Raw genomic sequence first — 57,671 nt, forward strand, 5'->3', positions numbered from 1 at the left:
CGGGGCCGCGACCCGGGTCGGCCAGATCCGACGCTCCTCGCTGCATCCGATCTGGCAATGGCTCGGCCGCGACGGTGCCCCGGATAAGATCAACGAATTCGAGGCGGCGCTGGCACGCATGCCGGCGTCCGACAGTGCGGGGCAGGTCGAGGCGCTGGCGCTCAAGCTCCACGCGGTGGCTGCGGACGCCATCTTCGAGCTGACGGGGCCCGGCGGCGGCGACAAGTCGCGCGCGCTCGCCCGTGTCGGTCCGCCCAGCGTGATCGAGGATCTCTATTCGATCGGCGCCGTGCTCGCCGTTCGCGAGGCCATGGGTACGCTCAATGAAAAGCTGCCGCGCTTCCTGCGCACATTCGGCGAGCCCCAGATCGCCTCGGTGACCGCAGCTCTCAACATTCCCGTGCTCCAGACCCCGCAGATGCTGCCATTTGCGCTGACAGTGGTGGTCCAGCGCATGACCGCGCCGTGGCAGATTATTCGCCTCGCCATCAAGATCGCCGCGTCCGACGACGAGATCCGCGTCGCGGCGACGCCCTACGGCGTGGCTGTTACGATGGCCCTGCACGATCTGGCCCGCGTTGCCGCCAATTTGCGCATGGACATCAAGCGCGGCCATTTCGAGACCGTCGCCGACAATCTGAAAGCGCTGCATGACGGCGTCCGCGGCCTGCGCACCGAGCTCGACCTGCGCAACGATTCCGCCTGGGGCAAGCGGCTGACCTCGATCCGGGCCGACATCTCCAACGCGCTGCAGTCCGAGATCGACAGCGTTCCCGGCCGCGTCCGCCGCATCCTGCGCCAGCGCCCCGAGAAGGACATTCCGCCGGGCGCGCGGATCGACAGCACCGAAGTCGAGGAAACCGTGGCGCTGATCGATTTCGTCGCAACCTGCCGCAACTACGCCAGCGAACTTGCGATCAACGAGGTGACGCTGCGCACCTATTCCGATCTGCAGCAATATGTCGAGCGGTCGACCGAGCAACTGGTGCAGTCGCTGCGCGCCGCCGATCACAAGGTTCGCACTTACCGGCAGCAGCAGGTGCAGGCCGCGATCCGCTTCTGCCAGGTGCTGTTCGGCGATGATTACGCCTCGCTGATGAGCCGCGCGGCAGAGAATGCGGCGACGGGCGAGCGCAAATCGACCCGCGCAAGCTGATTCAAGCGCATCTTTTCGTGATCACAATTTGTGGTTGACAGCTGTCGGCTGTGGGCCCTACGGTCGCCGTGCAAGCTTCTGGAATTTCTATCTGTGGGCGCATGAAACCCGTTATCAGCTCCATCGAAATTGAAAACCGCATCATTGTTGCCAAATATCAAAGGCTGATGGTCGGCGCGAAGGTGGTGCTGGTCGAGAAGGCAAGCGGTCGGCAACTGCCTGAGACCGTCACCAGGGTTGCATCGCCTGTTCCCGTCGGGGCGTTGCGGATCAGATTGCCTGACGCAATCGAGCCGGGAACATACTTCTTGAGGGCCTTCAACGGGCACGGCGAGGACGCTGCGCAAAGCGCGGACTTCGAGATCGGCTAAGCCGTTGGATTTTCACCGTTTCGGGACTGTGTGCGCTCGCGCCAAATTGACAATTGTCAATTGCCGCATCGTCCGGCCCTGGTGTAAAGCCAGCTACAGGCGCGGCTCGCGCGCTGCCGGAAGCTTGCCAGATGACGCAATGGTTCGTGTTCGCGCTGATGACGGTCGCGGCGATATTCGCCGTGCTCTGGCCGCTCGGCCGTGGCGCGCGTCCTGACAATCAAGGCAGCGAGGTCGCAGTCTACAAGGATCAGCTGGCCGAGATTGAGCGTGATCTCGCGGCAGGACTGATCGCGGCACCTGAAGCCGAGGCGGCGCGCGTCGAGATCAGCCGCAGGCTGCTCGCCGCCGCCGGCAGCGAGTCTGCGCTCGTGCCGACGTCCAGTCTGAAATGGCGCCGCGCGGCCGCCGTGCTGGCGCTGGTCGGCCTGCCTTTGGTGGCGGCCGCGATCTACGTTCCGCTCGGCTCGCCCGCGCTTCGCGATTTCCCGCTGGCGCAGCGGGAGCGGGGGGCGGCGCCCGGCATGACGCAGTCGCTCGAGAACCTCGTGGTGCAGGTCCAGCAGCACCTGGAAAAGAATCCGGCCGACGGCCGCGGCTGGAACGTGCTCGCGCCGGTGCTGGAGCGGCTTGGCCGCTTCGACGAGGCCGTGCGCGCCTATCGCAATTCGATCACCTATAACGGCGAGAGTCCGGAGCGTCGCTCCGATCTCGGCGAGGCGATCACGGCCGCGGCCAGCGGCGTGGTGACGGCGGAAGCCAAGACCGAGTTCGAGCGTGCGCATGCGCTCAACGCCGACGATCCCAAGGCGAACTACTTCCTCGGGCTCGCCGCGGAGCAGGACGGCCGCAAGGATGATGCCGCCAATATCTGGCGCGCGCTGCTGGCGAAGGCACCGGCGGATGCGCCGTGGCGGCCGCTGGTGCAGACCTCGCTCGCGCGGGTCGGCGGTGGCGGCGTGACGATGCCGGCGCTGTCCGACGAGACGATCGCAGCGTCCAAGGAGATGAACGACGGCGATCGCAACGCGATGATCCGCAGCATGGTCGAACGTCTCGCCACGCGCCTCAAGCAGAACGGCGACGATGTCGAAGGTTGGCTGCGTCTGGTGCGCGCCTATCTGGTGATGGGGGATCGCGACAAGGCGCTGGGCGCCTCGACCGACGCACGTCAGGCGGTCGCCAAGGATTCCGAGCGGCTGCGCCAGCTCAATGAAGGCCTCAAGACTCTCGGGCTCGACGGATGACAGTCGCAGCACGGGACGAGCGGAGAACGGATACGCCATGACGCGCAAGCAGCGACGTATGACCATCATCGGCGGCTCGCTCGCCGTGCTCGCGCTCGCAGCGGCCCTGGTGCTCAACGCACTTCGCGACTCCATCGTGTTCTTCTCGACCCCGACCATGGTCGCCGAGAAGCATGTCGCGCCCGGCAAGCGGTTTCGCCTCGGCGGCCTGGTGCAGCCGGGCTCGCTCCAGCGCGGTGACAATCTCGCGGTGACGTTCGAGGTGGCCGACGGCGGTGCCAAGCTGCCCGTCGCCTACAAGGGCATCCTGCCTGATCTGTTCCGTGAAGGGCAGGGCGTCGTCGCCGAAGGCGCGCTCGATGCCAATGGCGTGTTCAAGGCCGACACCGTGCTGGCCAAGCACGACGAGACCTACATGCCCAAGGACGTCGCCGACGCCCTGAAGAAGCAGGGGCACTGGAAGGACGATTACGGTGCAAAGCCTTCGGCGACCACGGCGCAGGGCAATTCGCAGGGAGCGGTGCGGTGATCGCAGAAGCCGGACATTACGCGCTGGTGCTGGCGCTCGCGCTGGCGCTGATCCAGTCCTTCGTGCCCATGATCGGCGCACGCTTGCGCGATCCAGCGCTGATGAACGTGGCGCGCTCCACCGCGCTGGCGCAGCTCCTGTTCGTCGGCGCGTCGTTCATTGCGCTCGTGACGTTGCACGTGAACTCGGATTTCTCCGTCGCCAATGTCTACGAGAATTCCCACTCCATGAAGCCGTTGATCTACAAGATCACCGGCGTGTGGGGAAACCATGAAGGCTCGATGCTGCTGTGGGTGTCGATCCTGGCGCTGTTTGGCGGGCTGGTCGCCGCCTTCGGCAACAATCTGCCGCTGTCGCTGCGCGCGCATGTGCTTAGCGTGCAGGCCTGGATCGCGAGCGCCTTCTATCTCTTCATCCTGATCACCTCGAATCCGTTCCTGCGCATCGTCAATCCGCCGATCGAGGGGCGTGATCTCAATCCGGTGCTGCAGGACATCGGTCTCGCCGTGCATCCGCCGATGCTCTATCTCGGCTATGTCGGCTTCTCGATCTCGTTTTCGTTCGCGACCGCGGCGCTGATCGAGGGGCGGATCGATGCGGCCTGGGCGCGCTGGGTGCGGCCGTGGACGCTGGTCGCCTGGATCTTCCTGACGCTCGGCATCGCGATGGGCTCCTACTGGGCCTATTACGAGCTCGGCTGGGGCGGCTGGTGGTTCTGGGACCCGGTCGAGAACGCCTCGCTGATGCCGTGGCTCGCCGGCACGGCGCTGTTGCACTCGGCGCTGGTGATGGAGAAGCGCAACGCGCTGAAGGTCTGGACCATCCTGCTTTCGATCCTGACCTTCTCGCTGTCGCTGCTCGGCACCTTCCTGGTGCGCTCGGGCGTCATCACCTCCGTGCACGCCTTCGCCAACGATCCGACCCGCGGCGTGTTCATTCTGCTGATCCTCTGCGTGTTCATCGGCGGCAGCCTGTCGCTGTTCGCGGGACGCGCGACTTCGTTGAAACAGGGTGGTCTGTTTGCGCCGATCTCGCGCGAGGGCGCACTGGTGCTGAACAATCTGCTGCTCACCGTGGCCTGTGCGGTCGTGCTGTTCGGAACGCTCTATCCGCTGGCGATGGAAGTGCTCGCCGACTTCAAGATGTCGGTCGGCGCGCCATTCTACAATCTCAGCTTCGTCCCGCTGTTCGTTCTGCTGTTGCTCGCCGTGCCGTTCGGGCCGATGCTGGCGTGGAAACGCGGCGATCTGCTCGGCGTCACCCAGCGCCTGCTCGCGGCCGGTGTCGCCGGGCTCGTCGTGATCGCCCTTGTCTGGGCCTGGACGCGTGGCGGCAGCGCGCTGGCGCCGTTGGCGATCGGGCTTGGGGTCTTCGTCATCGCCGGTGCCCTGACTGACTTGGCCGAACGAACCGGGTTGTTTCGCCTGCCGTTCGCAACGTCGCTGCACCGCGCCCGCGGCCTGCCGCGCTCGGCATGGGGGACCGTGTTCGCGCATGCCGGTCTCGGTGTCGCGCTGATCGGGATCGTCTGCGAGACCACCTGGAACAGCGAATATATCGCGACCATGAAACCGAACGACGTTGCGCAGGTCGCCGGATATGATCTGAAGCTCGACGGCCTGCTCGAACGCCAGGGGCCGAACTACCGCGAGATGGTCGCCCAGTTCAACGTCACCCGGGACGGCGAAGCGCTCAGCGTCATGACGCCGTCGAAGCGCAGCTTTACGACGCGCGGCTCCTCCACCACGGAGGCTGCGCTTCTGACCCGCGGCGCGAGCCAGCTCTACATCTCGCTCGGTGACGTTACCGCCGAGGGCGCGATCGCCGTGCGCATCTATCACAAGCCGTTCGTGCTCTTGATCTGGTGGGGACCGGTACTGATGGCGTTCGGCGGCATGCTGTCGCTGTCCGATCGGCGCTTGCGGGTCGGCGCGCCGAAACCGGCGCGAGCCAAGCAACGCCTGCAACCGGCGGAGTGACGCGATGCGCCGGATGATGGTCGCGTTCGTCGCGCTTGTACTGCTGGCCGCTCCAGCGGCCTACGCCGTGCAGCCTGACGAGATCATGTCTGATCCGGTCAAGGAGGCCCGCGCGCGCGAATTGTCGCGCGAGCTGCGCTGCATGGTCTGCCAGAACCAGTCGATCGACGATTCCGATGCGCCACTCGCGCGCGATCTGCGTCTTCTCGTGCGCGAACGGATCGCGGCCGGCGACAGCAACGCGCAGGTGCTCGACTTCCTGGTCGCCCGTTACGGCGAGTTCGTGCTGCTGAAGCCGCGCTTCGAACGGCAGACCGTGCTGCTCTGGCTGCTCGCGCCGCTGCTGCTCGCCGGTGGCGGCTTGGCGCTGTGGCGGCAGAACCGACGCCGCGCGCGAAGCGGTGCAGACGGACCACCACCACCGCTGACGCCCGACGAAGAGGTGCGGCTCGCCGCATTGATGTCGGACGACGCGACATCGCGTTAGCTGCGATCAAGGGCGGTCGACGTGGTTTTCGGGAACCGTGTCAAGTTCCTGTCAAACCACGATTTTTGAGCTGCGGCTAAACTGCCGCATGCCGGTACGGTCTTTATTACAAAAGTTTAACCCCGCAGCCAGCGCGCGGTAAGGCGGAAGTCCCCATGTTCAGGTTCGTAAGGTGCCGCCATCCGGCACCAAATGGATTTCAAGGCCCTGGAGACCTGCATGACCGACCGTCCCGATCTCACCAACCTTCCGTCCTACCGGCAGCCCCGCCGTTCGGTGTTTTCCGCCCGAAGGATCGCGCTGATGGCCTCGGTCGTCGCCGGCCTCGGCATCGCCGTCCACGGCTTCAGCCCGTCGACGTCGCCCGCCGACCTGTTCTCCAGCCCGGCGCACGCGCAGGTCAACAACGAGGTCAAGAAGGTCGAACGTCCGCTCGGCTTCGCCGACATCGTCGAGCGCGTGAAGCCCTCGGTTATCTCGGTGAAGGTCAACATCAAGGAGAAGGCCGCGAGCAACGACGACGGCGATGATTCCGCCTCGCCGTTCCAGCCGGGCTCTCCGATGGAGCGCTTCTTCCGCCGCTTCGGCGGTCCCGATGGATTCCCTGGCCAGAAGGGCGGCCGTGGCCGCGTCGTGCAGGGGCAGGGCTCCGGCTTCTTCATCTCGGCTGACGGCTTTGCCGTGACCAACAACCACGTGGTCGACGGCGCCGACAAGGTCGAGGTCACCACCGACGACGGCAAGACCTACAGCGCCAAGGTGATCGGCACCGACCAGCGTACGGATCTCGCTTTGATCAAGGTCGAGGGCGGCTCGAATTTCCCGTTCGCCAAGCTCGCCGACAGCAAGCCGCGGATCGGCGACTGGGTGCTCGCGGTCGGCAATCCCTTCGGGCTCGGCGGTACCGTCACCGCGGGCATCGTTTCGGCCAGCGGCCGCGACATCGGCAACGGCCCCTATGACGATTTCATTCAGATCGACGCGCCCGTAAACAAGGGCAATTCCGGCGGTCCGGCCTTCGACACCAACGGCGAGGTGATGGGCGTCAACACCGCGATCTACTCGCCCTCCGGCGGCAGCGTCGGCATCGCGTTCTCGATCCCCGCCAACACCGTCAAGAGCGTGGTCGCCCAGCTCAAGGACAAGGGTTCGGTCAGCCGCGGCTGGATCGGCGTTCAGATCCAGCCTGTCACCTCGGACATCGCCGACAGCCTCGGCATGAAGAAGGCCGAAGGTGCGCTGGTGGCTGAGCCGCAGAAGGATGGTCCGGCGGCCAAGGCCGGCATCGAGTCCGGCGACGTGATCACGTCGGTCAACGGCGAATCCGTGAAGGACGCCCGCGAGCTCGCCCGCACCATCGGCGGAATGGCGCCCGGCGCCTCCGTGAAGCTCAACGTGCTGCACAAGGGCCAGGACAAGGTCGTGAACCTCACCCTTGGCCAGCTGCCGAACACGGTCGAGGCCAAGGCCGACATCGATGGCGACAGCGGCAAGGGCGCGAGCAAGGGCACCGACGTGCCGAAGCTCGGCATGACGGTTGCGCCCGCCAACTCCGTGGCCGGCGCCGGCAAGGACGGCGTCGTGGTCACCGAAGTCGATCCGAAGAGCGCAGCCGCTGAACGCGGCTTCAAGGAGGGCGACGTGATTCTCGAAGTCGGCGGCAAGAGCGTGAGCACCGCTGGCGACGTTCGCGATGCCATCAACACGGCGCGGACCGACAACAAGAACAGCGTCCTGATGCGCGTGAAGAGCGGCGGCCAGTCGCGCTTCGTCGCGGTGCCCATCGCCAAAGGCTAACAAGGGCTAACAAGGCTTAAGCCTCAGGAGGCTTACGAGATGAAGGGTGTCGCCGGCATCAGTCGCCCCCGCCGCCGGCACGCTTCCGGGGAGCAGCGCAACGCCTGCTCCCCACGCCTACCTTCCGGTGGAATTACGCCCCCCTCCGTCGGAAGGCCTAGGGCGGTGAGGTCCCCCCAGCTTCACCGCCCGCCTTTTTGCCTACCCAAGTCCCGTTCGCTTGGCTTGCATGCGATTGCCGCTCGCGCCATGTTCAGAGAAGGTTGACCTCCTTGACCGCCGCCGAACGCACAATGCGCCTCCTCATCATCGAAGACGACCGCGAATCCGCCGACTATCTCGTGAAGGCGTTTCGCGAGGTCGGACACATTGCCGACCACGCCGGTGACGGCGAGGAGGGCCTCGCCATGGCCGAGGACGGCGATTACGACGTGCTGGTGGTCGATCGCATGCTGCCCAAGCGCGACGGGCTGTCGCTGATCGGCTTGCTGCGCGACAAGGGCGATACGACCCCGGTGCTGATTCTCTCTGCGCTCGGGCAGGTCGACGACCGCATCAAGGGTCTGCGTGCCGGCGGCGACGACTATCTGCCAAAGCCCTATTCTTTCGCCGAGCTGCTCGCCCGCGTCGAGGTGCTGTCGCGCCGCCGCGGCGGCCCGGCCGAGGATACGCTCTATCGTGTCGGCGATCTCGAGCTCGACCGGCTCTCCCACCGCGTCGCCCGCGGCAAGGACGAGCTGACGCTGCAGCCGCGCGAATTCCGCCTGCTCGAATATTTGATGAAGCACGCCGGCCAGGTGGTGACGCGCACCATGCTGCTGGAGAATGTCTGGGACTATCATTTCGATCCACAGACCAACGTGATCGACGTGCACATTTCGCGGCTGCGCTCAAAGATCGACAAGGGATTCGAGCGGCCGCTGCTGCACACGATCCGCGGCGCCGGGTACATGATCCGTGACGGCATTCGGTAAACTCGTCCGCACCACGGCATTCCGGCTGACGCTGGTCTACCTGTTCCTGTTTGCGATTTTCGCGGCCTCGCTGCTGGGCTATTTCGCCTGGAACACGCGGCGGCTGATCACCGAAGAGATCACGCAGACGGTCAATGCCGAGACTTCGGAGATCAACGAGATCTACGGACGCCGTGGCCTGTTCGGCCTCGTGCGCACGATCGAATATCGCGCGCTGCGGCCGGGCGCCAACCTCTACCTCGTGACCACGCCGACCGGGCAGGCGGTTGCCGGCAATGTCGGCTCGCTGGCGCCGGGCGTGATGGCAACGCGCGGCTGGTCGGAAACCGCTTATCGGCGGATCGAGGACGCGGATGACCGCGATCATCGCGCGCTCGTGCGGGTCACCGAATTGGAAAACGGCTTCCGGCTTCTGATCGGACGCGACCTCGCCGAGCGGCGGCGCCTGTTCGGCATCGTGGCGAAGGCGGCGCAGTGGTCGGTGCTGATCGTCGTGGTGCTTGGCCTCGGCGGCGGCGTCTTTGTCGCGCGCAGGGTGCTGACGCGCATCGATGCGATGTCCGGCACGGCCCATCGCATCATGATCGGCGATCTCAGCGAGCGCCTGCCCGTCGGGCGCAGCGGCGACGAGCTCGACCGCCTCGCCGAAAACCTCAACGCCATGCTGGAGCGGATCGAGGCGCTGATGGCGGGGTTGAAGGAGGTCTCCGACAACATCGCCCACGATCTCAAGACGCCGCTGACGCGCTTGCGCAACCGCGCCGAGGAGGCGCTGGCGAAATCGGGCTGCGAGGCCGACTACCGCGCGGCGCTGGAGCGGACTATCGAGGAATCCGACGGACTGATCCGCACCTTCAACGCGCTGCTGATGATCGCGCGCGCGGAGTCCGGGCAGGCACGCGGCAACATGGATGATTTCGACGCGGCCGATGTCGCCAACGGCATTCACGAGCTCTACGAGCCGCTGGCCGAAGACGACGGCATGACCTTGAAGGTGAAGACGCAAGCCGCGCCCATCCACGGCAATCGCGAATTGATCAGCCAGGCGGTCGCCAATCTCGTCGAGAACGCGATCAAATATGGCAAGCCGGCCGCGCAGTCGGCGGGAACCGTCGTCAGCATGGACGCCCGTCAGATCACGATCGAGGCGAAGCGCGAGGGCGACCGGGTGCTGCTCAGCGTCACCGACCGCGGCCCCGGAATCCCCGAGGCCGATCGCAAGCACGCCGTCGAGCGATTCGTCCGGCTGGAGGCGAGCCGCACCATGCCGGGCTCCGGCCTCGGCCTCAGCCTCGCGTCTGCCGTCGCCACATTGCATGGCGGCGAATTGCGGCTGGGCGATGCGCAGCCCGGTCTCGTCGCCACGCTGCTGCTGCCGGCGCGCGCGGGGGCCGGCGACAGGGTTGCTCCTTCAATACCGGATGTGCCACAGAAGGTGGCATGAACCACTCCGCGCCGGGAAACGCGGACAAGCATGGTGAGGGCCTGGCCGCGCGCTTCGCGGAGGCTCCCCATATTGCCGCTTCCACAACCGACGAACGACGTTTTGAAGGCTGGCTGGCCGAGCTTGAGCCGGCACAGTCGGCGCGTCTGGAGGCCTTGCTGGTCCATCCTTTTGCCCGGACTATTCTCACCGGGATCGCGGAATTCTCGCCTTATTTGTTCGATCTGGTGCGCGCCGATCCGCTGCGCCTGATCCGGCTGCTCGAATGCGAACCGGATGCGCATCTCGCTGCGCTGATCGCGGAGGCGAGGGGCGCGGTGCTCGCCGCCCCCGACGAATCCGAGGTGATGCGGCTGCTTCGCCGGATGAAGGCGGAGGCGGCGCTCCTGATCGCGTTGTGCGACATCGGCGGAGTCTGGCCGGTGATGCGGGTGACAGCCGCGCTGACCGATCTTGCGGTGTCCTCGGTGCAGGCGGCGCTGCAGTACCTGCTGCGACAGGAAGCCGCACGCGGAAAGCTCGTGCCGCCTGATCCCGAGGCGCCGGAGATCGGCTGCGGCCTGATCGTGCTCGCCATGGGCAAGATGGGCGCCGGCGAGCTGAACTATTCCAGCGACATCGATCTCATCGTGTTCTTCGATCCTGATGCCACGACGCTTGCGCCCGACATCGAGCCGCAACCATTCTTCGTCCGGGTGACGCAAGCCATGGCGCGCATTCTCCAGCAGCGCACCTATGACGGCTACGTCTTCCGCGTCGACCTGCGGCTCCGGCCTGACCCGTCGTCTACGCAAGTGGCGATCTCGCGAGATGCCGCGCTGAACTATTACGAGCGGGAAGGGCGCACCTGGGAGCGCGCCGCGATGATCAAGGCGCGTGCCTGCGCCGGTGATTCCAACGCGGGTGCGGCGCTGCTGGCCGAAATCGCGCCCTTCGTCTGGCGCAAGCATCTTGACTTCGCAGCACTTGCCGATGTGCACGACATGAAGCGGCAAATGCAGACCTATCGCGGCCAGAGCGAGATCGCGGTCGAAGGCCACAACGTCAAGGTCGGCCGTGGCGGCATCCGCGAGATCGAATTCTTCGCCCAGACCCAGCAGCTGATCGCCGGCGGCCGGCATCCGGAATTGCGGGTGCGGCCGACGCTCGCCGCGCTCAACATCCTCGCGTCCAGCAACTGGATCACCTCCGCCGCGCGTGACGAGCTGACCACGGCCTACGAATTTCTGCGCCGGGTCGAGCATCGTCTCCAGATGATCGCCGACGAGCAGACCCATGCGCTGCCGGAAGACAAGGAGGCGGTCGAACGCCTTGCCTGGTTCTTCGGCTATGACAGCCGCGAGGCCTTCGCGCGCGACCTGCTGCGACAGCTCGAGATCGTGCAAGCCCACTACGAAAAGCTGTTCGAGGGCGATGACCCGACCGGCACGGCAAGCCTGCCCGCGATCGACTATCGCGCAGGTCCCGACGACCCGCGCTTGCTCCAGCACCTGACGACGCTCGGATTCAAGAAGCCCGCCGCCGTGGCGCAGACCGTCTGTGACTGGCTCACCGGCGACTACCGCGTCTTCCGCAACGAGCAGACGCGAAACGCCTTCGTCGAATTCGTGCCGGCCCTGATCGACGGCCTCGCGCGTGCCGAGGAGCCCGACCGCGCCGTCGTGGCGTTCGACCAATTCCTTCAGGCGCTCCAGCGCGGCGGCCGGCTGATCACGCTGCTCGGCCAGAACCGCGATCTCGTGGCGCTCGTCGCGCTCGTGCTCGGTGCGGCGCCCCGGCTTGGCGAGATGCTGGCGCGGCAGCCGCAACTGATGGACGGCCTGATCGATCCGCGCTTCTTCGGCGCCATGCCGGACAAGCGGGAATTGTCGGCGCGGCTTGCGACCACGGTGCAGGATGCGGGCTCGTACGAGGAGTTTTTGGACCGCCTGCGCCTGTTCGGGCAGGAGAGTCTGTTCCTGATCGGCACGCGCATCCTCTCGGGCACCGTCTCGGCGCAACAGGCGAGCACGGCCTTTGCCGACGTCGCCGAGGGCATCGTCCACACCGTGCACGGCCTCGTCGCCGATCGCTTTGCCGCCCAGCATGGGCGGATCAAGGGGCAGGAGACCGCCATCATCGCGATGGGCCGGCTCGGCAGCCGCGAGATGACGGCGTCCTCGGATCTCGATCTGATCCTGCTCTATGATTTCGACAGCGACAATCCGGACTCCGACGGCCAGAAATCACTCCAGGGCGCGCATTACTTTGCCCGCTTCACCCAGCGCCTGATCAGCGCCTTCACGACCCGCACCAATTACGGCGTGCTCTACGAGATCGACATGCGGCTGCGTCCTTCGGGACGCGCCGGTCCGGTCGCATCGAGCCTCGTCTCCTTCGCGGACTATCAGGCCAACGAGGCCTGGACCTGGGAGCATATGGCGTTGACGCGCGCGCGCGTGGTCTCGGCATCGCCCGAATTCACCGCGCGGATCGAGAGCATCATCCGCGAGGTCCTGACCCGCCGCCGCGACCCCTCGGTCACCGCCAACGACGTCGCCGATATGCGCCGCGCAATCGCGCAGGAGAAGGGCGAGACCGACTATTGGGACCTGAAATATGCCTCCGGCGGCATGGTCGATATCGACTTCATCGCGCAATATCTCCAGCTCGTGCATGCCCATGATAAGCCGGATATTCTCGATGTCAGCACGGTGCAGGTGTTGGACAATGCCGCCAAGCTCGGCGTGCTCCCGCACTCGGAGGCGGAGATCCTGCGCGCTGCGGCGCGGCTCTATCATGATCTGACGCAGATCCTGCGGCTCTGCGTCAGCGACGGCTTCAAACCGGAAACGGCGGGCACCGACCTTCAGCGTGTGATGGCGCGCGCCGGCGATGCGCCGGATTTCTCGTCGCTGGAGGCGCGCGTGAAGGAGACGCAGGGCGAAGTGCGACGCGTCTTCAGTGCGCTTCTGGAAGGGAAGTCGTCTGCTTGAGCGAGGTGAGGGCTTCGAGCACGTTCGGCTCGAGGCCTGCGCCGCCGGCGTCGAGATGCGCGAAGATCGCGCGCTTCATCCGGGGATCCCAGAACTTCTTGATGTGGTCGGCGATCCCCGGCACGGCCTTGTCGTGGCCCTGGCTGCGGAAGAACGTGCCGATCTGGTTGGCCATGTAGACGAGGCGGTCAGGCGACGACATCGATGATCTCCGGAGCACGATGAGCCGTGACGCGGCCCTGGTGCGTGAACACTTCAAACCCGTCGCTGCGGGCAATTGCGATCAGCGTAATGCCGGCGGCTTCCGCGGTGCGGACCGCGAGCGCGGTGGGGGCGGAGACCGCGACCATCACCGGCGCGCCGATGGCGGCCGTCTTCTGCACCATCTCCACCGAAACGCGACTCGTCAGCAGAACCATGCCGGCGCTGGCGTCCGTCCGGTTGCGTGCCAGCGAGCCTGCGAGCTTGTCCAGCGCGTTGTGCCGGCCGACGTCCTCGCGCAGGGCCACGATGCCGTTCGAGGGCGACCAGAAGGCCGCCGCGTGGACCGCGCGGGTCTGGATGTTGATCGCTTGCAGGGGAGCGATGGTCTGCATCGCCGCCATGATCTGCTCGGGCGCGAAGGTCTGGCCCAGCGGCACGATGGCCGCGGGCCGTATGGCTTCTGCAATGGAGTCGATGCCGCAGATGCCGCAGCCGGTTGGGCCGGCGATGTGACGGCGGCGCTCGCTGATGCGCGCGGCGTTGTCCTGCTCGAGCCACATGCGCAGCTCGATGCCGTCGTCGAGGCGGACCATTTCGAGCGACTTGATGTCGTCGACCGATTTGATGATGCCTTCGTCCAGGCTGAAGCCGACGGCAAAATCCTCGAGGTTCTGCGGCGTCCCCATCATGACGGCATAGGTGCCGCCATTGTAGGTCAGCGCCAGCGGCGTCTCCTCGGGGATCAGCCGCGTCCCTTCGGACGCGACACCGTCGCGCCAGATCTCGCGGTCGATGGCCTGGACCGGCATGTGCATGTGGCTACTCCGCGGCCTCGGCCGGCGCGATGCGGCGGGAGTGCCGCGCCTGCTCGTCGTAGCTCTTCTGCCAGTCGGACGGGCCGTTCGACGGCGAGATCTGCACCGCCGTGACCTTGTATTCCGGGCAGTTGGTCGCCCAGTCCGAATAGTCGGTCGTGATCACGTTGGCCTGCGTGTCCGGGTGGTGGAACGTGGTGTAGACGACGCCGGGCGCGACGCGGTCGGTGAGCTCCGCGCGCAGCGTGGTCTCGCCGGCGCGGCTCTGCAACCGCACCCAGTCGCCGTCGCGCACGCCGCGCTGCTCGGCATCGTGCGGATGGATCTCGAGCCGATCCTCGGCGTGCCAGACCACGTTCTCGGTGCGCCGTGTCTGCGCACCGACATTGTACTGGCTGAGGATGCGGCCGGTGGTGAGCAGCAGCGGGAAGCGGGGGCCGGTGCGTTCGTCGGTCGCGACATACTCGGTGACGACGAACTTGCCCTTGCCGCGGACGAAGCCGTCGATATGCATCACCGGCGTGCCCTCCGGCGCCTTCTCGTTGCAGGGCCACTGCACCGAGCCGAGCTCGTCGAGCTTGGCGTAGGAAACGCCGGAGAAGGTCGGCGTCAGCGCCGCGATCTCGTCCATGATCTCGGACGGATGGCTGTAGCTCATCTCGAAGCCCATCGCCTTGGCGAGCGCGATGGTGACCTCCCAGTCGGCCATGCCATTCTTCGGCGACATCACCTTGCGCACGCGCTGGATGCGGCGTTCGGCATTGGTGAAGGTGCCGTCCTTCTCGAGGAAGCTCGAGCCGGGCAGGAAGACGTGGGCGTAGTTCGCGGTCTCGTTGAGGAAGAGGTCGTGGACGATGACGCATTCCATCGCCGACAGCGCCGCCACCACATGCTTTGTGTTGGGATCGGATTGCAGGATGTCCTCGCCCTGCACATAGAGCCCCATGAACGTGCCTTCGATGGCGGCATCGAACATGTTGGGAATGCGCAGGCCCGGCTCCGGGTTGAGCTTGACGTTCCAGAGCGCCTCGAACTGGTCGCGCACGGCATCGCCCGAGATGTGACGGTAGCCGGGCAACTCGTGCGGGAACGAGCCCATGTCGCAAGAGCCCTGCACGTTGTTCTGGCCGCGCAGCGGGTTCACCCCGACGCCGGGACGGCCGATATTGCCAGTCGCCATTGCGAGGTTGGCGATCGCGATCACCGTGGTCGAACCCTGGCTGTGCTCGGTGACGCCGAGTCCGTAATAGATCGCGCCATTGCCGCCGGTGGCGTAGATGCGGGCCGCTTCGCGCAAGGTCTTCGGATCGACGCCGGTGAGGATGGCAGTTGCTTCCGGGCTGTGCTTGGGCTGGGCGACGAAGGCAGCCCATTCCTCGAACTCGGTCCAGTCGCAGCGCTCGCGCACGAAGGTCTCGTTGACGAGACCTTCGGTGACGATGACATGCGCCAGCGCCGTCACGACGGCGACGTTGGTGCCGGGCATCAGCGGCAGATGCAGCGCCTTCACATGCGGCGACTCCACCATCTCGGTGCGGCGCGGATCGATCACGATCAGCTTGGCGCCCTGGCGCAGCCGCTTCTTCAGGCGGGAGGCGAAGACGGGGTGCGCCGAGGCCGGGTTGGCGCCGATGATCATGGCGACGTCGGTACTCTCGACCGAGTCGAAATCCTGCGTGCCGGCGGAGGTGCCGAAGGTGACCGAAAGACCATAGCCGGTCGGGGAGTGGCAGACGCGGGCGCAGGTGTCGACATTGTTGTTGCCGAAGCCGGCGCGGATCAGCTTCTGCACCAGGTAGGTTTCTTCATTGGTGCAGCGGGACGAGGTGATGCCGCCGATGGCGTCACGGCCGTATTTCTTCTGAATGCCGCGCATCTTGGCCGCGGCAAAGGAGAACGCTTCATCCCAGGACACTTCGCGCCAGGGATCCTCGATCCGCTCGCGGATCATCGGATTGAGGATGCGCTCCTTGTGATTGGTATAGCCCCAGGCGAAGCGACCCTTGACGCAGGAATGGCCGCGATTGGCCTTGCCGTCCTTATACGGCACCATGCGTACGACTTCCTCGCCGCGCATCTCGGCCTTGAAGGTGCAGCCGACGCCGCAATAGGCGCAGGTGGTGACGACGGAATGCTCGGGCTGGCCGATCTCGATCACCGACTTTTCCGTGAGCGTCGCAGTCGGGCAGGCCTGCACGCAGGCGCCGCAGGAGACGCATTCGGAGCCGAGGAAGCTCTCGCTCATGCCGGGCGAGACGCGGCTGTCGAAGCCGCGGCCGGAGACGGTCAGCGCAAACGTGCCTTGCACTTCCTCGCAGGCGCGGACGCAGCGCGAGCAGACGATGCACTTGGAGGGATCGTAGGTGAAATAGGGGTTGGACTCGTCCTTCGGCATCCAGGCGGCGTTGATTTCGCCGTTGGACTTGCCAGGTGTCTTGGCGAAGACGTGGTTCTCGCCCTCATAGCCGTAGCGCACCTCGCGCAGGCCCACGGCGCCGGCCATGTCCTGCAATTCGCAATCGCCATTGGCGCCGCAGGTGAGGCAGTCCAGCGGATGGTCGGAGATATAGAGCTCCATCACGCCCTTGCGCAGCTTCTTCAGCCGCTCGCTCTGGGTGTGGACGACGAGGCCGTTCATGACAGGCGTGGTGCAGGAGGCCGGCGTGCCGGCGCGGCCTTCGATCTCGACGACGCAGAGCCGGCAGGAGCCGAAGGCATCGACCATGTCGGTCGCGCAGAGTTTGGGGATCTGGTGGCCTGCATCCATCGCGGCCCGCATGATCGAGGTTCCCTCGGGCACCGTGACCTGGTTGCCGTCGATGATCAGCGTCACCATCGCTTCCGATTTGGAGCGCGGCGTGCCGTAGTCGATTTCTTCGATCAGAGACATTGTCGTTCTCCTATTCCGCGGCCTGAAGCGTGGTCGGGATGGGAGCGAAATCCTCCCGGAAGTGCTTCAATGCGCTGAGCACGGGGTACGGCGTGAAGCCGCCGAGTGCGCAGAGCGAGCCGAATTTCATGGTGCTGCAGAGGTCTTCGACAAGCGCGAGGTTTTCGCTGACGCGCTCGCCGCGGATGATCTTCTCGATGGTCTCGACGCCGCGGGTCGAGCCGATTCGGCAGGGCGTGCATTTGCCGCAGGATTCTACTGCGCAGAATTCCATGGCAAAACGAGCCTGCTTGCGCATGTCGACGCTGTCGTCGAACACGACGATGCCGCCATGGCCGATCAGGCCGTCGCGTGCGGCGAACGCTTCATAGTCGAACGGGGTGTCGAACAGCGCGCGAGGGAAATAGGCGCCAAGCGGGCCGCCGACCTGCACGGCGCGAACCGGGCGGCCGGTGAACGTGCCGCCGCCGATGTCGTCGACAAGCTCGCCGAGCGTGACGCCGAACGCCGTTTCGAACAGCCCACCCTGGCGGATGTTGCCGGCAAGCTGGATCGGCATCGTGCCGCGCGAACGGCCCATGCCGAAATCCGCATAGGCCTTGGCGCCTTCGGCGAGGATGAAGGGAGTGGCCGCGAACGACAGCACGTTGTTGATAACGGTGGGCTTGCCGAACAGGCCGTGATGGGCCGGTAGCGGCGGCTTGGCGCGCACCAGGCCACGGCGGCCTTCGAGGCTCTCAAGCAGCGAAGTCTCCTCACCGCAGACGTAAGCGCCGGCGCCGACGCGCACGTCCATGTCGAAGCTATAGGTCGAGCCGCCGATCTTGTCGCCGAGATAGCCGCCGCGCCGCGCTGCTGATATCGCGGCATTCATTGCCGCGACCGCGTGCGGATATTCACTGCGGATGTAGATGTAGCCCTTGGTGGCGCCGACGGTGATGCCGGCCGTCGTCATGCCCTCGATGACGAGGAAGGGATCGCCTTCCATGATCATGCGGTCGGCGAAGGTGCCGCTGTCGCCTTCGTCGGCATTGCAGACGATGAATTTGCGGTCAGCCTTGGCTTGCGCGACCGTCTTCCACTTGATGCCGGTCGGGAAGCCGGCGCCGCCGCGGCCGCGCAGGCCGGAGGCGGTGACCTCAGTGAGGATCGCGTCCGAGCCGAGCGAGAGCGCGCGCTCCAGCCCCTTGTAGCCGCCATGGGCGCGATAATCCTCGAGCGAGCGCGGATCGATCACGCCGCAACGGGCGAAGGTGAGGCGGGTCTGGCGCTTGAGCCAGGGAATTTCGTCTGCGACGCCGAGCCGCAGCGCGTGCGGCCCGTTGTTCGCCATGGACTCGAGCACGGAGGCGACGTCCTCGGCGCTCACCGGGCCGTAAGCGACGCGGCCCTCAGGGGTCGCCACCTCGACCATCGGCTCCAGCCAATGCAGTCCGCGCGAGCCGGTCCTGACGATCTCGATCGGCAGGCCGCGCTTCTCTGCGATCTGCTCGAATGTTGCGACAACCTCATCGGCGCCGACGGCGATGGCCGTCGCATCGCGCGGGACGAAAATTTTCATTGTCATCGTTGCGCCTCCGCAACCAGCGCATCGAGGCGCTTCTCGTCGAGACGGCCGACGAGGCGGCCGTCGAGCATCGCCGACGGCGCGGTCGAGCACAGCCCGAGGCAGTAGATCGGCTCCAGCGTGACGCGATCATCCGCAGTGGTGTTGCCGAGCGAGACGCCGAGCTTCGCTTCAGCGCGCGCGGCCAGCGCATCGCCACCGGCAGCCTGGCAGGCCTCGGCGCGGCACAGCTTCAGCACGTGGCGGCCGGCCGGCTTGTGGCGGAAATCATGGTAGAAGGTGAACACGCCGTGGACTTCTGCGCGCGACAGATTCAGCGCCTGCGCCACCATGGGAATGGCCGGCTCGGGCACATAGCCGAACGCCTCCTGGAGCGCATGCAGAATGACCAGCGTCGCGCCCTCTTGCTTGGCGTGTTCGGCGATGATCTCGGCGCCGCGCGTCTCGTCCCAAGGCTCGTAAGAAGGCTCGTAGCAAGGCTCAAAAACCGCTGTCATTCTTCGTTCTCAAATTGAGCGTCCCTTCCTCGCAAACTATTTGGAATCATTCGAAGATCAATAAAGCTGTCTCATGCTGCGATTGCGAATTCAGATCGATTTGAAAGTGCAATCGGTCGATACGAGGCGCTAATGAAACTTGTATCGACTGCCGGTTTTTGCGTGTTGGTGCAGGCTCGGCGTGATAACTTGTATGCCACGACAGCGACCCAGGGGATGGACGGTTGATCGACAAGCTTGAACTGCTGCTGGCGCTGGCCAAGGAACGGCATTTCGGACGCGCGGCGGAGGCTTGCGGCGTGACCCAGCCGACCATGTCGACCGGGCTCAAGCAGCTCGAGGAGATCCTTGGCGTGATGCTGGTCCAGCGCGGGTCGCGTTTCCAGGGATTTACCCCCGAAGGCGAGCGGGCGCTGGACTGGGCGCGGCGGATCGTGGGCGATGCCCGCGCGATGCGCCAGGAGATCAACTCGCTGAAGGACAAGCTGTCCGGCGAGATCCGTATTGCGGCGATCCCGACCGTGCTCGGCATGGTCGCGGCGCTGACGACGCCGTTCCGAGCGCGGCATCCCGAGGTGCGCTTCAGCATCCGCTCGACGACCTCGTCGGAGGTGCTGGGGCTGCTCGAAAATCTCGAGGTCGATGCGGGGCTGACCTATATCGAGAACGAGCCGATCGGGAAGGTGCGCACCATTCCGCTCTACAACGAGAGCTATCGCTTGCTCACCGCGCCCGATGGGATGTTCGGAGACCGCGAGACGGTGACCTGGAGCGAGGTCGGGCAGGTGCCGCTGTGCCTGCTGACACCGGACATGCAGAACCGCCGCATCATCGACCGCGCGCTGCGCTCGGTCGGCGCGGAGGCGACGCCGACATTGACCTCGAACTCGCTGCTGGTGCTGTTCACCCACGTCAAGACGGGACGCTGGGCGAGCGTGATGCCGGCCAAGCTCGCCGAGACGCTCGGCCTCTCCGACAAGGTTCGCTCGATCCCGATCACCGATCCCGAGGTCAATTACAGCATTGGTCTGGTGATCCCGCAGCGCGATCCAATGACGCCGATGATCGCCGCGCTGGTCAATGTCGCGCGCGAAGTGGCGCCGACGCTGCAAGCGTAAGACCTATAGCGTTTTCGAGCGAAGTGGATACCGGTTCGCGTGAAGAAAACGCGTCAAAACAAGAATCTAGAGCTTCCGTTCTGATACCATCAGAACCGAAGCTCTAGGCCGCAGCGGAAATTCCGGCGGCCGCCTTGATGGCGTTGCGCGGCAGCGTCACGCGGACGACGGTGCCGACTTCGAGCCTGGAGCGCAGCCGCATCGAGCCGCCGTGGAGCTGCGCCAGCGAGCGGGCGATCGCAAGCCCGAGGCCGGAGCCGTGATAGGTCTTGGTGAGCTGGCTCTCGACCTGCTCGAACGGATGCCCAAGTCGCGCCAGCGAGTGCGGCGCGATTCCGATGCCGGTGTCGGCGATCATCAGCACGATCCTGTCCTCGAGCTGCCGGCTGCGCACCACGATGCGTCCGCCGTCGGGCGTGAACTTCACGGCGTTGGACAGCAGGTTGACGATGATCTGCTTGGTGGCGCGGCGGTCGGCGACGACCGAGATGGATGTCTCGATGTCGGCGTCCAGCGCCAGATTCTTGTCCTGCGCCCGGCCGGCGACGACGCGCAGGGATTCCGCGAGCGTCTTTGCAAGGTCGAGCTCTTCCATGTCGAGCTTCATGCGGCCTGCCTCGATCTTGGACATGTCGAGGATGTCGTTGATGACTTCGAGCAGATAATGGCCGCTGGTCAGGATGTCGTGGCAGTATTCCTGGTACTTCTCGCTGCCGAGCTCACCGAACATGCCCGAGCCCATGATCTCGGAGAAGCCGATGATCGCGTTGAGCGGCGTGCGCAGCTCGTGGCTCATATTGGCGAGGAATTTCGACTTGGTCTGGTTGGCTTCCTCGGCCCGGGTCTTCTCGCGCTGATATTTCTCGGCGAGATCGGCGAGCTCGATGGTCTGGCGTTCCAGCGCCGCCTGCGAGCGCTTGAGGTCGATGACGGTGGCGCGCAGGCGCAGATCGTTGTCGACGAGCTTCTGCTCGTGCTCCTTGATGCGGGTGATGTCGGTGCCGACCGAGACGTAGCCGCCGTCCTTGGTGCGGCGCTCGCTGATGTGCAGCCAGCTGCCGTCGTCGAGCTGGGCCTCGAAGGTGCGGGCGCCCGGGCCCTGGTTTGCAGTTTCGTTGTGGCGGGTGCGGACTTCCGGCATGCGGCCGACTTCCAGCACGGTCTCGTAGGAGGTGCCGGGGATCACGGCCGTGTCGGGCAGCTTGTGCAGGCGCTGGAAGTGCGAATTGCAGAGCACCAGTCGGTCGCTGGCATCCCACAGCACGAAGGCTTCCGGAATAGTCTCGATCGCGTCGCGCAGGCGAAGGTCGGCTTCCACGGTGCGCTCGGCGAGGCTCTTCTGCTCGGTGATGTCGACCGCGATCCCGATCAGGTGCACGCCGGAATCGCCGGAACCGCGGGTCCGCTCGCAGCGGACGCGGAGCCAGATCCAGTGGCCGTCGACATGCTGCATGCGGAAGGTCTGGTCGATATGGGCGATCTTCTCGGAGATGAGCTGGTCGGCGATCGCGAACAAGTCGATGTCGTCCGACTTCACCAGCGCGTTGACCTCGCCGAAGGTGAGGAGCTCGTTGCGGCCGTCGAGGCCCAGCATCGAAAACATCGATTGCGACCAGAAGATCCGGCCGCGCGACAGGTCCCAGTCCCACAGGCCGCAGCGGCCGCGGTTGAGTGCGGTGTCGATCCGGCCGCGCACGGCGTCGTTGATGAGGTCGCCTTCGCGGGCGCGGGTCGACTGCCAGTGGAAGGCGAAGCCGAGGATCAGGACGACGAAGCCGGTGGTGGCCGACAGCGTGACCGAAAGGGCCGCATCCGAACCCCAGATCGGCTCGTTGCGTTCCTGGATCACGGAGACGAGGCCCGGCAGCGATCTGATCGGCCGCGAGGTCGCCATCGCGGCGTTGCCGTTCGGCAGCGTCATGTTGGAGACGTCATTCTCGGGCGGCGGCGCGGCGAGCAGTTGCGCGGTGGTGATCGCATCGAGCAGGCGGTCGTCGCCTGAGGGATCGCTGTCGATCGGAATGCGGGCGAGGATGCGGCGGTCGGTTCCGGCCGAGGTGACGACGACGTGGCGGCCCGAGACTCTGGCCCGGGACGGGATCATGTCGGGCAGCAACGTCGGCAGGTTCTCGATGGTCTTCAGCCGCTCCGCGCGCACGGAGGTGACGCGGTCGATGCGCTCGGCGAGCAATTCGGCGAGCGCCGAAATGTCGTTCTGGATCACCAGGCGCTTCTGGCGCGTCTGGTCGACGACCTGGACGAGTGCGCCGAGGCAGATCGTGATGAGGAAGGCAATGATGAGCATCGGCACGGCGCGGCGCAGCACCGGCTCCGCGATCAGGAGCCTATGATAGGCAGGTTTCGCGATCGATTGCGCCAATCCCTTGATCGAATCGGATTGGACGCATGCGTTCGCGGCGTCTGCGCGCGCCATGCCTTCGGCCCCCTGAAAACCAGCTTACGACGAGTTTCGAAAGCAGCCCCACGTCGCTTTCGAATCACAGCGATTTGAATCCAGTTTGCGCAGGCTGTCGAGAGTCAACGAAACGTTAACGCGAAATAATTCTTATCCAATGGAGAGTTCGCGCGCTTCGAGTCCGCAAACTCACATGCGTGACGAGTCCGAAACGAGAACGTGTGACTCCATCACGCGCGCGGCGGTTCGGCGTGGCTGATGACGCGCTTCACGCTCGGGAACGCGCGACGCAAGCGGCGCTCGATCGCGTCGACTTGCTCGTGCACCTTGATCACGCTCATCGACGGCATGGCGCGGCAATGGAAGTTGACGATCTCGCCGGCGTCGGTGTTGCGGACACGCACATTATGGATGTCGTGGATCTCGCCGCCGGCGGCATATTCCGTCAGGGCGGCTACGATGGTCTGCACCCGTTCCGGGACGGCATCGACGCCGAACGGCAGCTCCGGTTCCAGCGGCTCGATATGGACGTCGACCTCGACGTCCGCGCCGAACTCCTCCTGGATCTTGCGCTCGAGCGTGTTGGCGACGTCGTGGGCGGCCTCGAGGGCCATCTCGGCGTCGACCTCGAGGTCGATGCCGACAATCAGCTTGCCACCGAGGTCGTGCACGGTGACGTGGTGGACGGCGAGGCCGGAATTGTGCGCAATCACCATGATGCGGTCGCGCACGGTTTCGTTGTCGCGTGCGACGGGGACCGCGGTGAAGGTGAGGTCGGCATCGCCGAAGGCCTTGGTGACGGCGATTTGCGCGTTGCGCTTGATCTCCTCGACGCGGTCGATCGGGTAGGTCCTGGGCACGTTGACGATGCTGTCGATGAAGGTGGTCGCCCCGACCATGCGTACGCGCAAGCGCTCGACGTCGATCACGCCGGGCACGCTGCGGATCGCGTCCGTAGCCTTCTCCAACGCCCCTTCTGGGGCGCGGTCGAGCAGCGTCTGCACCGTGGAGCTTGCCATCCGCAGGCCGAGAGCCGCGATCATCACGGCCACGGCCGCGGCGGCCGCCGCATCGCCCCACCAGAAGCCGAAGGCCGCGAGAATAAGGCCCACGATCACGGCGCATGAGCCCATGACGTCCGATGCAAAGTGCAGCGCGTCGGCGGCGAGCGCCTCGCTTCGGGTCTCCCGGGCGGCGCGGTGCAGGGCGCGGGCGCGCCAGAGATTGACGACGATATCGATCACCAGCACGACGAAGGGTACGGCCGAAATCGTCGGCGGCGGGGTTCCCTCGCGAAGGTGGCTGTAGGACTGGACCAGGATGCCGCCGGCGAGGACGTAGAGCAGGGCGGTCACGCCGAGCGCGGAGATGCTCTCGAGCTTGCCGTGGCCGTAATGGTGCTCGTCGTCGGCCGGCTTGTCCGACACCCGCACCACCGCCCAGGTGATGATGGTCGCAACCAGGTCGATCGAGGAGTGCAGAGCCTCGGAGATCAGCGCCAGCGATCCGATCGCGATGCCGACCACAAATTTGGCCGCCGCCATGCCGCCGCTGGCCAGGATCGAAATTGCCGCGACCGATGTCTTGTCGTGTTGTCCGCTCATGGCCGGGGATTTAGCAGGGCGCTCGCGAACATCAAGCGACGATCCACAGGTGTAGTCGCTAGTGAGTTGCAGGAGCGATCCGCCTCTGGCTCGATCTCGTAGGGTAGGCAAAGGCGCGGTAGCGCTGTGCCCACCACTGTTCGCGATAGCCGACACATGGTGGGCACGCTCCGCTTTGCCCGCCCTACGGGACCGGAAACCGGAACGACGGCTACGGCACCGTCACCACGATCTTCCCGAGGTGCTTGTTCGCCTCCATGTGCGCGAACGCCTTGTCGATGTCGCCGAAGGCGTAGACCTTGTCGATCGGCAATTGCAGCTTGCGCGACTCGACCGCGCCCCAGATGTCCTTACGGACCTCGTCGAAGATCGCGCGGACCTCCTCGATGGTGCGGGTGCGGAAGGTGACGCCGATATAGCTGATGCGGCGGGCCGCATGCAGGTCGAAGTTGAAGTCGGCATGGGTGCCGCCGAGCCGGCCGACATTGACGATGCGGCCCAGGATCTTGGTCGCGGCGAGGTTCTGGTTGGCGACCTTGCCCGAGACCTGGTCGACGATGAGGTCGACGCCTTCGCCGTTCGTCGCCTTCAACACCTCGTCGACCCATTTGGGGTCGGAGGAGTCGACCGCGAGGTCGGCGCCGTATTCGGTCAGTCGGCCGCGGCGATAGGCATCGGTCGAGGAGCCGATCACCATCCTGGCGCCCTTGAGTTTTGCAATTTGCATCGCCATCAGGCCGACGCCGGAGCTCGCACCCTGGATCAGCACGGCCTGGCCGGGCTGCACGCCGCCGACGGTGACAACGGCATTGTGCATGGTCGCGAGCGCGACGGGGAGGGTGGCGGCCTCCTCGAAGTTCATGTTCGAGGGCGCGCGGAACAGCCGACCGTGGTCGGCGAGCGTGTACTCGGCGAAGGCTGCGCCGCCTGAGCCCATGATGCGATCGCCGACCTTGACGCCCTTCGCATCCGGTCCGAGTTCGGCAACTTCACCCGCCCATTCCATCCCGAGCACGGTGCCGACGCCGCCGGCTGCGCCATGGGCGTGGCCCTTGCGCATGCCGGTGTCGGCGCGATTGAGGCCACAGGCGCGGACGCGAACCAGCACCTGTGTGCCTTTAGGCTTTGGTTGAGCGACGTCGGAAATCCGAGCACCGTCAGGGCCGTAGACGTAAGCCTTCATGAATTGGTCTCGCTTCTTGCAGTGATTATTCCGCGGCTTGCGCGCTTGGTTGAGCGATCATGCCTTCGAGCCGGCTGCGAATGATCGCCTCGGCTTCGCGCACGATGCGCGAGATGAGCTCGCCGCAGCTCGGGATGTCCTGGATCAGGCCCTGCACCTGGCCGGCCGACCAGATGCCTTCGTCCGAATTGCCCGTCGCGTAGACCATCTTGCCGCGGGCACCCGCAACGAGCTCGCGAATGTCCTCGAACTTGGCGCCTTCCTTCTCCATGGCGACGACCTTGGTCGAGATCTCGTTCCTGGCGACGCGCGAGGTGTTGCGCATGGTGCGGAAGATCAGCTCGGTCTCGCGCTCGTCGTTGGCGACGATCTTCTCCTTGATGAGCTGGTGGATCGGGCTTTCCTTGGTGGCCATGAAGCGGGTGCCCATGTTGATGCCGTCGGCGCCCAGCGCCAGGGCGGCGACGAGACCGCGCGCATCCGCAAAGCCGCCGGAGGCGATCATCGGGATCTTGACCTTGTTGGCGGCGGCCGGGATCAGGATCAGGCCGGGGGTGTCGTCCTCGCCGGGGTGGCCGGCGCATTCGAAACCGTCGATCGAGATGGCGTCGACGCCCATCCGTTCCGCCGACAGCGCGTGGCGGACACTGGTGCATTTGTGCACAACCTTGACGCCGTGCTTCTTGAACTCGTCGACATGCTCCTGTGGCTTGTTGCCGGCGGTCTCGACCACCGTGATGCCGGCTTCGATGATGGCGGCGCGGTATTCGGCGTAAGGCGGCGGCTTGATCGCGGGCAGGATGGTGAGGTTGACGCCAAACGGCTTGTCGGTGAGGTCGCGGCAGCGCGCGATCTCCTTGGTCAGGTCCTCCGGCGTCGGCTGGGTCAGCGCCGTGATGAAACCGAGCGCGCCGGCATTGGCAACGGCCGCGACCAGCTCGGCCCGCCCGACCCATTGCATGCCACCCTGGACAATCGGGTGCTCGACGCCGACGAGCTTTGTGAACCGTGTCTGCAGCATTGATCTGTTCCCCCTGGGTGGCCCGCAGGCTCTGTTATCGGTTGATGGCGGGAGGATGCCGCTGGGGTCGGGAAAAGTCTATTGCGCCGCCGTGCGGTGAGGGCGGGGCGTCATGCAGGGAGCGAGGGTGATTCCGCGGGACGGATAATTCGGGTGTGCATCGGTCATCCTGAGGTGCGAGCGCAGCGAGCCTCGAAGGATGGACGGCCACGCCGCGAGACCCGGGCCGTCGCCCTTCGAGGCTTGCCCTGCGGCGCGTTGCGCCCCAGGGCGCGCACCTGACGGTTATGGATTTGTGCCCGCTGCTTCAACGAACTCGTCATTGCGAGCGCAGCGAAGCAATCCAGAATACCTCCGGGGAGGCATTCTGGATTGCTTCGTCGCAATGGCTGCTCGCAATGACGGCGTGGGTGATGACGGGGATTCGTAGCCCGGATGGAGCGAAGCGCAATCCGGGGTCTCGCAACAAAGCGGCGCCGGTCCCGGATTTCGCTGCGCTCCATCCGGGCTACAAGGCTTCCGCTACTCCGCCGACAGCCGCACCATCTGGCGGCCGCCGTTCATGTCTTTCAGGCTGTTGACGAAGTTTTCCGGGCGCTGCCAGCGATAGGGGACCTTCAGCCCCATGTACTCGGCGATGTCGCCGATGAAGCCGGTGCAGTTGGTGGTCTCGGCATTCCAGACCGGCGAGCTCGCCTGCAGCTTCTTGATGTAGGCGAAGACGCGCTTGGCGTCGGCCTCGTTCAGATAGACGCGATAGCTCGCGGTCAGATAGTCGGGATCGAGATCGCCGTAGCTGGCGCCGGTCTCGGATGGCACCCAGGTGAGGTGGCCGAGCACGTAACTCCAGGTGTCGCCCTTGGGCGTGAGGCCCGCGACGTCGACGGCCCGCTCGCTGGTCTTGCCGTACCAGACGAAGGCGTGGCCCCAGCTCGCCGCCGTCCGCGCACGGAAGTCGACGTAGTAGGGACCTTTCTCCGCACGCGCGACGGGGCGCCGCGTCGATTGCGGCGCCGGTCGCGATGAGGAGTCGGTCGTAGCAAGCGCATTTGCATCGGCAACGCGCTTGTTCGCTTCGTGGGCCGAGGCCGATGGCGTCATGCATGCGGTCATGGCCGCTAGCGCGAGACCTGCAAGGATGCAGAATCCCGATCGATCAGGTTTGTTCGTCACGCAGTGCCCCTCGACTGTCGGCCGGCTACCCAGTTTTTTGCGGCTCAGTAGCGCGCTGCGACCGGGCCGGGCGCCTTGCCGATCGGGGCCTTGCCAATCGGGCTCTTGCCAATCGGCATCTTGCCGATCGGGGCCTGCTCCGCCGGATAGACCGGCACGGGCTGGCGGCGCGGCAGATCCGCAGCGTTCGCAGCCGTCACCAGAGCAAGCGTTGCACCCAGAACAATTACAATCTTCTTCACAGTCATACCCCTAGCAGGTTTGGTCCAAACACGGCTGGGCCGTGCCCCCCAGACACGCCCCATACAAGGGCGGTCGAATGCGACCACAGTGCGGCACTCCTGCGACTTGTTGGCGGCACGCACAGATGTGATGTGTGTCGGAATGTTTCGGAGCGCCGCGTCAGCGATCGGCACTGAGGCGGAAATGCATCTCGATCTTTGCTTGCGATGGTTCGCTTGCGGTGCGCCAGGGCGAAAAGCCGGGCGTCGGATCGGGATCGGAACCGAGATCGATCGGCCAGCTCTGCGTAGGCACGCCCGGAAGCGTCAGGCTGACGGCGCGGTAGCGCGTCTTGTACATCAGAGACGCCGTGGAAATGATCGCCTTGCGGTCGCCGTCATGCGCGCGCCAGTTCGCCGGCAACATGGCGTTGGCATATCCCGTCGCTTCCTCGACCTCGATATGCACGTCCTCCTCCTTGTCCGGCAGGGCCATGCCGGGGGGAAGCCGAAACTCGATCTGCAGCGTCATGAAGCCGTGGCTGAGATTGGGCGAGCGGATGAATTCGTACCATCCCCAATAGCCGAGGACGGCCGCGATGAGCAGAATGGTGACGGCAAAAGGGAAGGAGAGCCGCGTGGTGCGGGGAGGCGTGGCATCGGAGGTTTCCGCAGGCGGCTGTGGCGTTGCGTCCCGGATCAGGCCGAAACGCACGAACAGCCAGATGCCGGCGACCAGGCCGACCACGCCGCCGATCGGGCCGATGTCGAAGAAAGCGCCCATGGCGATGCCGCCGTCGCGGTCCGGCCCCGCCAGCATGACGACCAGCGCGGCAAGGCCGGACCAGCCGGCGAGCGCGCCGAGCAGACCGGACAGGAAGCCGAGGATGAAGCGCATGTGCGGTTGGTCGCGCGCAGATCAATAGCGGTTCGAACCGGTCGGTCGTTTGGCCTTCACCCGATCCGGTTCAGGCTGTTGCGGATGGTCGAGAAGATGCCGCCGATGTCCTTGCGCAAGCCATCGAGCGCGTTGAAATTCTCGAAGATGCGGGCGAGGCGGTCTTCGACCTCGCGCTTGCTCTTGGTCAGCGCGTCGACGCGCGAGGTGAGGGTGACATCGTCATTGGCCTCGATCTCGCCGACGGTTTTGGCCAGCAGATCGCGGGTGGTGCTGACGTCCGCGATCATGGCCTCGATGCCGAACACCGGCGCTTTCAGCGGGACGAGATCGGCCTGCGATTTCGACAGCTCCGCCTTGAAGGCGTTGAGCGTGGCCAGCGTTTCCTGCAACGCCCCGAGGCGCTGGCGCGACTGGAGGACGAAATCGTTCAGCGCATTCTGGCGGTCGACGAGCGTCTTGCCGTTGTGATCGGTCTCGACGTCGGCGAGCGAGCGTTCGAGCTGGGCCTGGCGCTGGCCGAGCTCCTCGAAGTCGAGCCGGATTGCTTTCAGGATGTTGGCGCTGTCGTCGATCCGGGCCAGGCGCTGCTCGATCTCGTTTCTGTTGTTCGACAGCGTCTCGACCCGTGCGTTGAGCGGCGCCTCGCCGCCGGTCTCGATCTCGTCGACGCTCTTGGCGAGACGGTCATGGCTGAGGCTGAGCTCGCCGATCAGGGTGTTGATGCCGGCGTCGGATGAGCGCAGCGGCGCCAGCTCGGCATGGGATTTCGCCAGATCTTCCTTGTACTGGTTGAGCGTCGCAAAAATGTCCTGCACTGCGTTGACCCGGCCCAGCAGCGTCGATACGTCGCGGGCGATGTCCTTCAGCCGGTCGGCGAGATTGTTCTTGCGGTCGTCGGTCTCGAGGTCGAGGAGCGCGCGTTCGAGCTGGTTCTGGCGGTCGCGGATCTCGGTGAAAACGGGCTCGACCGCGCGGCGCTGGTCAGCGACCTTGCCGACCATCTCGCGCAGCCCCTGCTGGCGGCGGCGGATCTCGGCGAGCTGGTCGTGCATGTCGGTAGACTGGTTGCGGCCCTGCTGGAGCAGCGCGCGCTGCTCGGTCTCGCCGAGCTTGTCGTGGAGCGCGGCGACGGCTTCCCTTGGATCGCTCTCGATCAGGTGCTGGACGGTGGTATCGAGATGATTTTGCAGGGCGTGGGCGACGACGACGTCTTCCCGGGTCTTCTTGAGGCGGTCGCGCAGCTTGTCGAGGCGCCGGTCCTGGCGCGAGAGCCGCCAGGCCGAGGCGCCGATCAGCGCCAGCCCGGCCGCCAGGATTGCACCGACCGCGATGCGCTGCGGCATCGGCAGGGCGACAAACGCAGCCGGCAAATGGGTGATGTCATAACCGAACGCCTGCGGGGCGAGAAACGCGATGGCCGCGAGCAGGACAACCCAGGCAACCAGGAAAAATAGCCACATCGTGACGTCCCCACGCCGGCACACATTTTCGCCATGATTGCTATTGGAGACCGGAACCGAGATCAAGGGCCGGCCGGGTTGCCGGACGCATCCCAGGGGCGCAATCCACGGCCGGTTGCGTTGGCCAGGTGGCGGAGGCCCGTGCGGGGTTTTCCGAAATCTGGCGAGCTCCGTAGCCCGGATGGAGCGAAGCGCAATCCGGGGTCTGCGAGCCTGGAGGCGCCCGTCCCGAATTACTCTTTCGCTCCATCCGGGCTACGGCACCGCGCTCGGGGCTACAGCCGAAACTCGTTGGTCAACTCGCCGATGCCGTCGATCGCAACCGTCACAATATTCACCGGCTCCTTCATCACGCCGACGCCGACGGAGGTGCCGACCGCGATGAGGTCGCCGGGGAGCAGGGTCATGTCGTGGGAGATCTTGCTGACGAGGGCTTGCGCGCTGAAGATCATGTCCGCGATCGGATAGTTCTGCCGCTCCGCGCCGTTGAGGATGGTGCGCACCGTGAGCTTTGCCGGATCGAGGCCGGTTGCGATGACCGGGCCGAACGGGCCGTAATCGTCGATGCCCTTGGCGCGGGCCCACTGGGGAAAGGTGGGATCGCTGGTCAGGATGTCGTTGGCGGTGATGTCGTTGACACAGGTGTAGCCGAAGATGAAGCCGTCCGCCTCGGCGGGCGAGACGCGGGCGCAGGTCTTGCCGATGACGATGCCGAGCTCGCCCTCATAGGTGGTCTTGCCGTCATAATAAGAAGGACGGCGGATCACGGCGCCGGGCGTCGTGATGGTGGTGGTGGCTTTCAGCAGATAGAGCGGCTCCGGCGGCTCGGGCTGATTGAGCTTTGCCGCGAGTGCGTGAAAATTATTCCAGAGCGCGACGATCTTGCTGGGCGCGCAGGGCGCGAGCAGTTCGACCTCCGACAATGCCAGCGATTTGCCCGTGGCTGCGTTGCGGCCGAACATCTCGCCGTCATGCACGCTGATGCCTGATGCTGTGAGCGTGCCGAAGCCGGTGGTGCCGGCGTGGCGGAAGCGGAGCCAGTGTTTCGTCTCGCCCGCCATCACGCCACCGCCAGTGCGCGAGGATCGTTAGGCGCTGAGGCGCCGTCATAGAGGCCGGCGACGCGGGCGCGCTGGGTCACCATCGCCAGCACCGAGTCGAGCGCCGGTGTCGGGATCCTGGTCAGGCGGCCCATCTCCTGCACCACGGTGACGAGCGGGTCGATCTCCATCGGGCGGCCGCGCTCGAGATCCTGCAGCATCGAGGTCTTATGCGCGCCGACCTTGCGGGCGCCCTCGATGCGGCGCTCGACATCGACGCGGAACTTGACGCCGAATGTTTCGGCGATCGCTTGCGTCTCCACCATGATCGCGCGCGACAGCGCCCGCGTGGACGGATCGGTGCAGATCACGTCGAGCGTGGCATGGGTCAGGGCGCTGATCGGGTTGAAGCAGACATTGCCCCACAGCTTGAGCCAGATCTCGTCGCGGATGCGGTCGAGCACCGGCGCCTTCAGCCCGGCCGCGACGAAGAGATCGGCGAGGCGCTGCACGTCCGACGTGATCTCGCCGGAGGGCTCGCCGAGCGGAAAATTATTGCCGTAGACGTGGCGGATCATTCCGGGCGCCTCGATCTCGGTGGCGGGATAGACGATGCAGCCGATCGCGCGTTCGGCACCTAATTCGCGCCATTGCCGCCCGCCGGGATCGATGCTCTCCAGCGTCGAATTCTCGTAATCGCCGCCGTGCTTGTGGAAGTACCAATAGGGGATGCCGTTGACCGCGGTGACGATGCGGGTGTGCGGCCCGAGCAGCGGCTGCATCTTCTCGATCACGCCGGTGATCGAATGGGCCTTCAGCGTGACGATGACGTAGTCCTGCACGCCGAGCTCGGCCGCATTGTCGGTGCAGCGGGGATAGACGGTGTGCTTCTCCTCGCCCGCGAGTAGCGTCAGGCCGTGCTCGCGCATCGCGGCGAGGTGCGCGCCGCGTGCGACCAGGCTGACATCGGCGCCTGCGCGCGCCAGCTGCACGCCGAGATATCCGCCGATCGCGCCGGCGCCGTAGATGCAGATCTTCATGAAATCCTCGCGAGGGTACCGGAAATTTGGGACGAAAGATCCGGTCCGGCTCGGAGGTGTCCGAGCCGGTGCCGGCAGTCGCAGGGGAAGAGTCGTGCGGCTTTAAGCTGCTGCTTGGGGCGTGCCGTTGATCGCCTCGTCAACGGCACGGGCGATGTCGCGCATGCTGATGACGGAGACGAGGCTGTAATCGTCGATCACGGGCAGGTGCCGGATGTGGTTCCGGTTCATCAGATGCCTGACGTGCTCGATCGTGTCCGAGGAGCTGCAGGAGACGAGCTGCTGCACCGAGACGAGCTGCGAGACCTTGATGTTGACGGCGCCCGCGCCGTGCTCGGCGACGGCGCGCACCACGTCGCGCTCGGTGAACATGCCGACGGCGGTGTTACCCTCCGAGCGGACGACGTCCTTGACCACCAGCGCGCTGATGTTGTTGGCCCGCATCAGCTTGGCGGCAATACCCACCGTTTCGTTCATTCGCACCGTGACAACGCGCGGCGTCTTCTTGCGCAGAATGTCTCCGACCAGCATGGCAACCTCCCTGGTGAATGATGGGACGAAGTGTGGTATACATAATGCCAATCGTCAAGCATTGGATTTGGCTGATCCGAAAAATCTTGCGGCAGTAATGCTGACGTTTACGCGATCCAGAAAGAACAAAAAGAAAGGGGCGCAATGCTGCGCCCCTTTCTGATCGACGTAAAGGCGTCTAGTCGCTACGCTGTCTTGGTCTTCGCGTCGGCCGTTGCGGCGGTGGCGCTCTCGGTCTCCTTGCCCAGGATGAAGGAGCGACGCAGCGGCTTGATCACGAACAGCGCCATCAGCGCGGCCGTCGCGTTCAACGCCACCGCCACCACGAACACGGCCTTCCAGCCATAGGCGGTCGAGATCACGCTTGCGAGCGGGACCAGCAGCGCGGCGGTGCCCTTCGCGGTGTAGAGCATGCCGTTGTTGGTGGTCGCATATTTCGAACCGAAGGTGTCGCCGCAGGTGGCGGGGAACAGCGAGTAGATCTCGCCGAACACGCCGAAATAAACTGCAGTGGCGAGCACGAACACGATCGGAACGTGACCGTAGGCCGACAGCGTCAGCAGCATCAGCGCCGCCGTGCCGAAGGCGATGAACATGGTGTGCTCACGGCCGATCGTGTCGGACACGTAGCCGAAGAACGGACGGCCGAAGCCGTCGAAGATGCGATCGAGTGAGATCGCGAAGGTCAAGGCCGCCATCTGGAAGCCGGCGAGCGAGACCGGCGTGTCGGCGATCTTGAAGTCGTGCGCGATCGGCGCGATCTGCGCCGCCGTCATCAGGCCGCCGGAGGCGACCATCACGAAGACGAGATACATCACCCAGAAAATAGGGGCTCGCAGCACCTGCGGCGGGGTGAAGTCGATTTTGGTCTGCGGCAGATTGAGCTGCTTCTTCTTCGGCGGGATCGAGATCCGCGGCGGCTGGATGAAGAAGGCGAGCACGAACACGAGCACACCCTGGCCGATGCCGAAGGTGAGGAACGCGTGCTGATAGCCGCTCGCCACGATCATGGCCGCGATCGGCACCACGGTGAGCGCTGCGCCCGCACCGAAGCCGGCCGCCGTTGCGCCGGCGGCGAGGCCGCGGCGATCGGGAAACCATTTCAGCGCGTTGCCGACGCAGGTGCCGTATACCGCGCCCGCGCCCATGCCGCCGATGACCGCAGCCGCGTAGAGCAGGGGAAGCGAGTCAGCGTAGGAGTTGAGCACCCAGGACAGCGCGATCATCACGCCGCCGAACATGATGACGATGCGCGGGCCGTATTTGTCGACGAACCACGCCTCAACCGGCACCAGCCAGGTCTCGGTGACGACGAAGATGGTGAAAGCGAGCTGGATCGCCGCGCGACCCCAATGATACTTAGCGTCGATCGGATCGACGAACAGCGTCCAGCCATATTGCAGGTTCGCGATCATCGCCATGCAGACGATGCCCATTGCGAGCTGGAGCCAACGGAAACCGGTTCGTAAGGGCGCAGCGGTTACCGCGCCGTCCGTGCTGGACATCATCAACAACCTCCCAAGCGCCTGTCTGGTCGACATCAACTGCCAAGATGACCTGATGTCGCAAACATTGTGTCTTATCGTCGCAAGCGCGGCAGGAAGCTTGGTATACCATATTCCAGAATGCAAGCCCTATCTTCGAAGTGCCTCCAAGAAAGTGCGCAATTCCGTTCGGATATTAAGAATAATTGCTGCTTCGCACAAAACGAAAACGCCCGGCCGCGAGGCCGGGCGTCGTGCGCGGGATGGTGGTGTGCGAGCTAGCCTCAGATGGTCGATTGCGCGACCACGACCTTCCGCCAGGGTTTCAGCACAAACAGCGCCAGCAGCGAGGCCAGGATGTTGGCGCCGGCCGCGAGGATGAACACGTTGTCCCAATGGCCGGAGGTCTGCTGCACATAGTTCGCGAGCGGCACCAGTAACGCGGCGGTGCCTTTCGCCGTGTAGAGCAGGCCGGCATTGGTGGTCGCGAATTTTGCGCCGAACGTGTCGGTGCAGGTCGAAGGGAACAGCGAGTAGATCTCGCCCCAGGCGAAGAACACGAAGCCCGACAGGATCACGAACCAGATTGGATCCTGGCCCCAGAGATAGAGCATCCAGATGCCGAAACCTTCCATGCCGAAGGCGATGAACATCGTGTTCTCGCGGCCGATATTGTCGGAGATCCAGCCGAAGAACGGACGCGTCAGGCCGTTGAGCACGCGGTCGATGGTGGCCGCGAACGTCACCGCGGTCATGGTCATGCCGATCAGCGTGACCGGCACGGCGTCGACCTTCCAGTCGACCGCGATCGGCTTCAAATTCGCCGTCACCATCAAGCCGCCGGCGCCGACGATCACGAACATGAAGTACATCAACCAGAAGATCGGCTGACGCAGAACTTCGGTCGGCTGGTAGTTGCGCCGCGTTTGAACCAGCGCGGCATTCGCCACCACGTTCGGCACCTGGCCCGGCTTCGGCGCCAGCAGGAAAAAGGCGAGAATGCAGATGATGATGCCTTGTCCGAGGCCGAAATAAAGGAACGTGGTCTGGAAACCAGAGTCCTTGATCATGGCCTGGATCGGCGCGACGGTGAGCGCAGAGCCTGCACCGAAGCCGGCGGCCGTGATGCCCGCGGCAAGCCCGCGCTTGTCCGGAAACCATTTCAGCGCATTGCCGACGCAGGTGCCGTAGACGCCGCCCGCGCCAATGCCCGCGACGATCATGCCGAGATAGTAGCCGTTGAGCGTGGTGGCCTGCGCGTTGATCGCCCAGCCGATCGCGCAGAGCACGCCGCCGACGAGCACGACGATGCGCGGACCGTATTTATCGACAAACCATCCTTCGACCGGCACCAGCCAGGTCTCGAACAAAACGAACAGAGTAAAAGCCCACTGGATCGAGGCGCGATCCCAACCGAATTTCTTCTGGATGTCGGGGACGAAGAACGTCCAGCCGTATTGGTAATTGGCGATCATCACCATGGCCGCTACGCCGATCGCCAGTTGCGCCCAGCGATACGTGTCGCTGACGCGTGCGGCTGTAGCAGCCGTCGTTGTCTGCACCATTTCCGTCATGAATCCTCCAATAGCGCTTCTGTTTTTTTGAGCGAGCGTTGGCGGCATTCTTGTATTCATTATGCCAAGCTTCAAGCGCGCGCCGGCCCATTGTGCGCTTATGACGCAACCTCGTTTGCGAGGCTGCGCAAATGTGCCGATTCCCAAATAGAAATGGCCCCGCAGAGCAGGGCCATTCTTCAAAAGTAGGAGTTCGCTGGTTTTACAACCGCCGCGACAATTCGACGCGCTGGCGCTCGTCCAGGCCCTTACAGGCCGAAGCGGGGCAGATCGCCGTTGTGGTTGGAGATCTCGGCGCTCGCCATCAGGAAGCGGTCGACGGCGGCCATGAAGCGGGCGAACAGCGAGGCGGAGGGCGCGAGCGCGACGGAAGCGGTCTTGGACATCGGAATTCCCTTTCTCGAGACAGTCAGTGTTACTGCCTCATTTCGAAGGGTAATCTATGTATACCAGATGCCACTGTCCATGCATGCCATTGCATAGCAGCATTCACTCTGCCGCATTGCAGCATAATACTTCGTTGAAGCGGCCGTTTCGTGCATAGACCGCGGGATTCCAGATCGGATTGCGTGAGCGCAAGCACCCGGAAGCTCTGTCCCAAACGATGTCAGGCGATCGACGAATCGCCTAGAGCTAGCAAGCTTGCGGCACTTGGAACTTGTCATGTCTCGCGAAAAATCTGGCCGCAACAAGAACGATGCCAAGTCGCGTGTGAAGGGCAAAAGCCTATCCGCATTGCATGCGGCGATCTCCCTGCGCCTCGGTGAAGGACGCTATCGGGAGGCAGAACGACTCTGCGAGCAGGCCTTGGCGTTGGCGGCCGATGATGCGGAGACGCTCTATCTCACTGGCATGGCTTGCTTCAGTTCCGGGAACTACGGCACCTCGGTCGAGTGGTTCTCGCGAGCCATTCGCCAGACACCCAAGCCAATTTACCTCGCCAATCTCGCGACTGCCTTGGCGAAGCAGGGGCGCATCGATCAGGCTTTGCAGGTGGGTGACAAGGCCGTGCAGCTTGCTCCGAATGATGCAACGCTGTGGGCGCATCTTGGCAATCTTCTGCTTGACGCCGCGCGTAACACCGACGCGCTGTTGTGCTTTCGACATGCGATTGAACTTGATGAGCGCCAATGGGAGGCAGCCTACAAGGCCGGACATCTGCTGCACGGTCTCGGCAAGTTCAAGGAGGCGCTCGTCTACCTCGATCGGAGCATCCAGCAGCAACCGGATCACGCTCCCGCGTTGCATATGCGCGCGCTGGTCCGGAAGAACCTCAACAGGCTCGAGGACGCGCGTGACGACGGCATGCGGGCGGTCGAACTCGATCCGGCGAATGCCGATACTTGCAGCAATCTCGGCAACGTGCTCCAGGCGCTCGGCCGACATGACGAAGCGGTCCATTGGTTCGATCGCTCGCTGTCGCTGGCGCCCGATGTCGCGCGAACCATCACCAACAGGGCCATCTCTCTTGTCGAACTGTGCCGCTTCGATGAGGCTAAGACGGAATATCAGCGGTCCATGGCGATCGATCCGCGTTTGGCTGTCACGGGGTGGAATCTTGCTCTGGTCCAATTGTTGACCGGAGAGTTCGAGACAGGATGGAGGGGACGCGAAGTACGGTGGCAAATACCGCATCTGTCCCGCGGCTATCCTGAACTGAAGTCTGCGCGATGGCTCGGCGCGGAAAGCATTGCCGGCAAGACGCTGCTTGTCTGCGCGGATGAAGGGCTGGGCGATACCATCCAGTTTGCACGATACGTTCCGCTGCTGGCTGCAGGCTGCGCACGCATCATTCTGCTGGTTGAAGAGGCTCTGATTCCGCTGTTGTCGGGCATGGACGGAATAGCGGAATGCGTTCCGAAGCGAGATGATGCCGTGCTGCCGGCTTTCGATTTTCATTGTGCGCTCGACAGCTTGCCGCTGGTCTTCGGAACGATGGTGGAGACAATTCCGGCACCGCGATCCTACCTGCCTCGCCCGCCCGCGGATCGGCTGCTGGCTTGGGAAAGGCGTCTCGGGGCCCATGACAGGTTGAGAGTCGGCCTCGTCTGGTCCGGAAATCCAGGGCATCACAATGATCGCAACCGTTCGACGTCATTCAAGGTGTTGAGCCATCTCCTGGATCTCGATGTACAATTCGTCAGTTTGCAGAAGCATCCGAGAGCGGCTGACAGGGAGATTCTCGATCAGGCACCCGAGATCATCGATCTTGCCGACGAACTCGTCGACTTTTCTGATACGGCGGCGCTGATCTCGAGTCTCGACCTCGTCATTGGCGTCGATACCAGTGTCGTCCATCTCGCGGCGGCACTGGGCTGTCCCACGTGGGTCCTTCTGCCATACGTTCCCGACTACCGATGGCTTCTCGATCGTGAAGACAGCCCCTGGTATCCGACCATTCGTCTGTTCAGGCAATTGGAGAGCCGGGAATACGACAGTGTCGTCGCTCGCGTTCGAGAGGCATTGATCAAACGGCTTGAGGAGCCCGCCCGACTGGCAAACCACCGGCTCTGAGTGACGTCCGCCGCCCTCGGCGAGACGGGTCGGTCACGACGTGCTCGACCATTGTGGGATCGCAACCGAAGAAGGGGCCGTTCAGGGCTTAAAGCTGCAAAAGCTGCCGAAACGTGGTGCAGGCAAAAAAATGCCTTCGCGTATCGCAGAAAACGGACCGGGGTCTTGGCACCGCAGTGCAAAGCCGCTAGTGGTCTGCCCCCTTCCAATCATCTCGCAGAGTGGTTCATGTCGAGCGCCTCGCCCGCCGTCTCGATCGGCATCGATTTTGGGACCAGCAACACCGTCGTCGCGCTTGCGGTGGACGATCGCCGGGTCGAGGCCATCCGCTTCGAGCATAGCGGACAGCGCCACAGCACCTACGTCTCGGCCCTGTGCTTCTGGGAGGACCGGCCGGGCGCCGGTGCCCAGGCCGAGGGCGGCCCGTGGGCGATCGAGCAGTTTCTCGAAGGCCGCCACATCTACCGCTTCCTGCAGTCGTTCAAGACCTTTGCGGCGAGCTCGAGCTTCAACACCACGCAGGTGTTCCGGCAGCGCTTCAAGTTCGAGGATATTCTGGCGGCGTTCCTGCGGACGCTGGCGCGCCACGGCGGCGACAAGTTCGGCTTCGAGGCGGCCAACATCACGGTCGGCCGGCCCGTGCGTTTTGCCGGCGGCAATCCCGACGACGATCTGGCCATGCAGCGCTATCGCGCCGCGTTCGATCGCCTCGGCGCTGGCCACGCGCGCTATGTCTACGAGCCCGTTGGCGCGGCGTTCTCCTTCGCCCGCCGTCTGGAGCGCGATGCCACCGTGCTGGTTGCGGATTTCGGCGGCGGTACCAGCGACTTCTCGGTGATGCGTTTCTCGCGCGCCGGCGGCGTCTTGCGTGCCGAGCCGCTCGGCCATGCCGGCATCGGCGTTGCGGGCGACACGTTCGATTATCGTATCGTCGATCACGTCGTCTCGCCGCGGCTCGGCAAAGGGTCGAGCTTTCGCTCGTTCGACAAGGTGCTGCCGATCCCGAACGGCCACTACACCAACCTTGCGCGCTGGCATCAGCTCGCGCTGATGAAGAGCAACGGCGATCTGCGCGAGCTGCGGGAGCTTGCACGCACCGCGCTGAAGCCGAAGCTGCTCGAGGATTTCATCACCATCGTCGATTTCGATCTCGGCTTCTCGCTGTACCGCGCGGTGTCGGACGCCAAGGTCGCGCTGTCGGCCAGGGACGAGGTCGACTTCCGCTTCAAAGGCGGCGGTGTCGAGATAGGCTCGACCATCACACGGAAAAACTTCGACGCCTGGATTGCCGACGACATCGCCCGTCTCGGCGCCACGGTCGACAAGGTGCTGAGCGAAGCCGGCATCACCGCGCGCGAGGTGGAGAAGGTGTTCCTGACCGGTGGCACCTCGTTCGTGCCGGCGGTGCGAAAACTGTTCGCCGACCGGTTCGGCAATGAGCGGCTGATGTCGGGCGACCAGTTCGAGTCGATCGCCTACGGCCTCGCGCTGATCGGACACAGTCCCGAGCCGGACCGCTGGACCGCGGACGGCGGGCTCAAGAAGGCGGGCGCGTAACCGCCCGCCGATCTCACGTGGTCCCATTCGCTACTGCTTGATCTCAGGCTCCACGAGCCGCGCCAGGTTGCGCAGCGATTCCTGCCAGCCGAGATAGCAGGCCTCTGGCGGGATCGCGTCGGGAATGCCGGCCTGCGTGATGTCGAGCTCGGTGCCGACAAGGACTTTCTTCAGCGTCACCGTCACCTCGATCTCGCCGGGCAGGTTCGGGTCCTCGAACTTGTCGGTGTAGCGGAGACGTTGGCCGGGGACGAGCTCGCGATATTCGCCGCCGAAGGCGTGGCCGTTGCCCGTCGTGAAATTTCGGAACGACATTCTGAAGGTGCCTCCGACTTTCGGCTCCAGATGATGCACGGTGCAGGTGAAGCCGTTGGGCGGCAGCCATTTTGCCAGTGCATCCGCCTCCAGGAAGGCGCGATAGACTTTGTCCGGGCTGGTCGCGAGAACGCGGTGCAGGCGTACGGTGCTGGGCATGGTGTTGTTCCCTCATGAATTGTTGGGCTCGACGTCGCGGTCTATTGCCCAATCACGGCCCGAGGACGAACGAGGGGGCGCCGATCCGACATGACGGTGTCAGATTTTTTTCGCCGGATCTGCCGGGCGCGCTGTTGCTTGCATCGCGAAACAGTCAATCGACCGCAAGGCGTTATTTGCGGCGGGAGGCTTGGCGCAACTGCATCTGACGCGTGGCGTGACGACGCAGCATGCATACCGCGCGCGATGTTCGCATAATTTGAGAGCATCTACTCCGGAGTTACACTTCGAAACACTCAGGCCGGATTTTAGCCTCTAGTCTCAGCGATGAGTTCGTCGCGGGCCGCGTCGCATGACACGGCGACCGCGCTACGAATCCATCGCGACTTGAGGAATTTGCGACATGAAGCAGACGACGCTGCGTTACCGGGCCTTGCGCCGGGTCCGCAGCCTGCCGGCCGAGACCGCTTCGCGGCTGCTCGGGATGCCAGCCAGTAGTCGGACATTGAACAAGGCCTACGAAAAGGCGCGCGCATCGCACAGGCCGCGCCTGCCAGGACTCTCGTCAAGCGACATGGACATTGTTGCCGGGCTGGAGAAAAACGGCGTCTACATCACCTCGCTCGCGGCACTCGATCTGCCTGGCACGGACACACTCTGGACGTCGGCGACCGAAATCGCGAACGCCTATTCCGTTCGTGCCAAGGCGGGTGAGTTCGCCGGCCAATATACGGTGCAGGTCGGCGCCGAGGAGATGCTGCGCCATCCGCACATCGTCCACTGGCCCCTCCACGACCGCATCCTCGATATTGTCGAGACCTATCTCGGCTTGCCTGCGGCATGCGACACGCTGAATTTCTTCTATACAATGGCCGATGGCCGTCAGGTCGCGGCGCGCCGATGGCATCGCGATGTTGAGGATCGGCGGATGGTCAAGGTGATCGTCTATCTGCACGATGTCGATGAGGAGGGCGGACCGCTCGAAGTCCTGCATCGCGCCTTTCCGGGCTGCGACCGGCTCGACGGCGCCAATTTTCCGGTCCTGACGCAGGAAATGCTGGAGCGGCGGCTCGGCGGGACGCTGGAGCGCGGCGATGTAACGACCTGTACCGGCAAGGCCGGCACCGTAATCTTCGCGGATGTCGCGAGCCGCTACCATCGCGGCCGCCCGGCGATCGCGCGCGATCGCTCTGCGCTGTTCTACAATTTCTTCTCGCGCTCGCCGCTGCGTCCATTCTTCTGCGAGCGGCACGTGTTCTCACGGGCGCAGCTTGCCGAGCTTGCGGCGGGCCAGACCGCGCGGGCGCGCGATTGTATGCTGTGGCACGCCAACGTACCTCTGCTCGCCCGGATGGTGCCAAGCGCGCGGTTGTAGAAGGACCCAAGCCACAATTCCGCTGCCGTTCTCCGCTCAACTCCGACGCGAAATCCGGGGGGCTTTGCGTTGCGCAGGACAATTTGGGCTTTCGCCATCGCACTCTGCTGTCTTGGCCTACCCGCCAAGGCCGCAGGCATTCGGCTTCTCCAATCCGATCCGGCGCTGTCGGGCGCGATCTGGTACCCGTGCGCGGCGGAGCCGGCGCATGTCGCGCTTGGCAGTCTTGCGGTGCCCACGGTCGATTGGCTGCCCGGAGCCAAAGACTGTCCCGTCACGGGGACCAAACTGCCACTGGTCATTATCTCTCATGGCAACAGCGGCTACTTCGCACTTCATCTCGACATCATCGAAGCGCTGGTAAACGCAGGCTTCGTCGTCGCCGCGATCAACCATCCCGGCAACAACACCAATGACATGTCCGGACGCGGGATGTCTGTCTGGGCGTCGCGCCCGGCGCAGATGGTCCGCCTGCTCGATTTCATGCTGAACGAATGGAAGGACAGGGCTGCAATCGATCCGGCCAGGGTGGGCCTCTTTGGTTTCTCCCTGGGCGGCTTTACAGGACTGGTTCTCGTCGGCGGTCAGCCCGATTTTCGCAGGCTTGCTTGTAGGCAAGAGAGCAAGTCGGCGGTCTGCGAAGAGTTGCGCGCCGGCGAGTTTCCTTCCGATCCGCCGCACGATCCGCGGATCAAGGCCGCTGTGATCGTGGATCCGGCCGTGGGCTTTTTATTCACCCAGGAGAGTTTGGCCGGCATCAAAATCCCGCTGCTGGTCTGGCGATCCGAACTGGGCGGCGGGGGCGTCGACGCAGCGGGCGTCGCACGCGTGACCCGCAGTCTGCCCGGCAATCCCGACATTCACGTCGTGCCGGCCGGCCATTATGCATTTCTGCCGCCCTGCACGGCGGAGCTCGCGGCATTGAGGCCACAGGTTTGCACGGATCCCGATGGCTTTGACAGGGTCGCCTTTCACCGCGAGTTAGACGCTGCGGTGGTGACCTTCTTTCGCGAGCAGCTCGCTGGCGGAGATCGGTGAGCGCTTAGCTGCTGCGAACCGCGGGAGACGCCGGTGCCGTCGCAGCAGCCCCTTGCGCGGGGCGCCTCGCGCCGTCTGCAACGCGCTTCTTCGGCTTGACCACGATCAATCCGTCGCGAATGGCCTGCTTCCGCGCCAGCTTCCTCATGCGTCGCACCGCTTCGGATTTCCGTCGCGCCGCCTGCTCCGACGGTTTCTCGTAGAACCGCGCGCGCCGCATCTCCCTGAAGACGCCTTCGCGCTGCATCCTTTTCTTCAATACGCGTAGGGCCTGATCGATATTGTTGTCGCGGACGAAAACCTGCACCGGCGGCTCCCTTGGTTGAGGCTGCCTTGGTCGACCAGGACTGCGCGACAGCCGCGTGCGCAGGGATGATTGGATCGGATTGGGTAGCTCCGCGATGACGTCGATCCGACATGGCCGCGCGGGTGCATTTGTCGATGTGACGCGACCCGACAGCACATGTCAAACAGGGGTCGTCAAACAGGGGTCGCCAAACAGGGCTCGTGAAGGCTCGTCCGCCTTGCGCTGGACGCCCTTGAGTTTGAGTCCCCAAAGCCGCAAAGGTTCCGCAAAAGCCGCGGGCGCGATTAAATCCCGCTGTAGCCTTGCTAATATCGATGGTGAGGTATACCTTAGGGCTGTTCGTTCAGCCGCTGTGCCTTGTTGAATGCGCCCGCGGGCTCCTTTTCCATCGACATCGACGAATTGAAACGGTTCTGCGTGAGCGTCACGCGGAACGCACATGTGTGCTCTTTGGAGAAGAAAAATGACGACAGGTACTGTGAAGTGGTTCAACGGCCAGAAGGGCTTCGGATTCATTCAGCCCGACGACGGCGGCCAAGATGTGTTCGTTCACATCAGCGCGGTCGAGCGGGCTGGTCTTGCGGGTCTCGCTGAGGGCCAAAAGGTCAACTTCGAGGCCAAGACCGACAAGATGCGGGGCAAGGTCAGCGCTGAGAATCTCTCGCTGGCTTAAGTCCATCAGTGCCGTTTCACGGATGTACTGAAACGGCCATGCGACCCGCTCGATCCCTGGATTGAGCGGGTTTTGTCCGTTGCCGAAAGGGTGAAAGATGAGCGCCAGGAAATCGGCCGAACCGTCACCCGAAAGCATCGCGCGCACCAACCGTCAGCGCCTGGCTGCTCAGGAAGGCGCGCAAGCGATGCTCGATGCCGAAAAGCAGGCTGTCGACGTTCGCAAGAACATGGCGCGGCTTCGCGAGCTGCGCGAAGCCAGGGAAGTCGCCGATGCAACCCGCCAGGCTTCGTTACCGGCCCCGATCCCGGTGAAGCGCAAGAAGAAGCCGCCGCAATAGCCGATTTCGATATCGCTGCCGAACGACGGGAGAGGGCCGATCACATGCCAGGGAGAGCGGATCGTGCCTAGAATCAAACCGGACGGCGGTGGCACCATCACCTTCTTTCTCGCGCACGGCGCGGGCCGGCAGCTGTGCCGGCTTGCGACCACCTTTGCGACGCAGAAGCAGGCTTTCAGCTATCTTCAAAAATACCGGACGGAGTTCGAGCGCATCGCAAGGACGCGGCTGGATTCAGGAGAGCTCGAAGACGGCGTCGTCGTGCTGTCGATGCTGTAGCGCGCGTCTACCCTATTCTTCGTGGCCCTTCGGCTTGGCTTCGCGGGCCAATCGCTCCGCTTTCAGTCGCTCGCGGTTTTCGTTGAAGGAGTGCTGGTCCTTCGCATAGTCATTCATCGGCTCTCGCGTTTTGACAGGCTTGAACGCCTTGTTGGCTTCGCGCTTGGCACGATCGGAGGATTGATCTCTCAACATGTCGATCTCGATTGGTTGAACGTGTGTGGCCCGAATACGCTGATGCTCGGTCCGCGTTCGCGGGCCGGTGAAACAGCGCATTGTCCTTGGAGTGGAGAACTCGGGTCTGGAGAAACAACTGACGGCCGCCGCGTCGGTTCCTCGAAAGATGGTCCGACGCCAATAAAAAAACCGGCTAATCGCTGCCCGACTAGTCGTCGGCGCGCGGCCGTGGCGAGCGTCTGCGTCGAGATGCCCTGGGCCGAAATTTTGTTTGCGGCCAAGGGGGTCTTCCTCGCGCTGTGCTCGGCCGACCTTGCGGCGGCCATCCCGCGGATCTGCACCAACGTGTCAGGATTGATCGCGCGGCCTTTCACCGCGAGTTCAATACGGTCCTGGTGCAGCATTTTCGCGCGCAGCTGGCCGACGGGGCCCACTGATCAGGCGCGCACGAGGCTCTTATGCCGGAGCCTCCGGACGCTTTACAGCGCAAAGGCTGCGGCGGCCAACAGGCACGGTCCATCGCGGAGCATCCCGCCGGAGCCGGCGGCCTTTCGATTCTCGAGACGCCCGATCAACGATTCACGTCGACGTCGCGCGTTTCCGGCAGCATCCACATCGCCAGTGTGCTTACCGCGCACATGGCGGCCACGTACCAGGCCGGCGCCATCGGATCATGGGTGATCGCCAGCAGCCAGGTCACTACGAACTGGGTCGTGCCGCCGAACAACGAGGTGCCGATGGCATAGACCAGCGAGAGGCCGGTGCTACGCACCGCGATGGGGAGCAGCTCGGGCACCTGGACCAGTCCCGCCGCGCCGAACATCGCGGTGAGGGCCGCCAGCACGGCAGTCACCGTCAGCAAGGTCGCGGCATCCGGCGATCCGGATAGCCACATGAACAGGGGCACGATCAGAACCATCAGCGCCAGCCGCGGCAGCAGGTTGATCGTCCGGCGCCCGAACCGGTCGCACAATGCGCCGCCAACGAGCGCGAAAGCGAACGTCATCACTCCGCCCATCAGCACGCTGGCTTGCGCGAGTGCTGCAGGCAGCTTCAGTACCTGCACCGCGTAGGTCACCATGTAGTTACCGACTTGCGAGGCGACCGCCGTCGCCGCCGTGGCCAGCACGCCCAGGATAAGGATCCTGGTGTGTCTGCTGAACACCGAGCCGACAATGGCGGCTCCGGTGCGCTCTTTCTCGCCGCCATGGGTCTCGGGCAGGCTGCGGCGGATGTAGACGGCGATGGGAACGAGCAGCAGGCTGACCAGGAACGGCACGCGCCAGCCCCAGGTCGCCAGGTCTTGCGGGGAGAGGATGAGCGAAAGGATCACACCGAAGATACCGCCAACCGCGACCGCAAGGCCCTGGCTGCCGATCTGCCAGCTCGAATAAAGGCCGCGCTGTCCGCGCGGCGCCGCTTCGATCAGCAGGGCTGTGGCCGGGCCCACTTCGCCACCGAGCGCGAGACCCTGCAGCAGGCGGCAGAGCACCACAATGATAGGCGCGGCGATGCCGATGCTGGCGTAGCTCGGCGTGGCAGCCAGGCCCAGGGTTCCGACCGTTATCAGCACGACCGTGAGGATCATCGCCGGCTTGCGCCCAGTCTTGTCGGCAAACGCGCCGATCAGAACGCCGCCGAGCGGCCGCGTGAAGAAGCCGACGCCAAAAGCGGCGACAGCCGCCAGCAGACTGCCGAATTCGCCCTGTACCGGGAAAAAGGTCTTGCCGATGTAGACGGCGAAATAGGCGTAGATGACGAAGTCGTAGAACTCCAGCGCATTGCCGGCGACCGCAGCGGCAACGGCCTTGCGGCTGATCGTTGCCTCGGACACGTCGCGGACTATCGTGGCGCCCTGTGGCGCGAGATCGGAATTCAGGCTGGTGGTGCTCATGAACGAACTCGCGGGTTTGATGGACGGGGGCCGCTTCAGGCTTCGACGCGGCAATGCGCCTGCAGGCCGTCGATCGCCTGCAGGCAGGCCTCGCGGCCTTGACGCCAGATGTCGTGCTTCCAGTCGTCGGCGTCGGGGTAGAAGGCCTCCTTGAGATCGCGCTTGATCTGCTGCGCAAGCTGCGGATCGGCGGTGCCGCGGCGGTGCAGCCAGTGCTCGGCGCGCAGCGCCGGAATGATCCGATCGCTGGGATAGGTGCCGTATTCCAGGCAGATGCCGATCTGCTCGGCCTGCTTGCACTCCTCGAACAACGCGGTCTGGATCGGACCGGTCAACGGAATGCTGGTCGAGCTGCCGGTGTGGACGTCGGTCAATTCGCCCCACCACTGCCTGGCGCGCGGCAGCACGGTGGCATCGAAGCTGGCGAAGATGCGCTCGCCGAAGCCGCGGGGCCCGAGCCCGGTGTGGATGTCGACCGAGGCGAGCTGCCGCACCTTCGGCGTATAGCGCTTCAGGATCGAACGGAAGGTCAGGTTGCTCCAGGTGGGCGCATGTCCGCCGAAGAACATGCCGTCGGCACGCTCGTACTGGCCGAGGCTGACGGCACGCTGCAAGCCGCGCGCACCGTGTCTTTCGGCGTAGGCTGCCAGCCCAGCTTCCGCGTCTGCTCCGGGCGGCCACTTGGCCGGCAGCAGCCAATCGTGGATCTCGGCGTAGCCGGCGTTGACCGGCAGCGGCTTCGTGAAGTCGACGAAGTTGCGGTTGAGGTCCACGTTCTCCTGCGTCACGCGTCGCAGGTGTGAAAAGCCGTAAGGGTTGATCGCATGCACATGCAGCACGGCGATGTCGGCATGCGCCGGCGCCCCCTCGGCCAGTAGGCCGATCTGCACGGCGGAACCGCAAAAGCCCTCGACCCCGTGCACGCCGCTCAGCACGATCAGCATTTTCGATGCGTCGGCCGGACCGTCCAGCACCACGTCCATCGCCAGCGTCTCACCTTCGGCACTGGGCAGGTCCAGCACATGGCTGTCCACCGAAAGCCCGCGGGCGCTGGCCGCGCTCAAGAACTTGCTGCGCGCGATGGCGTAGGTCGGGCTGAAAAGATCGAGGGGACTGGAGACCTTGTCGTTCATGTCTGCTCCTAACGGGATCACGCCGGCACCGGCGCGCGCTCGACGGGTCGCAGCCGACGCAACAGGCGCTGGCGGCATGCGGCACCGAATGCGGTGAAAATGGCCTGCGCCAGCGGGCAGTCGTCGATGCGCATCTCGGGATGAAACTGCACCGCCAGCGCGAAGGCCGGCGCGCAGGCGACCGAGAAGGCTTCCACCAGGCCGTCGGGTGCCGTGGCTTCGACGCGCAGGCCTTGCCCCAGCCGGTCGATCCCCTGGTGGTGGAGGGAGTTGACCCGCACGCGCCGTTCGCCGAGCAGGTTCGCAAGCACGCCACCCGGCGCGATGTCGATGCTGTGGCTGTCCTCGTACCACTGCTCGATCGGTCGGTTGTGGTCGCCCTCGCGATGGTCGAGCCGGCCGGGGCGCGTGTGCACTGCCGGATCGAGCGTGCCGCCGAAGGCCACGTTGATTTCCTGGAAGCCGCGGCACACGCCGAGGATAGGTACGCCGGCGGCAACGGCTCGCCGTACCAGCGGCAGCACCGCGGCATCGCGCGCTGGGTCAAGCAGCACCTCGTTGGGCAGCACCGGAGCTCCATAGCGGTCTGGCGACACGTTGGAGGGACTGCCGGTGAGCAACAGGCCGTCGATACTGTCGATGAGGCTGTCGGCGTCAAAGGCTCCCGCCTCGGCGGGAAGGCCCAGCGCCATGACGCCCGCACGTTCCGACGCCGCGCGCACATAGCCGTGCAGCACGGCATGCGCAGCGTGGCCTTGTCGATCGATCCGATCGGCGGCAGCGACCACGAGAGGACGGCGGGGAGCGTCTGCGCAGGTCATGTGCGTCCAGGGCAATAGCTAGGGATGCCCCGACTGTAGGAAGTGGACCGAGTTGCGTAAATTGCAATTTAACTCTAGTTTAGTTTCTTACTCTGCAAGTGACTCGCCATGAACACAAGGCAACTGCGGCACTTCCTTGCGGTCTTGGACCACGGCTCGCTCAGCGCCGCCGCCAAAATCGTGCATCTCAGCCTGCCGGCGTTGTCGCGCAGCCTTCGCTCGCTGGAGGACGAGCTGCGAGTGCCGCTGTTCGACCGGCAGGACCGGCGCCTGCGGCCGACGCCCTATGCGCTGACCTATGCCGATCGCGCCCGCCGCATCGTCTTCGACGAGAAGGAAGGCGCCCGCGCGCTGGCTCTGATGCGCGGCGGCGAGTCGGGGTCACTGAGCTTCGGCATGGGCTCGTCGATTGCCCGCATGATGATGGCGCCGATGCTGTTGCAACTTCTGTCGGAGGCGCCACGGCTGCAGCTGAGCACCATCGTGCAAAGCACCGATGCGCTGCTGACGGCACTGCGCCGCGAGGAGCTCGATTTCTTCATCGGCGATATTCGCTCCGTGGCGCACGACGGCCAGATGCGGGTCGAGCCCGTCTACCGCTGCAGTCTCGGCTGGTTCGCGCGTCGCGGCCATCCGCTGGACGGGCAGGCAAAGGTCGGCATCGAGGCGCTCAAGACCTATCCGCTCATTGGGGCCGGATATGCCGACGAGGCGTTGCTCGAGCAGATGGCGGCGCTTTATGGGCTGTCGCTGCCGTTGCAGGATCATTTCTCGGTCAGCACCAACGACGCGTCCACGCTGCTGGCGCTGCTCGCCTCCGGCAATGCGATCGCTCCCGCCACCGACGTGACGGTGGTCTCGGAACTGCGCGACGGCACGCTGGTTCGCCTGGATGTCAATCCGCCGCTGAACGTGCAACTCACCCTCGGCATCGTCGAGCGCGCCGGCAGGACGCGTGTGCCCGCGGCCGAGCGAGCCTTCGAGATCGTGCGGGCGCACTTCGCATCGGTGGGGCAGGCGGCCGACGGCAAGGCGCCGCGTGGCGGGGTGCGCCGCAAGGCCACGTCCAATGCCAGGACCCGCAAGAAGACGGCGCGATGATCGTCTTTTGCCACTGTTTTGCCCGACGGGTCAAGCAATTTTCTGAAATTACGAAATAACCGTTTGGCGGCAACGCGTTGGCTACTGTGCATGGGATTGTCTTTTTGGTTTCTGCCTTCGGCCTGCGGCCGCACGGCCTTTCTGACGCAAAAAGGGCCGCCTCGATGGGCGGCCCTTTCGTCTCACGCGTTGTGGTGTCGCTTACTCGGCGGCCTGCTTTTGCGGCGGGTCGAGCGCGCCGGACTTGTGGATCTCGGCGACCTGGTGGTCGCTGAAGCCGAGCACGCTGCGCAGGATCTCGTCGGTGTGCTCGCCGAGCAGGGGGGAGCGCTCGACGTCGCTCGGGGAGTCGGACAGCTTGATCGGGTTACCGACCGAGATGTACTTGCCGCGGGTCGGATGATCGACCTCGACCACGGTGCCGGTCGCGCGCAGCGACTGGTCTTCCGCGATCTCCTTCATCGACAGGATCGGGCCGCAGGGGATGTCGTCCTTGTTGAGGATTTCCATCGCCTCGAACTTGGTCTTGGTCATCGTCCACTGCTCGATGCGGGCGAAGATCTCGTTCAGGCGTGGCAGGCGGGCAGCCGGCTTGGCGTAGTTCGGATCGGTCTTCCATGTCGGCTCGCCGATCACGTCGCAGATCTTCTCCCAGACCGGGGCCTGGGTGATGAAGTAGATGTAGGCGTTGGGATCGGTCTCCCAGCCTTTGCACTTCAGGATGCGGCCGGGCTGGCCGCCGCCGGAATCGTTGCCGGCGCGCGGCACGGCATCGCCGAACGGAATGCCTTCGCCGAACTGGCTGTATTCCCTCAGCGGACCGTGGGCGAGGCGCTGCTGGTCGCGCAGTTTGACGCGCGCCAGGTTCAACACGCCGTCCTGCATCGCGGCGGTGACTTTCTGGCCCTTGCCCGAATGGGTGCGGTGATAGAGCGCGGTGACGATGCCGAGCGCCAGATGCAGGCCGGTGCCGCTGTCGCCGATCTGCGCGCCGGTGACGAGCGGGAGGCCGTCGCGGAAGCCGGTGGTGGAGGCGGCGCCGCCGGTGCACTGCGCGACGTTCTCATAGACCTTGCAGTCTTCGTACGGTCCGGGACCAAAACCCTTGATCGAAGCGACGATCATCTTCGGGTTGATCGCCTGGATCTTCTCCCAGGGGAAGCCCATGCGGTCGAGCACGCCGGGGCCGAAGTTCTCGACCAGCACGTCGCACTTCTTGATCAACTCGGTGAGGACTTCCTTGCCCTTGGGGTTCTTGGTGTCGAGCGTGATCGAGCGCTTGTTGTGGTTGAGCATGGTGAAATACAGGCTGTCCACGTTCGGGATATCCTGCAGCTGGCCGCGGGTGATGTCACCCACGCCCGGGCGTTCCACCTTGATCACATCGGCGCCGAACCATGCGAGCAGCTGCGTGCAGGTCGGTCCTGATTGAACGTGGGTGAAGTCGAGAATGCGAACGCCCTCGAGCGCTTTGGTCATCGTATATGCTCCGTACTCTGTCTGCCCCTGCACCCGCAGGGAATAAAGGGTTGAGGGGTGGACTTACTTCTTCTTCTGTAGAACGCTCTGCGGATTGAGGTTGCCGATGCGGCCGCTCTCAGAGCCGGCGGCCGGATCGATCACCGCGTTGATGAGCGTCGGCTTGCCTGAGGCCATCGCCTCGTTGACGGCGCGCTTGAGCTCGTCGGGCGAGGTGGCATTCACGCCGACGCCGCCGAACGCTTCCATCATCTTGTCGTAGCGCGCGCCCTTGACGAACACCGTCGTCGCGGGGTCGGCGTTGACGCTGTTGACGTCGGTGCCGCGATAGATGCCGTCATTGTTGAAGATGACGACGCAGATCGGCAGGTTGTAGCGGCAGATGGTCTCGACCTCCATGCCGGAGAAGCCGAAGGCCGAGTCGCCTTCAACCGCGAGCACGGGGTGGCCGGTCTCGAGGGCGGCGGCGATCGCCTGGCCCATGCCGATGCCCATCACGCCCCAGGTGCCGACGTCGAGACGCTTGCGTGGGCGGTACATGTCGATGACGCCGCGGGCGAGGTCGAGCGTGTTGGCGCCTTCGTTGACGAGGATCGCCTCGGGATGATCCTTGATCACGCTCTTCAGCACGCCGAGCGCGCCGTGATAGTCCATCGGCGACTTGTTGTTCATGAGCTTCGGCGCCATCTTGGCGACGTTCTCATCGCGCTTGGACACGATGGCCTTGGTCCATTCGGCCGGCGGTGCGGTCCAGCCCGTGGCGATCGCCTGGTTGAAGGCCGAGACGACCGAGCCGATGTCGCCGACGACGGGCGCGACGATCTCGACGTTGGAGTCCATTTCCTTCGGCTCGATGTCGACCTGGATGAACTTCTTCGGGGCTTCGCCCCAGCTCTTGCCCTTGCCGTGCGAGAGCAGCCAGTTCAGCCGCGCGCCGATCAGCATGACGACGTCGGAATCCTTCAGCACCGTCGAGCGCGCGGCACCGGCGCATTGCGGATGCGTGTCGGGCAGCAGGCCCTTGGCCATGCTCATGGGGAGGAACGGCACGCCGCTCTTCTCGACGAAGGTCTTGATCTCCTCATCGGCCTGCGCGTAGGCCGCGCCCTTGCCGAGGATGATGAGCGGACGCTTTGCACTCTTCAGCACGTCGAGCGCGCGCTTGACCGAAGCGGGCGAGGGGATCTGCGCAGGCGCAGCGTCGATCACCTTGACCAACGACTTCTGGCCGGCCTCGGCGTTCATCACCTGGCCGAACAGCTTTGCCGGCAGGTCGAGATAGACGCCGCCCGGACGGCCCGAGACGGCAGCGCGGATGGCGCGGGCGAAACCGATGCCGATGTCCTGGGCGTGCAGCACGCGATACGCCGCCTTGCACAGCGGCTTTGCGATCGCGAGCTGGTCCATTTCCTCGTAGTCGCCCTGCTGGAGGTCGACGATCTCGCGCTCGGAGGAGCCCGAGACCAGGATCATCGGGTAGCAGTTGGTGGTGGCATGCGCGAGTGCGGTGAGACCGTTGAGGAAGCCGGGCGCCGACACCGTGAGGCAGACGCCGGGCTTCTTGGTGAGATAGCCGGCGATGCCTGCGGCGTAACCGGCGTTCTGCTCGTGACGGAAGGAGATCACGCGAATGCCGGCGGCCTGCGCCATGCGGCCCAGATCCGTGATCGGGATGCCCGGCACATTATAGATGGTGTTGATGCCGTTCAGCTTGAGCGCGTCGATGACGAGATGAAAACCATCCGTCAGTTCCTGCTCGGTGCCCGGTGCTTCGGACTTGGTCGCGGTGTTCAGCATGGGCCTTGTCTCCCTGGTCTCAAGATAGTGGGGCGAGTGCTTCGCCCTTCTGGTGAATGTTGCTAGGTGAAGAGTTCCTGGCCGTGCGCTTCGACGTAAGCGGCAAGGCCAAGGGTGTGGTCGCGGGCGCGCTTCTCGGCGAGCTCGGTGTCGCGTGCCTCGAGCGCTTCGATCATGCCGAGATGCTCGGGCAGGGACGTCGCGGTGCGGTCCTTGCGGCCGATCGTCAGCTGGCGATAGCCGCGCACGTGCAGCAGAAGGTCGTTGGTGAGGTCGACCAGCACCGGCGATTCCGACAGCGAGATCAGCGCCTGGTGGAAGGCGATGTTGGCGCGCGAATATTCCTCAACGTGATCTTCGGGCAGGCGGTCCTTGCCAAAATCCTTGAAGTAGTCGCGCAGCGCCGTGATGTCCTTCTTGCGCGCGGTGGTGGTGATGAGGCGCGCCGCCATGCTCTCCAGCGCCGCCCAGGCGCGGATCATGTCGACGATCTCGCTCTTGGTCCGGCGCACCACCATGATGCCGCGGCGCGGCACGGTCTTCACGAAACCGTCCTGCTCGAGCATCGCGATGGCTTCGCGGATCGGCGTGCGGCTGACGCCCAGGCGCTCGGACAACGCGCGCTCGTCGAGCATCACCGGCTCGGGCGTCGAGTAGATGTCCATCTTGAGGATGGCTTCCTTCAAGGCGTCATACGCCTTGTTCTTGAAGCTGCTCTCCGGGGCAATACGAACGATTGCGATGTCTGCCTCGGCCATGTTCGGCAACGCCTTGGTTGGTTTCCGCAGTGACACGACGATTCTCCTCCAGTGGGAGTCGTCTTTTACAGGAATATTACCGGAAAGTTTTTGGCATACCACATGCCAGAATGTCAAGCTGGCTATTTTTTGCGGCGTTCTAAGGTGGCCTCTGACTTGACAAGTTGGCTTCTGGCATACCAAATGCCATCGCTAGCCATTTTTGATCCAAACCGGCGGTGTAGTCTAGGCATTTCTGCCACTGCATTCCGCCATGCGGAACAGAGCGCGGCGATGGCGAATATCACGGGCAGCCGCATCACGCGCGCTTTGCAAAGCAAGAACTGAAGGTCAAGGGAGAAGCTTATGTCCAATTCCAAAGACGTCGTCCGCAAGGTCCTTGACCAGGTCAAGGCCGACAACCGCACCAGCCTGACCGCCCCGGAAGGCAAGGTGGTTTGCGACGCCTACGGCATTCCGGTGCCGAAGGAGGGTGTGGCGAAGTCGGCGGGCGAGGCCGGCAAGATGGCGTCCTCGATGGGCTTCCCGGTGGTGATGAAGATCGTCTCACCAGATATTCTCCACAAGACCGAGGCCGGCGGCGTCATCGTCGGCGTCAAGACGGCTCAAGATGCCGAGAAGGCCTACGAGACCATTCTTGGCAACGCCAAGAAGTACAAGGCCGATGCCAAGATCGAGGGCATCCAGGTGCAGCAGATGCTGGCCGGCGGCACCGAAGTGATCGTCGGCTCGATCACCGACGGCTCGTTCGGCAAGCTGGTCGCCTTCGGCCTCGGCGGCGTGCTGGTCGAAGTGCTGAAGGACATCACCTTCCGCCTCGCGCCCGCGACCAAGGAAGACGCGCTCTCGATGCTCGACGGCATCCAGGCGCATGAGATTTTGAAGGGCGTTCGTGGCGGTGAGGCGGTGAACCGCACGGCGCTCGCCGATGTCATCGTCAAGGTCTCGCAGCTCGTCACCGATTTCCCTGAGATCGTCGAGCTCGACCTCAATCCGGTGTTCGCCACCGCAAAGGACGCGATTGCGGCCGACGTGCGCATCGTTGTCGACTTCGCCTACAAGCCCAAGCCGAAGCCGCGCCCGACCGAAGAGATCGTCGCGGCCATGAGCCGCATCATGCAGCCGAAGGCGGTCGCCGTGGTCGGCGCCTCCGCCGAGGACGGCAAGATCGGCAACTCCGTGATGAAGAACCTCATCAACGGCGGCTACAAGGGCGACATCTATCCGATCCACCCCAAGGCTTCCGAGATACTCGGCTACAAGGCCTATAAGAGCGTCAAGGATGTGCCGGGCGTGATCGACACCGCGGTGTTCGCGATCCCCGCGAAGTTCGTGGCCGCGGCGCTCACCGAATGCGGTGAGAAGAAGATCCCCGGCGCGGTGCTGATCCCGTCGGGCTTCGCTGAAGCCGGCGCGCCGGAGCTGCAGGCCGAGATCGTCGAGGTCGGCAAGAAGTACGACATCCGCCTGATGGGGCCGAACATCTACGGCTTCTACTATACGCCGGCGAACCTCTGCGCGACCTTCTGCACGGCTTATGACGTCAAGGGCCACGCGGCGCTATCGTCGCAGTCGGGCGGCATCGGCATGGCGATCATCGGCTTCTCGCGTTCGGCCAAGATGGGCGTGTCGGCGATCGTGGGCCTCGGCAACAAGTCCGATATCGACGAAGACGATCTGCTCGCCTTCTTCGAGCAGGATCCGAACACCTCGATCATTGCCCAGCACTGCGAAGACCTGAAGGACGGCCGCGCCTTTGCGGAAGCCGCCAAGCGCGTCTCCAAGAAGAAGCCGGTCGTCGTGCTCAAGGCTGGCCGCACCTCGGCCGGCGCGAAGGCGGCGTCGTCGCACACCGGCGCGCTCGCCGGTAACGACAAGATCTATGAGGACGTGCTGGCGCAATCGGGCGTGATCCGCGCCCGCAGTCTGCGGCAGCTGCTCGAATTCGCCCGCGGCGTGCCGGTGCTGCCGACGCCGAAGGGCGAGAACGTCCTGATCATCACCGGTGCGGGCGGGTCGGGCGTGTTGCTGTCTGACTCCTGCGTCGACAACGGGCTGTCGCTGATGTCGATGCCGCCGGATCTCGATGCGGCCTTCCGCAAGTTCATCCCGCCGTTCGGTGCGGCCGGAAATCCTGTGGATATCACCGGCGGCGAGCCCCCGATCACCTACGTCAACACGGTGAAGCTCGGCCTGTCGGACGAGCGCATCCACTCGCTGATCCTCGGCTACTGGCACACCATCGTCACGCCGCCGATGGTGTTCGCCCGCAACATGGTCGAGGTGAAGAAGGAGATGGAGGCCAAGGGCTTCGTCAAGCCGATCGTGGCCTCGCTCGCCGGCGACGTCGAGGTCGAGGAAGCCGCCGAATACCTCTACCAGAACGGCATCCCGGCCTATGCCTATTCGACCGAACTGCCGGTGGAGGTCTTGGGCGCCAAGTACAAGTGGGCGCGCGGCGCGGGCCTGCTCTGAGACGAAGACTTTCCCCTCTCCCCGCCTTCGCCAAGGATTCGGCGGACATGCGCGGGAGAGGGGAAAAGAACGAATGCAGGTCGCGATGGGCAAGAACGTGATCCGGCGCAAATCGCTCGAAACACGATCGGCAGCGGAGGCCGATCGTGACGGCGGCGTGCAGTCCGTCGACCGCGCGCTGTCGATCCTCGAGACGCTGGCCGAGGACGACGAAGGCTATCGCCTCAGCGATCTCGCCGTCCGCACCGGCCTGTCGGCCTCGACCGTGCACCGCCTGCTGGCAACGCTGGAAAGCCGCCGCTTCGTGCAATTCGATCGCGCCGAATCCAAATGGCATGTCGGCGTTCGCAGCTTTACGGTGGGCGCCAGCTTTGCGCGTCGGCGCAATTTTACCGCACAGGCGATTCCTTATCTGCGCAAGTTGCGCGATCTGACCCGCGAGACTGCCAATCTCGCCGTGGTCGACGACGAATTCATCATCGTGCTGACTCGCATGGAGAGCCGTGAGATCATGCGTTCGCTGACCAAGGTCGGCGGCCGTGTTCCCATGGTGACGTCTGGTGTCGGCAAGGCGGTGCTCGCGACCTATACCGATGAAGACGTCGGCGCGATCATCCGCCATCACGGCATGCCACGGCTGACTGAAAAATCCATCGTGCGGCCGAGCGACCTGTTCAAGGAGCTCGCGACCATCCGCAAGCAGGGTTTTGCGGTGGATGACGAGCAAGCCGAGATGGGCCTGCGCTGCGTTGCGGCTGTCGTCTACAACGCGCTTGCCGAACCGCTCGCCGCGATCTCCGTCTCGGGCCTGACCAGCCGCGTCACCGATGCCCGGCTGCCAGAGATCGGCCGCGTGGTGCGTGAGGTCGCGGCGGAGCTGACCGCCGCGCTTGGCGGCGTGACCCCCATCGTGAAACCGGCATGAGCCCGGTCTGCGGTCTGTCGTGACCGCCGAGGGAAATCAGCTCTGGCGGCAAGTGCCCCGACATCGGTATATCCATCCATCGTTGTCGCGTTCTTTTGGGGAATGCCATGCCTTCCGAACTTCGTTCGCCCCGTCTCGCCGTTCTGATCGATGCCGACAATGCTTCCGCAAAGATTGCGGATGGACTGTTCGAGGAGATTGCCAAGATCGGTGAGGCGAGCGTGCGCCGCATCTATGGCGACTTCTCCAATGCGCGATCCCGGGGCTGGGCCGACATCCTGTCGAAGCACGCCATCATCCCGCAACAGCAGTTCGCCTATACAACGGGGAAGAACGCGTCCGACATAACGCTTGTCATCGACGCAATGGACCTGCTTCACAGTGGTCGGTTCGACGGCTTTTGCCTGGTTTCGTCCGACAGCGACTTCACCAGGCTTGCCGCCCGCATCCGGGAGCAGGGCATCGACGTCTTTGGGTTCGGTGAACACAAGACGCCGGAGAGTTTCAGGCAGGCCTGCCGGAGGTTCGTCTACACCGAGAACCTCCTTGCCGGCACGCCGAACGCCCAGGACGCTGCCGCGAGTTCTGCGCCGCTTCAGCCCCTCGATGCCGCCACGCCGATCATCAAGAAGGTCATCACCCAGATGGAAAGCGAAGACGGCTGGGTGACGCTCGGGGACGTTGGCCGGCAGCTCGCCAATCTGGCTTCCGATTTCGATCCGAGGACGTTTGGCTTCCGCAAGCTCAGCGACCTCGTGCGCAAGACGAATTCGTTCGAGATCGAAGAGCCCAAGGGCCGGTCGATGCGGATTCGGGTCAAGCCCGCTGCCGCACCACCGCCGAGGACGCGGAACTC

The 57,671-nt window shown here is 64.6% G+C and carries 50 protein-coding genes (2 of these 50 cut by a window edge); 22 read left to right on the forward strand and 28 right to left on the reverse strand.

What is annotated here, in order from left to right; genetic code table 11:
- The 10 genes from ACLFLU_RS14925 to ACLFLU_RS14970 all read left to right on the forward strand — a co-directional run.
- Positions 1-1,156: the 3' portion of a hypothetical protein gene (locus ACLFLU_RS14925; RefSeq protein ID WP_426412927.1), read on the forward strand. Its footprint begins 248 nt before the window's first position; only the last 1,156 of its 1,404 coding nucleotides appear in the window; the start codon falls outside the window, past its left edge; its stop codon occupies positions 1,154-1,156.
- Positions 1,157-1,257: 101 nt separating this feature from the next.
- Positions 1,258-1,527 carry a hypothetical protein gene (locus ACLFLU_RS14930; protein ID WP_426412928.1) on the forward strand — a complete coding sequence of 90 codons (270 nt, stop codon included), beginning with the start codon at positions 1,258-1,260 and terminating at the stop codon, positions 1,525-1,527.
- Between the two features lie 131 nt (positions 1,528-1,658).
- Complete coding sequence (gene ccmI, locus ACLFLU_RS14935) at positions 1,659-2,774, forward strand: c-type cytochrome biogenesis protein CcmI (RefSeq protein WP_426412929.1); 1,116 nt, start codon at positions 1,659-1,661, stop codon at positions 2,772-2,774.
- A gap of 37 nt (positions 2,775-2,811) precedes the next feature.
- Positions 2,812-3,303 carry a cytochrome c maturation protein CcmE gene (ccmE, locus tag ACLFLU_RS14940; protein WP_426412930.1) on the forward strand — a complete coding sequence of 164 codons (492 nt, stop codon included), beginning with the start codon at positions 2,812-2,814 and terminating at the stop codon, positions 3,301-3,303.
- Positions 3,300-5,282 carry a heme lyase CcmF/NrfE family subunit gene (locus ACLFLU_RS14945; RefSeq protein WP_426412931.1) on the forward strand — a complete coding sequence of 661 codons (1,983 nt, stop codon included), beginning with the start codon at positions 3,300-3,302 and terminating at the stop codon, positions 5,280-5,282. Before ccmE ends, ACLFLU_RS14945 begins: the two co-directional genes overlap by 4 nt.
- A 4-nt stretch (positions 5,283-5,286) precedes the next feature.
- The gene (locus ACLFLU_RS14950; protein WP_426412932.1) at positions 5,287-5,769 is read left to right on the forward strand and encodes a cytochrome c-type biogenesis protein; all 483 of its coding nucleotides are present in this window, start codon (positions 5,287-5,289) and stop codon (positions 5,767-5,769) included.
- Positions 5,770-5,988: 219 nt separating this feature from the next.
- On the forward strand, positions 5,989-7,566 hold the full coding sequence (locus tag ACLFLU_RS14955) for a Do family serine endopeptidase (RefSeq protein ID WP_426412933.1): 1,578 nt from the start codon (positions 5,989-5,991) through the stop codon (positions 7,564-7,566).
- A gap of 293 nt (positions 7,567-7,859) precedes the next feature.
- On the forward strand, positions 7,860-8,540 hold the full coding sequence (locus ACLFLU_RS14960) for a winged helix-turn-helix domain-containing protein (RefSeq protein ID WP_426412934.1): 681 nt from the start codon (positions 7,860-7,862) through the stop codon (positions 8,538-8,540).
- On the forward strand, positions 8,524-9,984 hold the full coding sequence (locus ACLFLU_RS14965; protein WP_426412935.1) for an ATP-binding protein: 1,461 nt from the start codon (positions 8,524-8,526) through the stop codon (positions 9,982-9,984). The genes ACLFLU_RS14960 and ACLFLU_RS14965 overlap by 17 nt, the downstream gene beginning before the upstream one ends.
- Positions 9,981-12,959 (forward strand): bifunctional [glutamine synthetase] adenylyltransferase/[glutamine synthetase]-adenylyl-L-tyrosine phosphorylase, encoded by a 2,979-nt coding sequence (locus tag ACLFLU_RS14970; protein WP_426412936.1) that lies wholly within the window; start codon positions 9,981-9,983, stop codon positions 12,957-12,959. The genes ACLFLU_RS14965 and ACLFLU_RS14970 overlap by 4 nt, the downstream gene beginning before the upstream one ends.
- Here the strand turns inward: ACLFLU_RS14970 and ACLFLU_RS14975 are convergent.
- Genes ACLFLU_RS14975 through ACLFLU_RS14995 form a run of 5 tightly spaced genes read right to left on the reverse strand, consistent with a single transcriptional unit; the run spans position 12,925 to position 18,932 of the window.
- Positions 12,925-13,161, reverse strand: coding sequence for a formate dehydrogenase subunit delta (locus ACLFLU_RS14975; protein ID WP_426412937.1), 237 nt, complete (start codon positions 13,159-13,161; stop codon positions 12,925-12,927). The two genes, ACLFLU_RS14970 and ACLFLU_RS14975, sit on opposite strands and share 35 nt — an antisense overlap.
- Positions 13,148-13,978 (reverse strand): formate dehydrogenase accessory sulfurtransferase FdhD, encoded by an 831-nt coding sequence (fdhD, locus tag ACLFLU_RS14980; protein WP_426412938.1) that lies wholly within the window; start codon positions 13,976-13,978, stop codon positions 13,148-13,150. The genes ACLFLU_RS14975 and fdhD overlap by 14 nt, the downstream gene beginning before the upstream one ends.
- A gap of 4 nt (positions 13,979-13,982) precedes the next feature.
- The gene (fdhF, locus tag ACLFLU_RS14985) at positions 13,983-16,868 is read right to left on the reverse strand and encodes a formate dehydrogenase subunit alpha (protein WP_426412939.1); all 2,886 of its coding nucleotides are present in this window, start codon (positions 16,866-16,868) and stop codon (positions 13,983-13,985) included.
- A gap of 10 nt (positions 16,869-16,878) precedes the next feature.
- Positions 16,879-18,435, reverse strand: coding sequence for a formate dehydrogenase beta subunit (locus ACLFLU_RS14990; RefSeq protein ID WP_426412940.1), 1,557 nt, complete (start codon positions 18,433-18,435; stop codon positions 16,879-16,881).
- Complete coding sequence (locus ACLFLU_RS14995; protein WP_426412941.1) at positions 18,432-18,932, reverse strand: formate dehydrogenase subunit gamma; 501 nt, start codon at positions 18,930-18,932, stop codon at positions 18,432-18,434. The genes ACLFLU_RS14990 and ACLFLU_RS14995 overlap by 4 nt, the downstream gene beginning before the upstream one ends.
- Before the next feature lie 224 nt (positions 18,933-19,156).
- Between ACLFLU_RS14995 and ACLFLU_RS15000 the strand changes: the two genes are divergently transcribed.
- Positions 19,157-20,050, forward strand: a complete 894-nt coding sequence (locus ACLFLU_RS15000) for a LysR family transcriptional regulator (RefSeq protein ID WP_426412942.1) — start codon at positions 19,157-19,159, stop codon at positions 20,048-20,050.
- Between the two features lie 103 nt (positions 20,051-20,153).
- Here ACLFLU_RS15000 and ACLFLU_RS15005 read toward each other — a convergent pair whose 3' ends face one another.
- The 14 genes from ACLFLU_RS15005 to ACLFLU_RS15070 all read right to left on the reverse strand — a co-directional run bounded on the left by ACLFLU_RS15005 (position 20,154) and on the right by ACLFLU_RS15070 (position 36,084).
- Positions 20,154-22,484: a PAS domain-containing sensor histidine kinase gene (locus ACLFLU_RS15005; protein WP_426412943.1), complete on the reverse strand. Its 2,331-nt coding sequence runs from the start codon at positions 22,482-22,484 to the stop codon at positions 20,154-20,156.
- A gap of 212 nt (positions 22,485-22,696) precedes the next feature.
- Positions 22,697-24,070: a cation-efflux pump gene (locus ACLFLU_RS15010; protein ID WP_426412944.1), complete on the reverse strand. Its 1,374-nt coding sequence runs from the start codon at positions 24,068-24,070 to the stop codon at positions 22,697-22,699.
- Positions 24,071-24,281: 211 nt separating this feature from the next.
- A complete protein-coding gene (locus ACLFLU_RS15015; RefSeq protein WP_426412945.1) occupies positions 24,282-25,253 on the reverse strand; it encodes a zinc-binding dehydrogenase in 972 nt (323 codons plus the stop codon).
- 25 nt (positions 25,254-25,278) lie between these two features.
- The gene (locus ACLFLU_RS15020; RefSeq protein WP_426412946.1) at positions 25,279-26,274 is read right to left on the reverse strand and encodes an NAD(P)H-dependent flavin oxidoreductase; all 996 of its coding nucleotides are present in this window, start codon (positions 26,272-26,274) and stop codon (positions 25,279-25,281) included.
- A 522-nt stretch (positions 26,275-26,796) separates the two neighbouring features.
- Complete coding sequence (locus ACLFLU_RS15025; RefSeq protein WP_426412947.1) at positions 26,797-27,447, reverse strand: hypothetical protein; 651 nt, start codon at positions 27,445-27,447, stop codon at positions 26,797-26,799.
- Positions 27,448-27,491: 44 nt separating this feature from the next.
- The gene (locus ACLFLU_RS15030; RefSeq protein ID WP_092188913.1) at positions 27,492-27,695 is read right to left on the reverse strand and encodes a hypothetical protein; all 204 of its coding nucleotides are present in this window, start codon (positions 27,693-27,695) and stop codon (positions 27,492-27,494) included.
- Positions 27,696-27,849: 154 nt separating this feature from the next.
- Positions 27,850-28,566: a hypothetical protein gene (locus ACLFLU_RS15035; protein ID WP_426412948.1), complete on the reverse strand. Its 717-nt coding sequence runs from the start codon at positions 28,564-28,566 to the stop codon at positions 27,850-27,852.
- 56 nt (positions 28,567-28,622) lie between these two features.
- Entirely contained in the window at positions 28,623-30,029 is a 1,407-nt protein-coding gene (locus tag ACLFLU_RS15040; protein WP_426412949.1) for a hypothetical protein, read from the reverse strand.
- Between the two features lie 275 nt (positions 30,030-30,304).
- Complete coding sequence (locus ACLFLU_RS15045) at positions 30,305-31,090, reverse strand: fumarylacetoacetate hydrolase family protein (RefSeq protein WP_426412950.1); 786 nt, start codon at positions 31,088-31,090, stop codon at positions 30,305-30,307.
- Positions 31,090-32,109 carry a 2-dehydropantoate 2-reductase gene (locus ACLFLU_RS15050; RefSeq protein ID WP_426412951.1) on the reverse strand — a complete coding sequence of 340 codons (1,020 nt, stop codon included), beginning with the start codon at positions 32,107-32,109 and terminating at the stop codon, positions 31,090-31,092. Before ACLFLU_RS15050 ends, ACLFLU_RS15045 begins: the two co-directional genes overlap by 1 nt.
- Positions 32,110-32,211: 102 nt before the next feature.
- On the reverse strand, positions 32,212-32,640 hold the full coding sequence (locus tag ACLFLU_RS15055; RefSeq protein WP_426412952.1) for a CBS domain-containing protein: 429 nt from the start codon (positions 32,638-32,640) through the stop codon (positions 32,212-32,214).
- Between the two features lie 185 nt (positions 32,641-32,825).
- Complete coding sequence (gene oxlT, locus ACLFLU_RS15060; protein ID WP_426412953.1) at positions 32,826-34,148, reverse strand: oxalate/formate MFS antiporter; 1,323 nt, start codon at positions 34,146-34,148, stop codon at positions 32,826-32,828.
- A gap of 260 nt (positions 34,149-34,408) precedes the next feature.
- Positions 34,409-35,698: an oxalate/formate MFS antiporter gene (oxlT, locus tag ACLFLU_RS15065; RefSeq protein ID WP_426412954.1), complete on the reverse strand. Its 1,290-nt coding sequence runs from the start codon at positions 35,696-35,698 to the stop codon at positions 34,409-34,411.
- A 248-nt stretch (positions 35,699-35,946) separates the two neighbouring features.
- On the reverse strand, positions 35,947-36,084 hold the full coding sequence (locus ACLFLU_RS15070) for a hypothetical protein (RefSeq protein WP_164938782.1): 138 nt from the start codon (positions 36,082-36,084) through the stop codon (positions 35,947-35,949).
- A 277-nt stretch (positions 36,085-36,361) separates the two neighbouring features.
- Here ACLFLU_RS15070 and ACLFLU_RS15075 point away from each other — a divergent pair, with 277 nt between their 5' ends.
- On the forward strand, positions 36,362-38,212 hold the full coding sequence (locus ACLFLU_RS15075) for a tetratricopeptide repeat protein (RefSeq protein ID WP_426412955.1): 1,851 nt from the start codon (positions 36,362-36,364) through the stop codon (positions 38,210-38,212).
- Positions 38,213-38,440: 228 nt separating this feature from the next.
- Positions 38,441-39,769, forward strand: a complete 1,329-nt coding sequence (locus ACLFLU_RS15080; RefSeq protein ID WP_426412956.1) for an Hsp70 family protein — start codon at positions 38,441-38,443, stop codon at positions 39,767-39,769.
- Between the two features lie 30 nt (positions 39,770-39,799).
- Here the strand turns inward: ACLFLU_RS15080 and ACLFLU_RS15085 are convergent, their stop codons facing one another.
- Positions 39,800-40,243, reverse strand: a complete 444-nt coding sequence (locus ACLFLU_RS15085) for an SRPBCC family protein (RefSeq protein WP_426412957.1) — start codon at positions 40,241-40,243, stop codon at positions 39,800-39,802.
- Between the two features lie 403 nt (positions 40,244-40,646).
- Here ACLFLU_RS15085 and ACLFLU_RS15090 point away from each other — a divergent pair, with 403 nt between their 5' ends.
- On the forward strand, positions 40,647-41,618 hold the full coding sequence (locus ACLFLU_RS15090) for a hypothetical protein (RefSeq protein ID WP_426412958.1): 972 nt from the start codon (positions 40,647-40,649) through the stop codon (positions 41,616-41,618).
- A gap of 69 nt (positions 41,619-41,687) precedes the next feature.
- Positions 41,688-42,656 (forward strand): alpha/beta hydrolase family protein, encoded by a 969-nt coding sequence (locus ACLFLU_RS15095; RefSeq protein WP_426412959.1) that lies wholly within the window; start codon positions 41,688-41,690, stop codon positions 42,654-42,656.
- A gap of 4 nt (positions 42,657-42,660) precedes the next feature.
- On the opposite strand, the gene rpsU is transcribed toward ACLFLU_RS15095, so the two are convergent.
- The gene (rpsU, locus tag ACLFLU_RS15100; protein WP_426412960.1) at positions 42,661-42,963 is read right to left on the reverse strand and encodes a 30S ribosomal protein S21; all 303 of its coding nucleotides are present in this window, start codon (positions 42,961-42,963) and stop codon (positions 42,661-42,663) included.
- 463 nt (positions 42,964-43,426) lie between these two features.
- On the opposite strand from rpsU, the gene ACLFLU_RS15105 reads away from it, so the two are divergent.
- The 3 genes from ACLFLU_RS15105 (at position 43,427) to ACLFLU_RS15115 (ending at position 44,255) form a co-directional block, all read left to right on the forward strand.
- Complete coding sequence (locus tag ACLFLU_RS15105) at positions 43,427-43,636, forward strand: cold-shock protein (RefSeq protein ID WP_028143038.1); 210 nt, start codon at positions 43,427-43,429, stop codon at positions 43,634-43,636.
- Positions 43,637-43,733: 97 nt separating this feature from the next.
- On the forward strand, positions 43,734-43,976 hold the full coding sequence (locus ACLFLU_RS15110; protein ID WP_426412961.1) for a transcriptional regulator: 243 nt from the start codon (positions 43,734-43,736) through the stop codon (positions 43,974-43,976).
- A 63-nt stretch (positions 43,977-44,039) separates the two neighbouring features.
- Positions 44,040-44,255, forward strand: coding sequence for a hypothetical protein (locus ACLFLU_RS15115; RefSeq protein WP_426412962.1), 216 nt, complete (start codon positions 44,040-44,042; stop codon positions 44,253-44,255).
- A gap of 12 nt (positions 44,256-44,267) precedes the next feature.
- On the opposite strand, the gene ACLFLU_RS15120 is transcribed toward ACLFLU_RS15115, so the two are convergent.
- The 4 genes from ACLFLU_RS15120 to ACLFLU_RS15135 form a co-directional block, all read right to left on the reverse strand.
- Positions 44,268-44,450: a hypothetical protein gene (locus tag ACLFLU_RS15120; RefSeq protein WP_426412963.1), complete on the reverse strand. Its 183-nt coding sequence runs from the start codon at positions 44,448-44,450 to the stop codon at positions 44,268-44,270.
- A gap of 553 nt (positions 44,451-45,003) precedes the next feature.
- Positions 45,004-46,326 (reverse strand): MFS transporter, encoded by a 1,323-nt coding sequence (locus tag ACLFLU_RS15125; protein WP_426412964.1) that lies wholly within the window; start codon positions 46,324-46,326, stop codon positions 45,004-45,006.
- 35 nt (positions 46,327-46,361) lie between these two features.
- A complete protein-coding gene (locus ACLFLU_RS15130; RefSeq protein WP_426412965.1) occupies positions 46,362-47,459 on the reverse strand; it encodes a M14 family metallopeptidase in 1,098 nt (365 codons plus the stop codon).
- A 17-nt stretch (positions 47,460-47,476) separates the two neighbouring features.
- Positions 47,477-48,247: a gamma-glutamyl-gamma-aminobutyrate hydrolase family protein gene (locus ACLFLU_RS15135; protein WP_426412966.1), complete on the reverse strand. Its 771-nt coding sequence runs from the start codon at positions 48,245-48,247 to the stop codon at positions 47,477-47,479.
- 141 nt (positions 48,248-48,388) lie between these two features.
- On the opposite strand from ACLFLU_RS15135, the gene ACLFLU_RS15140 reads away from it, so the two are divergent.
- Positions 48,389-49,381 carry a LysR family transcriptional regulator gene (locus tag ACLFLU_RS15140; RefSeq protein ID WP_426412967.1) on the forward strand — a complete coding sequence of 331 codons (993 nt, stop codon included), beginning with the start codon at positions 48,389-48,391 and terminating at the stop codon, positions 49,379-49,381.
- 201 nt (positions 49,382-49,582) lie between these two features.
- On the opposite strand, the gene frc is transcribed toward ACLFLU_RS15140, so the two are convergent.
- From frc to ACLFLU_RS15155, 3 genes are all read right to left on the reverse strand, one after another.
- Positions 49,583-50,860 (reverse strand): formyl-CoA transferase, encoded by a 1,278-nt coding sequence (gene frc / locus ACLFLU_RS15145; RefSeq protein ID WP_426412968.1) that lies wholly within the window; start codon positions 50,858-50,860, stop codon positions 49,583-49,585.
- Between the two features lie 63 nt (positions 50,861-50,923).
- A complete protein-coding gene (gene oxc / locus ACLFLU_RS15150; RefSeq protein WP_426412969.1) occupies positions 50,924-52,657 on the reverse strand; it encodes an oxalyl-CoA decarboxylase in 1,734 nt (577 codons plus the stop codon).
- A 62-nt stretch (positions 52,658-52,719) separates the two neighbouring features.
- Positions 52,720-53,415, reverse strand: a complete 696-nt coding sequence (locus ACLFLU_RS15155; RefSeq protein ID WP_166819518.1) for a GntR family transcriptional regulator — start codon at positions 53,413-53,415, stop codon at positions 52,720-52,722.
- A 345-nt stretch (positions 53,416-53,760) separates the two neighbouring features.
- Between ACLFLU_RS15155 and ACLFLU_RS15160 the strand changes: the two genes are divergently transcribed.
- The 3 genes from ACLFLU_RS15160 to ACLFLU_RS15170 form a co-directional block, all read left to right on the forward strand.
- Positions 53,761-55,890: an acetate--CoA ligase family protein gene (locus ACLFLU_RS15160; RefSeq protein WP_426412970.1), complete on the forward strand. Its 2,130-nt coding sequence runs from the start codon at positions 53,761-53,763 to the stop codon at positions 55,888-55,890.
- A gap of 85 nt (positions 55,891-55,975) precedes the next feature.
- Positions 55,976-56,815 carry an IclR family transcriptional regulator gene (locus ACLFLU_RS15165; protein WP_426413997.1) on the forward strand — a complete coding sequence of 280 codons (840 nt, stop codon included), beginning with the start codon at positions 55,976-55,978 and terminating at the stop codon, positions 56,813-56,815.
- Between the two features lie 107 nt (positions 56,816-56,922).
- Positions 56,923-57,671, forward strand: the 5' portion of a protein-coding gene (locus ACLFLU_RS15170; RefSeq protein WP_426412971.1) for an NYN domain-containing protein. It continues 64 nt past the right edge of the window; 749 of the gene's 813 nt are visible here — the first part of the coding sequence; the start codon lies at positions 56,923-56,925; the stop codon falls past the right edge of the window.

The sequence above is a fragment of the Bradyrhizobium ganzhouense genome, assembly GCF_049949285.1.
Taxonomy (GTDB): domain Bacteria; phylum Pseudomonadota; class Alphaproteobacteria; order Rhizobiales; family Xanthobacteraceae; genus Bradyrhizobium; species Bradyrhizobium ganzhouense.

Coding starts and splice junctions, on each gene's coding strand:
- ACLFLU_RS14930 (WP_426412928.1), top strand. CDS start 1,258: ATGAAACCCGTTATCAGCTCCATCGAAATTGAAAACCGCATCATTGTT.
- ccmI (WP_426412929.1), top strand. CDS start 1,659: ATGACGCAATGGTTCGTGTTCGCGCTGATGACGGTCGCGGCGATATTC.
- ccmE (WP_426412930.1), top strand. CDS start 2,812: ATGACGCGCAAGCAGCGACGTATGACCATCATCGGCGGCTCGCTCGCC.
- ACLFLU_RS14950 (WP_426412932.1), top strand. CDS start 5,287: ATGCGCCGGATGATGGTCGCGTTCGTCGCGCTTGTACTGCTGGCCGCT.
- ACLFLU_RS14955 (WP_426412933.1), top strand. CDS start 5,989: ATGACCGACCGTCCCGATCTCACCAACCTTCCGTCCTACCGGCAGCCC.
- ACLFLU_RS14960 (WP_426412934.1), top strand. CDS start 7,860: ATGCGCCTCCTCATCATCGAAGACGACCGCGAATCCGCCGACTATCTC.
- ACLFLU_RS14970 (WP_426412936.1), top strand. CDS start 9,981: ATGAACCACTCCGCGCCGGGAAACGCGGACAAGCATGGTGAGGGCCTG.
- ACLFLU_RS14975 (WP_426412937.1), bottom strand. CDS start 13,161: ATGTCGTCGCCTGACCGCCTCGTCTACATGGCCAACCAGATCGGCACG.
- fdhD (WP_426412938.1), bottom strand. CDS start 13,978: ATGCACATGCCGGTCCAGGCCATCGACCGCGAGATCTGGCGCGACGGT.
- fdhF (WP_426412939.1), bottom strand. CDS start 16,868: ATGTCTCTGATCGAAGAAATCGACTACGGCACGCCGCGCTCCAAATCG.
- ACLFLU_RS14990 (WP_426412940.1), bottom strand. CDS start 18,435: ATGACAATGAAAATTTTCGTCCCGCGCGATGCGACGGCCATCGCCGTC.
- ACLFLU_RS14995 (WP_426412941.1), bottom strand. CDS start 18,932: ATGACAGCGGTTTTTGAGCCTTGCTACGAGCCTTCTTACGAGCCTTGG.
- ACLFLU_RS15005 (WP_426412943.1), bottom strand. CDS start 22,484: ATGGCGCGCGCAGACGCCGCGAACGCATGCGTCCAATCCGATTCGATC.
- ACLFLU_RS15010 (WP_426412944.1), bottom strand. CDS start 24,070: ATGAGCGGACAACACGACAAGACATCGGTCGCGGCAATTTCGATCCTG.
- ACLFLU_RS15015 (WP_426412945.1), bottom strand. CDS start 25,253: ATGAAGGCTTACGTCTACGGCCCTGACGGTGCTCGGATTTCCGACGTC.
- ACLFLU_RS15020 (WP_426412946.1), bottom strand. CDS start 26,274: ATGCTGCAGACACGGTTCACAAAGCTCGTCGGCGTCGAGCACCCGATT.
- ACLFLU_RS15030 (WP_092188913.1), bottom strand. CDS start 27,695: ATGACTGTGAAGAAGATTGTAATTGTTCTGGGTGCAACGCTTGCTCTG.
- ACLFLU_RS15035 (WP_426412948.1), bottom strand. CDS start 28,566: ATGCGCTTCATCCTCGGCTTCCTGTCCGGTCTGCTCGGCGCGCTCGCC.
- ACLFLU_RS15040 (WP_426412949.1), bottom strand. CDS start 30,029: ATGTGGCTATTTTTCCTGGTTGCCTGGGTTGTCCTGCTCGCGGCCATC.
- ACLFLU_RS15045 (WP_426412950.1), bottom strand. CDS start 31,090: ATGGCGGGCGAGACGAAACACTGGCTCCGCTTCCGCCACGCCGGCACC.
- ACLFLU_RS15050 (WP_426412951.1), bottom strand. CDS start 32,109: ATGAAGATCTGCATCTACGGCGCCGGCGCGATCGGCGGATATCTCGGC.
- ACLFLU_RS15055 (WP_426412952.1), bottom strand. CDS start 32,640: ATGCTGGTCGGAGACATTCTGCGCAAGAAGACGCCGCGCGTTGTCACG.
- oxlT (WP_426412953.1), bottom strand. CDS start 34,148: ATGATGTCCAGCACGGACGGCGCGGTAACCGCTGCGCCCTTACGAACC.
- oxlT (WP_426412954.1), bottom strand. CDS start 35,698: ATGACGGAAATGGTGCAGACAACGACGGCTGCTACAGCCGCACGCGTC.
- ACLFLU_RS15070 (WP_164938782.1), bottom strand. CDS start 36,084: ATGTCCAAGACCGCTTCCGTCGCGCTCGCGCCCTCCGCCTCGCTGTTC.
- ACLFLU_RS15075 (WP_426412955.1), top strand. CDS start 36,362: ATGTCTCGCGAAAAATCTGGCCGCAACAAGAACGATGCCAAGTCGCGT.
- ACLFLU_RS15080 (WP_426412956.1), top strand. CDS start 38,441: ATGTCGAGCGCCTCGCCCGCCGTCTCGATCGGCATCGATTTTGGGACC.
- ACLFLU_RS15085 (WP_426412957.1), bottom strand. CDS start 40,243: ATGCCCAGCACCGTACGCCTGCACCGCGTTCTCGCGACCAGCCCGGAC.
- ACLFLU_RS15090 (WP_426412958.1), top strand. CDS start 40,647: ATGAAGCAGACGACGCTGCGTTACCGGGCCTTGCGCCGGGTCCGCAGC.
- ACLFLU_RS15105 (WP_028143038.1), top strand. CDS start 43,427: ATGACGACAGGTACTGTGAAGTGGTTCAACGGCCAGAAGGGCTTCGGA.
- ACLFLU_RS15110 (WP_426412961.1), top strand. CDS start 43,734: ATGAGCGCCAGGAAATCGGCCGAACCGTCACCCGAAAGCATCGCGCGC.
- ACLFLU_RS15120 (WP_426412963.1), bottom strand. CDS start 44,450: ATGTTGAGAGATCAATCCTCCGATCGTGCCAAGCGCGAAGCCAACAAG.
- ACLFLU_RS15125 (WP_426412964.1), bottom strand. CDS start 46,326: ATGAGCACCACCAGCCTGAATTCCGATCTCGCGCCACAGGGCGCCACG.
- ACLFLU_RS15130 (WP_426412965.1), bottom strand. CDS start 47,459: ATGAACGACAAGGTCTCCAGTCCCCTCGATCTTTTCAGCCCGACCTAC.
- ACLFLU_RS15140 (WP_426412967.1), top strand. CDS start 48,389: ATGAACACAAGGCAACTGCGGCACTTCCTTGCGGTCTTGGACCACGGC.
- frc (WP_426412968.1), bottom strand. CDS start 50,860: ATGACCAAAGCGCTCGAGGGCGTTCGCATTCTCGACTTCACCCACGTT.
- oxc (WP_426412969.1), bottom strand. CDS start 52,657: ATGCTGAACACCGCGACCAAGTCCGAAGCACCGGGCACCGAGCAGGAA.
- ACLFLU_RS15155 (WP_166819518.1), bottom strand. CDS start 53,415: ATGGCCGAGGCAGACATCGCAATCGTTCGTATTGCCCCGGAGAGCAGC.
- ACLFLU_RS15160 (WP_426412970.1), top strand. CDS start 53,761: ATGTCCAATTCCAAAGACGTCGTCCGCAAGGTCCTTGACCAGGTCAAG.
- ACLFLU_RS15165 (WP_426413997.1), top strand. CDS start 55,976: ATGGGCAAGAACGTGATCCGGCGCAAATCGCTCGAAACACGATCGGCA.